The organism is Streptomyces sp. NPDC048636 (assembly GCF_040650655.1).
Classification (GTDB): Bacteria; Actinomycetota; Actinomycetes; order Streptomycetales; family Streptomycetaceae; genus Streptomyces.
Genome location: NZ_JBEZHR010000016.1, coordinates 113,785 through 171,455, shown reverse-complemented (window position 1 = coordinate 171,455; position 57,671 = coordinate 113,785). Strand labels below are relative to the sequence as shown.

Sequence of the window (57,671 nt, the reverse complement as noted above, 5' to 3'; positions counted from 1 at the left end):
AGGGCACCTGGGGCCCGCCGAGCGCGGTCCCGCCCGGTTCCGGGACGGTGTGCTCCGTCGCGTTCTCCTCGGCGGCCGGGGCCTGTTCGAGGATGACATGTGCGTTGGTGCCGCTCACGCCGAACGCGGACACCCCGGCGCGGCGCGGGCGGCCACGGTCCGGCCACGGCCTGGTGTCCGTCAGCAGCTCGACCGCGCCCGAGGCCCAGTTCACGGCGGATGTCGCGGTCTCGGCGTGCAGGGTTTTGGGCAGCACTCCGTGGCGCAGCGCCATCACCGTCTTGATGACACCACCGACCCCGGCCGCGGCCTGGGTGTGGCCGATGTTGGACTTCAGCGAACCCAGCCACAGCGGATGGCCGGACGAGCGGCCCTTGCCATAGGTGGCCAGCAGCGCGCCCGCCTCGATCGGATCGCCCAGCGCCGTACCGGTGCCATGCGCCTCGACGGCGTCGACGTCGTCCACCGACAGTCCGGCGCCGGAGAGCGCCGCCTCGATGACCCGGCGCTGTGCGGGGCCGTTGGGCGCGGCGAGGCCGTTGCTCGCACCGTCCTGGTTGACGGCGCTGGACCGCAGCACCGCGAGCACCGGGTGGCCGTTGGCCCGCGCGTCGGACAGCCGTTCCAGCAGCACCATGCCCGCGCCCTCGCCCCAGCCGGTGCCGTCGGCGCCCGCGGCGAACGACTTGCAGCGGCCGTCGGCGGCGAGTCCGCGCTGATGGCTGAACTCCACGAAGACACCCGGGGTGGACATGATGGCCGCACCGCCCGCGAGCGCCAGCGCGCATTCGCCACGCCGCAGCGCCTGGGCCGCGAGGTGCAGGGTCACCAGCGAGGACGAGCACGCGGTGTCCAGGGTGATCGCGGGCCCCTCGAGGCCGAGGGTGTAGGCGATCCGGCCGGACGCGACGCTGGTGACATTGCCGATGAGCAGATGGCCCTCGACACCGTCCGGCGCGTACTGCGGGTCCCCGCCGTACTGGAACGAGGCGAGCCCGACGTACACCCCCGCCTTGGTCCCCTTCAGCGACAGCGGATCGATGCCCGCGCGCTCGATGGCCTCCCAGGACACTTCGAGCAGCAGCCGCTGCTGCGGGTCCATGGCCAGCGCCTCGCGCGGCGAGATCCCGAAGAAGGCGGGGTCGAACCGGTCGGCGTCGTAGACGAACCCGCCCTCGCGGGTGTTGCAGGTGCCGGACCGGCCGGGATCCGGGTCGTACAGTCCCTCGACATCCCAGCCCCGATTGGCGGGGAACTCGGCGACGGCGTCCCGCCCGTCGGCCACCAGCCGCCACAACTCCTCGGGGGACCGGACACCGCCGGGGAAACGGCAGCCCATCGAGACGACGGCGATCGGCTCCCGCTCCGCGGTCTCGATCTCATCGAGACGGTAGCGGGCCTGCTTGAGGTCGGCGGAGACCCGCTTGAGGTAGGTGAGGAGTTTCTCTTCGTTCTCGTTCGCCATCAGGCAGCCCCGAATTCGTTGTCGATGAAGTCGAAGACCTCGTCGGCGGTCGCGGACAGAAGGGTGGTGTCGACGGATCGCGCCACGGTGTGCTCCTCCGGCGGCTCGCCCAGCTTCGCCATGAGGCGGTGGAACCGGGCCGTCACCCGCTCCCGCACCGCGTCGTCGGTCAGCAGCTCCGGCAGCGCGGACTCCCAGGTGTCCAGCTGGCCGAGGAGCGCGTCGGCGTCCGCCGCCGTGCGGTCCAGCGGCAGTTCGGCCCGCAGGTGCGCGGCGAGTGTCGCGGGTGCCGGATAGTCGAAGACCAGGGCGGCGGGGAGGTCGAGTCCGGTGACGGCGCTCAGCCGGTTGCGCAACTCGACGGCGGTCAGCGAGTCGAAGCCCAGCTCCTTGAACGCACGCCCGGTGGCGACCGCGTCGGACGAGGAGTGGCCGAGCACGGCCGCCGCCTGGGTGTGCACCAGGTCGCGCAGGGCCCGGTCCACCTCGTCGTCCGACAGCCCCGCCAGGCTCTCGACAAAGTCATGTCCCCGGTCGTCCTGTATGGCGGCGTCGCTGTCGGCGGGGGCGGCGAGGACGGCGCGCACCTCGGGCAGTTCACCGATCAGCGGACGTCGCCGGGCCGCGGTGAATCCGGGGACGAACCGGTCCCAGCGCACATCGGCGAGGACGAGCGAGGGCTCGCCGGTGTGCAGTGCCTCGCCGAGCGCCGCGACCGTCAACTCCGGTGCCATGGCGGGGAGTCCACGCCGGCTGAGATGCTCCGCCACCTCACCCTGCTCGATCATGCCCCGGTCGGCCCACGGCCCCCAGGCGACGGAGGTGGCGGGCAGACCTCGTGCCACGCGGTGTTCGGCGAGGGCGTCCAGGAAGGCGTTGGCGGCGGCGTACGCGCCCTGGCCGCCACTCCCCCAGGCCGCGGCGATCGACGAGAACAGCACAAACGCCTCGAGGTGGTCCGGCTCGAGCAGTTCGTCAAGGTGGCGGGCGCCCAGCACCTTGCCGTCGGCCATCTCCGCGAACTCCGCCACCGTGCTGTCGGCGAGCTGGGAGAACGCCACCACCCCGGCGGCATGGAACACCGCGCCGACCGGGTCGCCCGCGGCCGTGACATCGCCCAGCAGCGCGGCGACCTGGTCCCGGTCGCGTACATCGCAGGCGGCCACCGTGACCCGTACGGCGCCCTCGCCCAGCGCGACGAGCTCGTCGCGCAGTGCGGCGGCGCCCGGCGCGGCGAGACCACGGCGGCTGGTGAGCACGAGGTGTTCGGCACCCGTACGGGCCAGCCGACGGGCCACCTGGGCGCCGAGCCCCCCGGTGCCACCGGTGATCAGCACGGTGCCGTGCGGTTTCCAGCTCTCGCCGCCGGGGGTGCGCAGGGGCGCCCGGACGAGCCGTCGGGCGAACACCCCCGCGTCGCGCACCGCGAGCTGGTCCTCGGTGCCGCTCTCTCCGGCGATGCCCGCCAGCACCGCGCACAGCCGGTCCGCGGTCCGCTCGTCGACGTCCCCGCGGAGGTCGACCAGACCGCCCCAGCGCCCCGGGTGTTCCAGGGCGGCGACCCGACCCATGCCCCAGGTGGCCGCCTGCTCGGGACTGGCCACGGGGTCGGATCCACCCACCGACACGGCGCCGACGGTGGCGAGCCACAGCGGGGTGGTGACCCCGCCGTCACCCAGGGCCTGGACCAGCGCGAGGTTGAGGGCAAGTCCGGTGGTGAGCGCGGGGTGTTCGAGGTGCGGGCCGTCGTCGAGGGCGAGCAGCGACAGCACACCGGCCGGGGTGCCATGGCTCGCCATCGCCGTACGCAGCCCCTCGGCCACCGTGCCGCGCGTGGCGGTCGCGGGCAGCCGCAGGGGTACGGCCCGGGCGCCGCGCGTGTCGAGGGCGTGCAGTACGGCCGCCACCACGGCGCCGTCGGCCCGGTCTTCGGGGACCGCCACGAACCAGGTTCCGGAGAGGGCCGTCCGTGGCTCGTCGGCCACGGGTGACCAGGTGACGCGGTACCGCCAGGAGTCGATGGTGGCGCGGTCGCTCTGACCACGGCGCCAGGAGGAGAGCGCGGGCAGCAGATCGCTGAGCTGTGCCTGCCCGTCGATCTCCAGGGTGGCAGTCAGGGCGTCCAGGTCCTCGCGTTCGACCGCGTCCCAGAAGCGCGCCTCGACGGAGGTCGTGTCCACGGAGCCGGTCCCGGATGTGGACTTGGGGGTGGCGGGAGCTTCGAACCAGTAGCGTTGGCGCTGGAAGGCGTAAGTGGGCAGCTCGACGCGGTGGGCTCCACGGCCCGAGAACACCCGCTCCCAGTCCACCGCACCGCCATGGGCGTGCACCTGGCCGATGCCGGTGTACAACGCCTCGACCTCGTCGCGGTCCTTGCGCAGCAACGGAACGAACGCCGCCCCGGACACACATTCCTGACCCATCCCGCACAGCACGCCGGCCGGACCCAGCTCGACAAAGCGCGTCACCCCCTGAGCCCTGAGGGTGCGGATGCCATCGGCGAACCGCACCGCCTGCCGCACATGACGCACCCAGTACTCCGGAGAGCACACCTCCCCACCAGCCACCTCACCCGTCACATTCGACACGATCGGGACGACAGGCGCGCTATAGCTGATGCGATGCGCGACGGCGGCGAACTCGGCGAGCATCGGCTCCATCAACGGCGAGTGGAACGCATGCGAGACCCGAAGCCGCTTGCTCTTACACCCCACCGCCTCCGCGATCTCCAACACCGCTGTCTCCTCACCGGAGATGACCGTTGCAAGCGGTCCATTGACCGCCGCCACACTCACCCGATCCTCGAGACCCGCCAGATGCGGCAATACCTCGGCTTCAGGCGCCTGAAGAGACACCATCGCGCCACCCTCCGGCAACGCCTGCATCAACCGACCCCGAGCCGCCACCAAAGCGCAAGCATCCTCCAACGAGAACACCCCCGCCACATGAGCCGCCGCCAACTCACCCACCGAATGCCCCACCAAGAAGTCCGCCACCACGCCCCAGGACTCCAGCAGGCTGAACAGCGCCACCTCAAAGGCGAACAGCCCCGACTGCGTGAACACCGTCCGATCCAACGCCCCGGCATCCTCACCGAACACCACCGACCGCACCGAACCATCCAGACGACGATCCAACTCCGCACAGACAGCGTCGAAGACCGAAGCGAACACCGGGAAAGCCTCATACAACTCACGCCCCATACCCAGGCGCTGGGCACCCTGCCCCGTGAACATCAACGCCGTCCGGCCCTCGTCATCCGTCACGGCGCCGGGGGTGATACCGGAGGCGATCTGGTCGAGACCGCTGAGCAGCGCCTCACGGTCGGAGCCGACCACCGTGGCACGGTGGGAGAACGAGGAACGGCTCAACACCAGCGAATAGCCCACATCCACCGGCGAAAGCTCAGGCCGCGCCGCCACATACGCCCGCAACCGCTCCGCCTGCGCCCGCAACGCCCCCACACCACGCCCCGACACCACCCACGGCACCACATCCGTCACCACAGCCGTGTCCATGGGCTGCTCCGCGACGGTGTCCGTGTCAGCGGGCTCGTCGGGAGCCTCCTCCAGGATCAGATGGGCGTTGGTGCCACTGATACCGAAGGCCGAGACACCGGCGCGGCGCGCGCGTTCCGACCGGGGCCAGTCCCTGGCCTCGGTCAGCAGCTCGACCTCACCCGCCGTCCAGTCCACATGGGGTGTCGGCGCCTTGATGTGCAACGTCCTGGGCAGCAGCCCTTCGCGCAGCGCCATGACCATCTTGATGACCCCGGCGCCACCCGCCGCACCCTGTGTATGGCCGATGTTGGACTTGAGCGCACCGAGCCGCAGTGGCCGGTCCGCCTCACGTCCCTGGCCGTACGTGGCCAGAATGGCCTGTGCCTCGATGGGGTCGCCGAGCCGGGTGCCGGTGCCGTGTGCCTCCACGGCGTCCACCTCGGCCGCCGTCAGCCCGGCGTTGGCGAGCGCCTGCCGGATGACGCGCTGCTGGGACGGTCCATTGGGGGCGGTGAGGCCGTTGCTCGCGCCGTCCTGGTTGACGGCGGAGCCGCGTACGAGGGCCAGTACCGGATGGCCGTTGGCCCGTGCGTCCGACAACCGCTCCAGCAGCACCATGCTGACGCCCTCGCCCCAGCTGGTGCCGTCGGTGTCGGAGGAGAACGCCTTGGAACGTCCGTCGGGTGCGAGCCCGCGCTGACGGCTGAACTCGATGAACAGGCTGGGCGTGGACATCATCGTGGTACCGCCCGCCAGCGCCAACCCGCACTCCCCCTGGCGCAGCGCCTGCGCGGCCTGGTGAATGGCGACGAGCGAGGACGAGCAGGCGGTGTCGATGGTGAGCGCCGGACCTTCCCAGCCCAGGGAGTAGGCGATCCGGCCGGACACCACACTGGCGGCCTTGCCGGTCAGCAGATAACCCTCCATGTCCTGGGGAATCTCGCTGAGGTGTGCGGCGTAGTCCTGGCCGGTGCTGCCGATGAACACGCCGCCGGAGCCGCCCTTGGTGGTGTGGGGGTCGATGCCCGCCCGCTCCAGCGCCTCCCATGAGGTCTCCAGCAGCAGCCGCTGCTGCGGGTCCATGGCCAGCGCCTCGCGCGGGGAGATACCGAAGAACTCGGGGTCGAAGTGGTAGGCGTCGTAGAGGAAACCGCCTTCCTTCGCATAGCTCTTGCCGGGGGTGTCGGGGTTGGGGTCGTACAACTCCTCGACGTTCCAGCCGCGGTCGGTCGGGAACGTCGAGATGACGTCCCGGCCGTCGGCCACCAGCTTCCACAGGTCCTCGGGCCCGCGGACACCGCCCGGCAGCCGGCAGCTCATGGCCACGATGGCGATGGGGTCGTCGTCGACCGGGCGGATGGCGGCCACCACGGCCTCGGTGCGCTCCTCCTCGCCCAGGGCCTCGCGGCGCAGATGGCCGACGAGGACGGCGGGGGTGGGGTAGTCGAAGAGGAGGGTGGTCGGCAGCCGCAGCCCGGTGGCGGCGTTGAGCCGGTTGCGCAGTTCGACGGCGGTGAGCGAGTCGAAGCCCACCTCCCGGAAGGCCCGGTTGGCCTCGATCTCGTCCGAGGACGTGAGTCCCAGGACGGACGCGGCGTGTTCACGGACCAGGTCCAGCAGAAAGGGCTCCCGCTCGGCGGGTGGCAGCGCGGCCAACCGACCGCCGAAGGAGCTCTCGCCGCCGCCGGAGTCCCCGGCCGCCCCGGCAGCTCGTACGACACGCCGGGTGGGGGTCCTGACCAGACCGCGCAACCAGGCCGGGACGGCGGGCTGTTCCGGGGTGCCGCTCGCGGCCCGGCGACGCAGCTCGGCCAGGTCGAGCCGGACCGGCACCATGGTGGCATCGCCGACGGCCCGCGCGGCGTCGAAGAGTTCCATACCCTCCGCGCTGGGCAGTGGCCGGATACCGGAGCGGGCCATCCGCTGGACATCGGCGTCGGCCATGTGGCCGCTCATTCCGCTGCGCTGCTCCCACAGGCCCCAGGCGAGGGACTGGGCGGCCAGACCGCGGGCCCTGCGGTGCTGGGCCAGCGCGTCCAGGAAGGCGTTGGCGGCGGCGTAGTTGGCCTGTCCCGCGTTGCCGATGGTGGCGACGACCGAGGAGTACAGCACGAAGGCGGCCAGGTCGAGTCCGGCGGTCAGCTCGTGCAGATGCTGCGCCGCGTCGGTCTTGGGCCGCATCACCCGGTCGACGCGCTCGGGGGTCAGCGCGTCCACCACGCCGTCGTCGAGGACGCCCGCGGCGTGGATGACGGCGGTGAGCGGACGGTCGGCGGGTATCGCGGAGAGGACGTCGGCGAGCGCCCGACGGTCGGCCGCGTCACAGGCGACGACGGTGGCGGATGCTCCCCGCTCTTCCAGTTCGGCGCACAGTTCGGGCATGCCCTCGGCAGCGGATCCCCGTCGGCTGAGGAGCAGGAGATGCCGTACGCCGCCCTCGGTCACCAGGTGGCGGGCGACCAGGCCGCCGAGGGTGCCGGTGGCGCCGGTGATGAGCACCGTGCCCTCGGGGTCCATCCGGCGGCCGTCGAGGTGTTCGCCGGTTCCGACGGCCACCCGGCCCAGCCGTGGCACCCTCGTCCGGCCTTCGCGCAGCGCGGACTGGGGCTCGCCCGAGGCCACCGCGTGCGCCAGGCGGTCCGCCGACTCGGGGTGTCCATCGAGGTCGACCAGGACGAACCGGCCGGGGTTCTCCGACTGCGCCGAGCGCACCAGGCCCCACACCGCGGCGTGGGCCACATCAGGGACATCGTCGCCGGGTGCGGCCGCGATGGCGCCCCGGGTGACGAACACCAGCCGGGTGGCGGCCAGCCGCTCATCGGATATCCACGTCTGGATCAGGGCCAGCGCGCGGTGGGTGGCGGTGCGGGCCGCCTCGGCCACCTCACCGTCCCGCTCCCCCGGGCCGCAGGGCACGAGCACCACATCGGGCGCCTCTGCGGTGGTGTCGTAGGCCACCGCACCGACGGCCGGGCCGATGCCCAAAGTGTCGTCGCCGAGAACCGCCCAGTTCAGCGGTGGCGCGGTGGTCATGTCCGGGGTCGGCGACACGGGCCACTCCAGGCGGAACAGCGAGGGGTGGTGGGCGGGGCCGCCACCGCTCAGCTCCTCCGCGCTCACGGTGCGCGGCACCAGCCGTTCGACGGAGGCCACCGGTCGGCCGTCCAGGTCGGCCGCGCTGAGCGCGTAACCGCCCGGCCCGGCCGGGGTGAGGCGTACGCGCAGGGCCGTGGCGCCGGTGGCGTACAGCGTCAGCCCGCTCCACGAGGCCGCGAGCCGCGTCTCCCCACCGTCACCGGGAAGCCCCTCGCCGGGGAGGCCCTCACGGGGGATGTCGAGTGCTTCGACCGCCGCTTCCAGCAGTGCCGGGTGGAGGCCGTAACGCACGGCGTCGGCCAGCTCGTCCACGGTCAGTCCCACCTCGGCGAACAGATCGTCGCCGAGCCGCCACACCGCGACGGCACCGCCCACCGCCTCGACCGGAACGGCGTCGGCCGGTGGCCACACCGCGAGGTCGAAGGCCGGGGCCTGGGCACCGGTGCCGAGGACGGCCGTGGCACACCGGGTCCACGGCTCATCGGCATCGGCGTCCTCGGCGCGCGCGTGGACACGGAGCGTCCGCGCCCCCTCGCCGTCCGGGGCACCGATATGCACCTGGAGCACCATCGCGCCGTTCTCGGGCAGCACCAGGGGCGCGTCCAGCGACAGTTCGTCGATCCGGTCGCAGCCCACCCGGTCGCCCGCGCGCAGCGCGAGCTCGGCGAAGGCGCTGCCCGGCAGTACGGAGATGCCGGGGACGGTTCCGTCGGCCAGCCATGTGTGGCTCTGCGCGGAGATCCGGCCGGTGAACAGATGGCCGTTCCCTTCCGCGAGCGCCACCGCCGCGCCCAGCAGGGGGTGTTCGGCCGCGTCGAGTCCGGCCGCGGCCACATCGCCGGTCGCCACCGGCTTGTCCAGCCAGTAGCGCTGCCGCTGGAACGGATAGGTGGGCAGGTCCGCGCCGGGCGCGCCCCGTCCGGCGGTCGCCGCGGGCAGACCGAACACCCGGTCCCAGGCCGGTTCGACACCCTGGACATACGCTTCGGCGAACGAGGTGGCGAAGCGCTGTGCGTCGCCCTCCTCGCGGCGCAGGGTGCCGACGACGATCGCGTCCGCCCCGGTGTCCTCCACGGTCTGCTGGAGCGACATGGCGAGCATGGGATGCGGACTGCACTCGATGAACGCCGTGTGCCCGTCGGCCAGCAGCGCCCGGCTGGCGCGTTCGAAGTCCACGGGCTCGCGCATGTTCCGGTACCAGTAGCCGGCGTCCAGCCCGGTGGTGTCCAGCGCGCCGCCGGTCACCGTGGAGTAGTACGCGATCCGGGACGGCATCGGCGCGACACCCGCCACTTCGCGCAGCAGCCGCTCACGCAACGCGTCGACCTGCGGGGAGTGTCCTGCGGTGTCCACACCGGGGACCCTGCGCGACTTCACACCGTCGGCCGCCAGCTCGGCCATGAAGGCGTCCAGCGCCTCGGGGTCGCCGGAGACCGTCACGGTGGCGGGGCTGTTCACGGCGGCGATGCCCAGCCGCTCGCTCCAGGGCTCCAACCGTCCGGCCACCGCCTCGGCCGAGGCCAGCACAGACAGCATGCCGCCCTTGCCGCTCAGCTCGTACCACGCCTGGCTGCGCCGGGCCACGACCCGGGCGGCGTCCTCCAGCGAGAGCCCGCCCGCCACGTACGCGGCGGCGATCTCGCCCTGCGAATGTCCTACGACGGCGGCCGGTTCGATCCCGTACGAGCGCCACAGCGCCGCCAGGGACACCATCACCGCGAACAGCGCGGGCTGGACCACATCGATCCGGGACAGCGAAGGCGCGTCCGGCGCGCCGCGCAGCACCTCGCGCAACGACCAGTCCAGGAAAGGTTCCAGGGCGTCGGCACACGCCTCCAGCTGCTCGGCGAAGACGGGTGAGGACTCCCACAGCGCGTGCGCCATACCGATCCACTGCGAGCCCTGACCGGGGAAGACGAACACGGCCTTGCGTCCGCCGCCGGGCGCCGTGCCCTCGACCACGTTCGCCGCGGCAGTGCCACCGGCCAGCGCGTCGAGTCCATCGAGCAGCTGCTCCCGGTCCCGGCCGACCACAACCCCGCGGTGGTCGAAGGCGGTCCGGGTGAGGGCGAGCGCTCCGCCCAGCTCCGCCACATCGACGTCGCTTTCGGGACGGCCCGCGAGGTGGTCGCGCAGCTCCGCCGCCCGGGTGCGCAGCGCCTGCTCGGTCCGGCCCGTCAGCACCCAGGGCAGTACGGCGACGGGGGCCGATTCCAGCGGCTTCGGGTGCTCCAGGAGTTTCGGGGCCTCCGAGTGCTCCGGGGACGCGGTGTCCGCCGGTGCCTGCTCCAGGATGGCGTGTGCGTTGGTGCCACTGATGCCGAACGACGACACACCGGCGCGGCGCGGCCGCTCGACGGACGGCCACTCACGGGCCTCGGTCAGCAGCTCCACGGCCCCCGACGACCAGTCGACGTGCGGCGAGGGCTCGCGTACATGCAGCGTCCTGGGCAGCACACCGTGCCGCAGCGCCATCACCATCTTGATGACACCGGCCACGCCCGCCGCCGCCTGCGGATGGCCGACGTTGGACTTGAGCGAACCGAGCCACAGCGGACGGTTCTCGGGACGGCCCTGACCGTACGTGGCCAGCAGCGCACCGGCCTCGATCGGGTCGCCCAGTGAGGTGCCGGTGCCATGCGCCTCGACCGCGTCCACCTCGTCGCCGGACAGTCCGGCGTCGGCCAGGGCCTGCCGGATGACACGTTGCTGGGAGGGCCCGCTCGGCGCGGTCAGGCCGTTGCTGGCGCCGTCCTGGTTGGTGGCGGAGCCGCGTACCAGTGCCAGCACCTGGTGGCCGTTGGCGTGAGCGTCCGACAGCCGCTCCAGCAGCACCATGCCCACGCCCTCGCCCCAGCCGGTGCCATCGGCGTCGGACGAGAACGCCTTGCAGCGGGCGTCGGGCGACAGCGCCTTCTGACGGCTCAGCTCGACGAAGATGCCGGGACTGGACATCACCGTGGCGCCCCCGGCCAGCGCGAGCGAGCACTCGCCCTGGCGCAGCGACTGACAGGCCATATGCAGGGCCACCAGCGAGGACGAGCACGCCGTGTCGACGGTGACCGCCGGGCCCTCCAGCCCGAAGGTGTACGCGATACGGCCGGACGCCACGCTGGTGGTGCCGCCGGTCAGCAGATAGCCCTCGAACCCCTCCGACGCCTCGTCCATCCGCGGGCCGTAGTCCTGGGGCATGGCGCCGACGAACACGCCGCCGTCGCTGCCCTTCACCGAGGCCGGGTCGACACCGGCCCGCTCGAACACCTCCCACGCCGTCTCCAGCAACAGCCGCTGCTGCGGGTCCATCGCCTGGGCCTCGCGCGGGCTGATACCGAAGAACGCCGGGTCGAACTGGTCGGCCTCGTAGAGGAATCCGCCCTCGCGCACATAGCTGGTGCCATGGCGCGCCGGATCCGGGTCGTAGAGACCCTCCAGATCCCAGCCGCGGCTGGTGGGGAAGCCTGCGATGGCGTCCCGGCCCTCACTGACCAGCTGCCACAGCTCCTCCGGGGTACGGACACCACCGGGCAGACGGCAGCTCATCGCCACGATCGCGATCGGCTCGTCGTCACCGGCGGTGGCACGGCGGGTCGGGGCGACGGCCTCTGCCGGGGAACCGGCCACGACGTGCTGGACGTGGCGGGAGAGTGCGAGCGGGGTGGGGTGGTCGAAGAGGAGGCTGCCGGGGAACCGCAGGCCGGTGGCGGCACCGAGCAGGTTGCACAGTTCGACGGACATGAGCGAGTCGAAGCCCAGGTCCTTGAAGACCGTTTCCGTGTCGACGGCCTCCGGCCGCCGCTGGCCCAGCACGCGCGCGGTCTGCGTACGTACCAGGTCGAGCGCCACCCGCTCGCGTTCGGCGGGATCGGTCAGGGACGCGAACTCCGCACGCCACGACAGCGGTTCACCGGCGAGCGGGCCTGCGGCGTCGGGCAGCGGCGTGTCCAGCCAGTAGCGCTGGCGCTGGAAGGCGTAGGTGGGCAGATCGACGCGTCGGGCCCCACGACCCGAGAACACCCGCTCCCAGTCCACCACACCACCATGGGCGTGCACCTGGCCGATGCCGGTGTACAACGCCTCGACCTCGTCGCGGTCCTTGCGCAGCAACGGAACGAACGCCGCCCCGGACACACATTCCTGACCCATCCCGCACAGCACACCGGCCGGACCCAGCTCGACAAAGCGCGCCACACCCTGAGCCTCGAGGGTGCGGATCCCATCGGCGAACCGCACCGCCTGCCGCACATGACGCACCCAGTACTCCGGAGAGCACACCTCCCCACCAGCCACCTCACCCGTCACATTCGACACGATCGGGACGACAGGCGCGCTATAGCTGATGCGATGCGCGACGGCGGCGAACTCGGCGAGCATCGGCTCCATCAACGGCGAGTGGAACGCATGCGAGACCCGAAGCCGCTTGCTCTTACACCCCACCGCCTCCGCGATCTCCAACACCGCTGTCTCCTCACCGGAGATGACCGTCGCAAGCGGCCCATTGACCGCCGCCACACTCACCCGATCCTCGAGACCCGCCAGATGCGGCAATACCTCGGCTTCAGACGCCTGAAGAGACACCATCGCGCCACCCTCCGGCAACGCCTGCATCAACCGACCCCGAGCCGCCACCAAAGCGCAAGCATCCTCCAACGAGAACACCCCCGCCACATGAGCCGCCGCCAACTCACCCACCGAATGCCCCACCAAGAAGTCCGCCACCACACCCCAGGACTTCAGCAGGCTGAACAGCGCCACCTCAAAGGCGAACAGCCCCGACTGCGTGAACACCGTCCGATCCAACGCCCCGGCATCCTCACCGAACACCACCGACCGCACCGAACCATCCAGACGACGATCCAACTCCGCACAGACAGCGTCGAAAACCGACGCGAACACCGGGAAGGCGTCATACAGCTCACGCCCCATACCCAGGCGCTGCGCACCCTGCCCCGTGAACATCAACGCCGTCCGGCCCTCGTCATCCGTCACGGTCCCGGGGGTGATACCGGAGGCGATCTGGTCGAGACCGCTGAGCAGCGCCTCGCGGTCGGAGCCGACCACCGTGGCACGGTGAGAGAACGAGGAACGGCTCGACGCCAGCGAACAGCCCACATCCACCGGCGACAACTCAGGCCGCGCCGCCACATACGCCCGCAACCGCTCCGCCTGCGCCCGCAACGCCCCCACACCACGACCCGACACCACCCACGGCACCACATCCGTCACCACCGACGGCTGCGGTGCGACGGCTTCCACCGGCTCCGCCACCGGCCCCTGCTCCAGCACCACATGCACATTGGTGCCGCCCATGCCGAACGAGCTGACTCCCGCACGCCGCGGGGCGCCCCCGGCCGGGGTCCACTCGCCCAGAACGGTCTGGACCCGCAGGTTGAGTTCATCGAGGGGAATCGCGGGGTTCGGTGTCGCGTAGTTGAGGCTCGGGGGCAGTTCACCGTGGACCAGCGCGAGCACCGTCTTGATGAGCCCGGTGATTCCGGCGGCGCCTTCGAGGTGGCCCACGTTGGTCTTGGCCGAGCCGACCAGCAGGGGTGCTCCGGCGGGCCGGCCGGTGCCCAGGACCTCGCCCAGTGCCCGCGCCTCGACCGGGTCCCCGACCTTGGTGCCGGTGCCGTGCAGTTCGACGTACTGGACCTGAGAGGGGGCTACTCCCGCGCGCTCATAGGCGGTGCGCAGCAGGGCGGCCTGGCCCTGGGCGTCGGGGGTGGTCAGGCTGTCGCCGCCACCGTCGTTGTTGGCCTCGGAGCCGCGGATCACACACAGGACGGGGACCCCGTCGCGCAGCGCGTCGGTCAGCCGTTTGAGGACGACCAGGCCGCCGCCTTCGCCGCGCACATAGCCGTTGGCGCGGGCGTCGAAGGTGAAGCAGTCGCCGTCCGGGGAGAGTGCGCCGAACCGGGACGCGGCGAGGAAGCTGTCGGGGGCGACGTTGAGCTGGACGCCGCCCGCGAGGGCGGTCTCGGTCTCGCCGCGCCGCAGGCTCTCGCAGGCGAGGTGGACGGCGGCCAGGGAGGAGGACTGTCCGGTGTCCACGGCGACGCTGGGGCCGCGCAGTCCGAGCGCGTAGGAGACGCGGTTCGCGATCAGACCGCGGTTGAGGCCGGTCAGTGTGTGCTGGGTGATGGCGGACCGCTCGCCCCGGTGGGTCAGGGTCGCGTAGTCGTCGGCGATGGCTCCGACGAAGACGCCGGTGCGGCTGTCCTGGAGCCGGGCCGGGAGGACACCCGCGGACTCCAGTGCCTCCCAGCACAGTTCGAGGGCCAGCCGCTGCTGGGGATCCATCGCCAGGGCCTCGCGGGGGGAAATCCCGAAGAACTCCGGATCGAAGGTGTCCACTTGTTTGACGAAGCCGCCGCGTCGAATACCGGCGTCCCGGAGTTGTGCGGCGTGCCGGTCGTCCGGGATCTCCGTGATGGCGCTCTCGCCATTGCGCAGCAACTCCCAGAACTCGTCCGGGGTCGACGCGCCGGGTATGCGGCAGGCCATACCGATGACGGCGATGTTCTGGTCACTCACCATCTCGTCGCCCACCACCTCGTCACGCGCCACGGACTTCTCCGACATCACGACCTCAGACTCTTCTCTCAGAAATTGAGAACGCATGGAATGGACTCACCATGATCCATAACTCGACGGTATCGGGACCGGAGTCATCGCAACTACCCCTAACCGTTCCCACCCCTAATCTGCGGATAGGGGTGGCCCGGGAACGGCGCCCTGGAAGCCGGGAATCCGTTCAGGAAGCCGTCAGCGCTTCTTCAGGGGTTCCCACCAATCGCGGCGCTCCATGTACCACTTGGCGGTTTCCGCGAGGCCGTCGTCGAAGGAAATCTCGGGCCGGTAGCCGAGTTGTCGGGAGATCTTGGTGATGTCGACCGAGTAACGGCGGTCGTGGCCCTTTCGGTCGGGCACGCTCTCGGCCATCGACCAGTCGCTGCCGAGCAGTTCGAAGATTCGCTGGGTGAGTTCGAGATTGGTCAGTTCGGTGCCGCCACCGATGTTGTACACCTCACCCGGTTCCCCCTTCTCGGCGACCAGGGCGATACCCCGGCAGTGATCGTCCACGTGCAGCCAGTCGCGGATGTTCCCCCCATCGCCGTACAGCGGTACCCGTTTGCCGTCCATGAGGTGGGTGATGAAGAGCGGGATGACCTTCTCGGGGTACTGGTACGGGCCGTAGTTGTTGGAGCAGCGGGTCACACAGACGGGAAGTCCATGGGTGCGGTGGAATGCCCTGGCGAGCAGATCGGACGATGCCTTCGACGCGGAGTAGGGGGAGTTGGGCTCCAGTGGCCGGTCCTCGGTCCAGGAGCCCTTGTCGATGGAGCCGTATACCTCGTCCGTGGAGACGTGGACGAACTTTCCCGCTCCGGCGTTGGCCGCAGCGTTGAGCAGGGTGTGGGTGCCCAGCACATTGGTCCGCACGAATTCCTCGGCTCCGGATATCGAGCGGTCGACATGTGATTCGGCGGCGAAGTGGACCACGAGCTCGGTGTCGCGCAGCAGTTCTCCGACGAGTTCTCCGTCGCAGATGTCACCGCGGACGAAGTGGAGCCGGGGGTTGTCGGCGACCTCGGCGAGGTTGGCCTCGTTGCCCGCGTAGGTGAGCTTGTCGACCACCACGACCTGGGCATCCGCCAGGGCCGGGTACGCCCCGGTCAGCGTCCGCCGGACGAAGTGGGAGCCGATGAAACCCGCGCCGCCGGTCACAACTATGCGCACTGGAGACCCCTTCAGCGGTGATTGGCCGCGATGTCCATGAGATATTGCCCGTAGTCCGTCTTGCTCAGCTGCTCGCCGAGTTCATGGCAGGCCACGGCGTCGATGAAGCCCATACGGAAGGCGATCTCCTCGAGACAGGCGATCCGCACTCCCTGGCGTTGTTCCAGAAGCTGTACATACTGCCCGGCCTGGAGCAGTGAGTCATGGGTCCCGGTGTCCAGCCAGGCGAATCCACGGCCCAGACTGACCAGCCGAGCCTTTCCGCGTTCGAGATAGACACGGTTGACGTCGGTGATCTCCAGTTCTCCGCGTGCGGAGGGCTGGACGTTCTTGGCGATGTCCACGACGTCGTTGTCGTACAGATAGAGCCCGGTGATCGCCAGGTTGGATTTGGGACGGGCCGGTTTCTCCTCCAGGGAGATCAGCTGGCCGTGTTCGTCCATTTCCCCGACGCCATAGCGTTCGGGATCCTTGACCCCGTAGCCGAAGAGCACACAGCCGTCGACCGCGCTCGCCTCGTGGTGGAGCATCTTCGAGAATCCAGGGCCGTGGAAGATGTTGTCGCCGAGGACGAGCGCCACCGGATCGTCACCGATGAACTCGGCGCCGATGAGGAATGCCTCGGCGATGCCATTGGCCTCGGTCTGCTCGGCGTATTCGATCGTGAGGCCCAGCTGGCTGCCGTCACCGAGGAGCGCCCGGAACAATCCCACATGGAGTGGGGTCGAGATGATCAGGATTTCTCTGATGCCACCGAGCATCAGCACCGACAGCGGATAGTAGACCAGGGGTTTGTTGTAGACGGGGAGGATCTGTTTCGACACCGCGTGGGTCAGGGGATGCAGTCGGGTACCGCTGCCTCCGGCGAGGACTATGCCCTTCATACGGCCAGAAACTAGCAACGCCGAGTGCCGGTGTTCCAGGCTTGGTGTGAGTGATAGGGGTGTTTTCAGGGGTGGTGTGGAACCAGATGTGGGACAGGGGTGGCCCCGTGGTGCGGCCACCCCTGCGATATCTCTCGGCACGCCGCCCGGAAGGGTCCGGCGGTAGTGTTGAGTCAGGCGATTTCATCGACTTCCGCGCGCAGCGCGGACGGCAACTCCTGACGGCTTCTGATATTCAGCTTCCGGTAGACCCGCGTCAGATGCTGTTCAACCGTGCTGATGGTGATGTACAGATTGGCCGCTATTTCGCGATTGGTGTAGCCGTCCACCGCCAGGGCGGCTACCCGCGCCTCGGATTCGCTGAGCTTGGAGCCCAGGGACGCGGGTACCGCCGTCTTCGCGCCGAGCGGCCCGCGCACCGTCTGCACCACCTGCCGGGGGTCTCCGGGATCCAGTCCGGAGTCGAGCCGGATCCGGGCACACAGCTCCTCGGCACCGCACTCCTTGGCCATCTGCCAGGCCCGGCTCATGATGGCGTGGGCCCTGCCGTGGTCGCCCGAGGTGCGCAGGGCGCCGCCGAGGTCGTCGAGGGCGCGCGCGAGCTCCAAGCGGTCGCCCGAGCACTGGAGTTCCTCCACCGCCTGGCCGAGCAGCCGGGAGCGCTGCTCGTGATCTCCCGCCGCGGCCAGTAAACGCAGGGAGACGCCGCGGACCCGGGGGTCGCCCACGCCGGTCCGGGAGAGTTGTTCGGAGACCAGGGTCGCCGCCTTCTCCCGCTCCCCCAGCTCCAGCCACGCCTCGGCGGCGTCGGAACGCCAGGGCAGCAGCGCGGGCTGGTCGAGTTCCCAGTGCTGGGCCAGCTTGCCCGCCATGAGGAATTCGCCGAGCGCCGCGTTGAAGCGTTTGGTCGCCAGGTAGTAGCGGCCCCGGGCGCGGGTGTAGCCGAGTCCGTAGATGGAGCGGAACAGCGCCTCGGGGACCGGGCGGCTGAGCTGGCGGGCCGCCGCGTCATACTTGCCCATCGCGGTGTAGGCGAGGATCTGGCTGGCCAGCGGGCCGCCGATGAAGACGCTGCCGTCCCGGCCGGGCACGATGTCCAGTGCGGTGGTGGCGTACGCGGCGGACTCGACGAGATTGCCCTGCCGCAGCGCGATCTCGGCCCGGATCGAGGCGAAGATGGCCCGCCACCCCGGTGACCGGCGCCGCTCGGCCTCGTCCATCAGCGAATCGCACCAGGGGGCGGCCTTGTCCGGACGGCCCGCGTACACCAGCGCGTTCACCGAGTTGACGATGGGCTCGAAGGTGGCGTCGGTCAGCGGGGAGACCTCGAGCACCTTTTCGGCGGCGGCGACGGGTGACTCCTCGCGCTCCCCGCCACCGAAGAAGCCGGTGAACGCGGCCGTGATGGTGGACAGTGAGGACGGCCTGCGGGAGCGCGCCGGTGCGCGGAACGCCCCGCCGTCCGTGCCGGGCCGGGTGGCGCTGCCGGAGCCGCGTTCCGGGGCGGCGGGGTCCTGGGGGCCGGAGTCCTGGGGGCCGGAGTCCTGGGCCCACCGGGCGGTCATCCGGAACTGGGACAGGTTGGTGGGGGCCGTACCGCTCATGACGGCCTTGAGGCGGCCGATGGCGCCGCGCGCCTCCTCGATCCTGCCGTGGGCGAGCAACAGCTCGATCAGCCGCCCGATATGGGAGGCGGGGAGCCGCTCGGCGCGCAGTGCCGCGAGGGGTTCCTCCAGCAGCCGTTCGGAGGCGGAGGGGTTGAGCCGCCACATGATGCCGGCGGTGCCGATCCGGATGCTCGCCCGCAACTCCTCGTCGTCACAGGCGGCGTAGGCAAGTTCCAGGCAGGCCACCGCCAGTTTCGCGTCGTCCTCGGCGAGGGCCTGCTGTGCGGCGTCGCGCAGCAGGGGCACGGCCCAGGGTTCGTCGGCACAGTGGGCGGCGAGGAGGTGGCGGGCGACGGCGAGGGTGGCCCCGCCGCCCTGGTGCAGCAGTACGGCGGCGCTGCGGTTCATGTCCAGCCGGATGCCGGGGTCCATGTCCTCCAGCACGGCCGCCTCGACGGAGGAGTGGCGGAAGGCGAGGCCGTCGATGAGACCGGCGCCGGTGAGGGCGGCCACTCCGCGCTGGATGCCCGCGGGGCCGAGGCCGAGCAGCCGGGCGAGCAGGTCCGGGGAGGCGGACGCGCCGAGTACGGCGATGCCCTCGGCGAGCCGGGAGACGGTGTGACCGCTGCGGTAGACACAGGTGAGCACGGCCTGGACGAACATATCCCCGACCATGGGCTCGACTGCGCGACTTGGCCGTGGCGGCACTCCCGCGGTGCGGTAATCGTCCATCAGCGCGCGTAGCAACAACGGATTACCGCCGCTGACCTCATACCAGTTGTAGGACACATCAGTTGAATCCGGGAGTCCCAGGCGGGTGGTGAGCAACCGTGCCGTCTCCTCCCAGGACAGCCGTTCCAGGCGCAGCCGCTGGAAATTGGGCTGGCGGAGCAGCTCGGTATTGAAGATGGCGTCTTTCTGCTCACTGTCCGTCGCCTGGGCGAACACCATGAGCAGCTTCGCGGCGTGGGAGCGGGTGGCGAGGTACAGCAGGTACTGGAGCGACAGCCGGTCGACGAACTGGAGCTCGTCGACACAGATCACCACGGGCTCGCGGGAGGCGAGTTCATAGAGCGCGGCGCGGAACTCACGCGCTCCCTGGACCTGGGTCAGGGGGACGCCGGGGGTGGCGCCGCCTGCGGTTTCGAGGAGTCCCGCGGCGCCGAGGGCGCCGTGGTCGAGGGCCCGGCGCAGCCGGTCGGCCGTGGCCTTGGGCAGCCGCGGGGAGTCGAGGAGCTGGCGCAGGGTGCCGAGTGGCGCGGGGTCGGCCGACGAGCCGTACGCCTTGAGGACGAGGGCCCCGGCCTTCGCGGCATGAGTCGTGACGGCTTCGAGGGCATGGGTCTTGCCGCAGCCCACGCCACCTTCGACGAGGACAATGCCCGCCTCGCCGGACAGGCATCGGGAAAATACCCTCCGAAGCCTTTCGAATTGTGCGTCGAATTGCCTAGCTCTGGCAAATGAAAAGACCACTGCTCGCACCCCCGAATGCGACGCGAAGCATTGCACACGTCAGCTCAACGCCTCCCGGCAAGCTATACGCCTGCCAGCTACGCCACCATGGCCGCACGTAAAATCACCGTTAACGAATTACTAATTCTGGCCGGAGCGTCCGGTGGTCACCGGATATCGGCGCTGATGGATCATCTCCACCCCGGTTACATCAATGCCACCGGAGTCGACAGAGGCTTGATTAACCGAGCATCACCCCCGTTCACGTGGGCATTTGCAAGAGATGGCCAGCATACACGAGAGCCCCTAGGGCGACCCCTGAACATTCGGCGCCATCCTTGACTCCATCAGTACTCGATCACGGATAGGGTGAGCTGGAGGAACGCCGTTCGAACACTCATTTGCCCGATTTGCTCGGTAATGCGATCCTTATGTCCGTTGCCGGTGGTAACAAGAAACGATTCGCCCGGAATTCCCTAGCAATAAACCGAGGGTGCTCGGCTTCTCAATTCCGGTATCGCTGAATTCCTGGAGCACGGGCCACCTCAGGACTATTCCCATGGCATGTTCCATGGCCTTGCCACGGTTCCTGGACATGCCGAATCGGCGCGTCCCGCGGGGTGTCCGCGGGACGCGCCGACGCCGTGCTCGGCCGGATCGCCGGCCCGCCGGGGAAGGGGGCGGATCCGGCCGGACGCGGCTCAGCCGTCGTGCGGATACAGCCCCTTACCGGCCTTGCGCCCCAGGTGACCGGCGTGGACCAGTCGCTCCAGATGGGCGGCGGGGGTCAACTCGGGCTCCCGGAAGGTGCGGTGCAGAGTGCGCTGGATGGCCAGGGACACATCCAGCCCGATGATGTCCAGCAGCCGCAGCGGGCCCATGGGGTAGCCCTGTCCGGCCGTCATCACCGTGTCGATCTCCTCCGCCGTCGCCCCGCCTTCCTGAAGCATCGCCACCGCCCTGTTGAGATAGGGGAAGAGCAGGGCGTTGACGATGAAACCGGCGCGGTCCGGGCAGTCCACCGCGCGTTTGCCCAGCGCCGCGGCCACCGCGTGGGCCGTGCCCCGCGCCTCCGGGGAGGTCAGCACCGTATGCGCCACCTCGACCAGCCTCATCATTGGAGCCGGGTTGAAGAAGTGCATGCCGACGACGTCCTCGGGCCGGTTCGTGGCCATCGCGCACTCGATGACGGGCAGGCTGGAGGTCGAGGTGGCGAGCACCGCGCCCGGTCGGCACACCGCGTCCAGACCGGCGAAGACCGCGCGCTTGACGGCGAGGTCCTCCGCCACCGCCTCGACGACCAGGTCGCAGTCGCGCAGCGCGTCCATCGCGCACCCCGTCGCCAGCCGGTCCATCGACGCGCCGAGCACCTCCGGCGCCAGCTTGCCGCGCCGCACCCCGCGCTCCAACGACCGCTCCACGGCGGCCCTGGCCTCCTTCGCCCGCAGCTCACCGCGGGCCACCAGCACCGTCGGAAGGCCCGCCCGCGCGCACACCTCCGCGATACCGACGGCCATCGTGCCCGACCCCACCACACCGATCCGCCGCACCGGACGGGACGGTGCGGTCGCCGCCGGGCCACCGCCGGTGCCGCCCGGGGCGGTGTCGCCCGCCCCGTAGGCGTAGAAGCCACGCCCGGCCTTCCGGCCGGTGAGACCGGCGGCGACCATATGGGTCAGGGTGGGCGCGGGGGCGTAACGCGGGTCGCGGGTCCGCCCGTACAGCGCCTCCAGGGTGTCGTGCGCGGTGTCCAGACCCATCTCGTCCAGCTGAGCCAGCGGTCCGCGGGGCAGTCCGCAGCCGAGGGTCATGGCGGTGTCGATACTGTCGCGCGAGGCGTAGCGCCGCTCGTACATGGTGACGGCGTCGTTGAGGTACGCCAGGGTGAGCGCGCCCCCGAGGAACCCCGGCCGATCGGTCACCGGCACCGGGACGCACCCCAGGTCATGGATCAGCTGCCCGATGTCGGCCAGGACCGCGGCGCCGGTGAGCGGGGTGCCGACCACCTCCACGGCGGCGCCCTCGCGCACCGGGCCCAGCGGGAACAGATGCAGCCCCACCGTGCGGTCGGTACGTCGCGCGCCGAAGGCGATCTCGGTCACCGACAGTCCGGTGGTCGTGGTGGCGAACACGGTGTGCGGCGGGCAGTCGGCGTCGAGCCGGGCGAACAGTGCGCACTTGGCCTCGAGCCGTTCGGGAAGCGCCTCGATCACCAGAGCCGCCCGCGCGGCCCGGGCCGGGTCGGTGGTGAACTCGACGCCGTCCCCGGAACCGGTGATCCGCGCGCGGCCGCGCCGCAGCGCCGTCTCGTCCGCCTCCACGGCGATCACCTGACGGCCGCCGCGGACCAGCAGCTCCACGAGGTGGGAGCCGGTGGTGCCGAGGCCGAACACCGCGACGGTGGGAAAGTGGTGTGCCATGCCGATGGGTCCTTTCACGTCCTGGGCGTCGGCGGGCGGTGCGGTCTCTCACGCACCGCGGGCGCCGTCGCCCTGCCACCTGATGAGTGCGGCGCCGAGCGACATCCCGCCGCCGAACCCGGCCAGCAGCAGCAGTTCGCCATCGCCGAGCAGGCCCTGCCGCCTGGCGTCGTCGAGGGCGAGCGGGATGGACGCGGCGCCGGTGTTGCCGTGCTCGGCCACCGTCAGGTGGGTGCGCGCCCGTGGCAGTCCGAGCCCCGGCAGGGCCTTTGCCAGCAGCACACCGTTGGCCTGGTGGGGGATGAAGTGGTCGACACATCCGGGGTCGACGCGCTCTGCCTTGAGCAGGTCGTGGACGGCGCGGGGCAGCCGGGACAGCACATAGTCACTGACCTCCCGGCCACGCATCCGGAAGAAGTGGCGACCGTCCGCCACCGTCTTCTCCGAGGCCGGTTCCCGGCTGCCGCCCGCGGCCACCCCGATCAGTTCGTGGTGGGCGCCGTCGCTCTCCAGCAGTGACCCGCACAGTCCGCGGCCGGGGCGCGCCGGGCCCAGCACCACGGCCCCGGCGCCATCGCCGAAGAGCACCGCGGTGCGCCGGTCGGCGCGGTCGATGACGCGGGAGTAGAGGTCCGCCCCGATCACCAGGGCATAGCGGGCCGGTCCGCCGGGGTCGATCAGCCGTGCGGCCGTGACCAGGGCATACACAAAGCCGCTGCACACCGCGTTGAGGTCGAACGCGGCGGCGTTGACCGCGCCGAGCCGGTGCTGCACCAGACAGGCGGTGGCCGGCTGCGGATGGTCGGGGGTGGAGGTGGCCACCACGATCCAGCCCAGCCGGGTGGCGGGGACACCCGCGTCGGCGAGCGCGGCACGCGCGGCCTCGACGGCCAGGTCGGAGGTGGCCTCATGGGCGGCGGCGTAACGGCGGCCGCGGATGCCGGTCTTGGCGAGGATCCACTCCGGGGTCACCCCGGCGCGTTCGGCCACCAGCTCGTTGGACACGGTCTCGGCCGGCAGATACCCGCCGGTGCCGAGGATCCCCGGGGGCGGATCGTCGGGGCGGACGGGGTGCTCGGTCATCTGGATCTCCCGACCGCTGCGGTCTCCGCCGTCGCCGTCGCTGTGGTCACTGAGTGCGGGGTGGGCAGTCCGCGGCACGCCGTGCGAAGCGGTGTGCCGCCGGATGGCTGCCGTGCACCGACGCTACGTACCGCGGGCGGCATGGATAACCCCTAACCCCGGTCACCCCTAGGCCCCCTACCGAATGAACTCCCGGACGGTCATGCCCCGGCGTCCCGTGGGCACCCGTCGAAGGTGGTACGGATACACGCAGGCCGAGGCAGCGACTGGCCCGAGGAGCGGCCCCCATGGAGTGGTTCACCTCAACCGACTACTGGCTGAGCCGTCTGGTGTTCCAACGGGGGCTGGCCGCCGTCTACCTGATCGCCTTTCTGGTGGCGGTCGGCCAGGGACGTGCGCTGCTCGGTGCCCGGGGGCTGACTCCGGTGCCGCGTTTTGTGGCCCGGGTGCCGTTCCGGGAGTCGCCCAGCCTCTTCCATCTGCACTACTCGGACCGGTTCTTCGGTGTCTGCGGCCGGCTGGGCGCGGTGCTCTCGGCCGCGTTGCTCGCGGGGGCGGCGGACCGGGTGCCGCTGGGGGCGGCGATGGCGGCCTGGCTGGTGCTGTGGCTGCTGTATCTGTCGATCGTCAACGTGGGGCAGGTGTGGTACGGCTTCGGCTGGGAGTCGCTGCTGCTGGAGGCGGGGTTCCTCGCCGTCTTCCTGGGCAACGCGGACACCGCGCCACCCGTGCTCGTCCTGTGGCTGCTGCGCTGGCTGCTGTTCCGCGTCGAGTTCGGCGCGGGACTGATCAAGATCCGGGGCGACCGGTGCTGGCGGCAGCTGACGTGTCTGTACTACCACCATGAGACCCAGCCCATGCCCGGGCCGCTCAGCTGGTACTTCCACCATCTGCCCAAGCCACTGCACCGGGTGGAGACGGCGGCCAACCATGTGGCGCAGCTGGTGGTGCCGCTGGCGCTGTTCACCCCGCAGCCGGTCGCCGGTGTGGCCGCCGGTCTCATCGTGCTGACCCAGCTGTGGCTGGTGGCCTCCGGAAACTTCTCCTGGCTCAACTGGCTGACCATCCTGCTGGCCCTGTCCGCGGTCGACGGCCGGCTGATGGCCGAGGTGCTGCCGCTGCCCGAGCCGCCCGAAGCGGCCGCTCCCCCGGTGTGGTACCAGGGGGTGGTGCTGGTGGCCACCGCGCTGGTGGTGGTGCTCAGCTACTGGCCCGCCCGCAATCTGCTGTCCGGCCGTCAGCTGATGAACTACTCCTTCAATCCGCTGCACCTGGTCAACACCTACGGGGCCTTCGGCAGTGTCAACCGCAGCCGCCAGGAAGTGGTGATCGAGGGCACCGACGAACCGGTCATCACCCCGGCCACGGTGTGGCGGGAGTACGAGTTCCGGGGCAAGCCGGGTGAGGTGCGGCGGATGCCGCGCCAGTTCGCCCCGTACCATCTGCGGCTGGACTGGATGATATGGTTCGCCGGGATCTCACCGGCCTACGCCGGGTCGTGGTTCTCCCCGCTGGTGGCCAAGCTGCTGGTGAACGACCGGGCGACGCTGAAGCTGCTGCGGGTCTGTCCGTTCCCCGACGCCCCGCCCTCCCATGTGCGCGCCCGGCTGTATGTGTACCGCTTCACCACCCGGCAGGAGCGGCGCGCCAGTGGGGACTGGTGGCACCGCACCCTGCTGACCGAGTTCCTGCCACCGGTACGGCTGGAGAACGTGGACCCGGACGACCGCCGCCCCCACCGGCCGCGCCCCTGACCGTGTTGTCCTATGGCGCGGCGCGGTGCACCGGGCCGTGCGCGGTCAGACAGTGCTCCGCCCGCGTGGCCATGGCGTCGTAGTGGCCACCGTCCGGCCCGGGTGGTGAGGTGTGCTCATCGGCGTGGTCGACCTGGAGGGTGGTGTGGGTGATGCCGTACTCCCGCTCCAGCACCTCTTCGAGGCCCTGCCGCACCGCGTGGCAGTCGCCGAGCGGGGCCACCAGCACATGGGCGGAGAGCGACACCTCCCCCGAGGTGATCTGCCAGACATGCAGATCGTGCACCTCGATCACCTCGTCGTGGGACACCAGCCGGTTGCCCACCTCGTCCGGTTCGACCCCGGCGGGGGCCGCCTCCAGCAGCACCCGGCCGGAGGCCCGTACCAGGTCCGTGCCCGCCTTGAGCATCAGGGCGACCACGACGAGCGCGGCGATCGCGTCGGCGCGGGCGAAGCCGGTGGTGACGACGACGAGTCCGGAGATGGCGGTGGCGATGAAGGCGTAGAGGTCGTTCAGCACATGCTGGAAGGCACCCTCCACATTGAGCGAGGAGCGGTTCGCCTTGGACATGCACCAGGCGGCCGCGATGTTCACCGCGACCCCGACCAGCGCGGTGATCAGGGTGAGCCCGCCGGTCACCTCGGGTGGATCGAGGAGCCGTTCCACCGCCTCGTATCCGAGCAGCAGACCGAGCAGCAGCAGAGAAAGTCCATTGGCCTGTGCGGAAAGGATTTCCGAGCGCTTGAGCCCATAGGTGTAACCGCCGCGCGCGGGGCGGGCGGAGAGCCGGATCGCGATGAGCGCGAGCACGATCGACGCGGCGTCGGTGAGCATATGGGCCGCGTCGGAGAGCAGGGCGACCGACCGTGCGATCACCCCGATGACCACTTCCACCAGCATGAATGAGGTGATCAGCGCCAGGGCCAGGGACAGCCAGCGACGGTCGGCGTTCTCCGCCACCCCGTGTGCGTGCCCCTCGTGGCCCTCGCCGTGCCCATGCGTATGAGCGCCCACCCGCTCCTCCTCCGGATCGCCTTCGGAACAGCGCAATTGAAACAGCACGGAGGCGAATTCGGCAAAGGCTGCAATGGACACGGTTATCAAGAGAGTTTAGGGCTCATCAATTTCTCTCGTGAATTCGGCAACGCTTTTCATTGTCATACCGAAATGTGGACACCGGGCGGGAGCCGGACGCCGGGCAGGCGTGGCGGCGGGGAGACGCGGCCGCGGGCCGTCGCCGGGACTCGCTGAGATGTGCGAAGCCACGCCGGTGCGGGTGAGCTCGGTCCGTGGAAGGTGACCTGACGGGGCGTGGCGCGTTGGCCGACTATGACGACGACGATGCGACGCCGTTCTCTCTCGCAGCCGAGCAGAGCGCTGGACCGGAGCACCGAAGGTGGCGGAACGGTTCATCAGACCGTTCACCAGTCGGCATCCGTACCGATCTACGCGGCGATGGTCGAGCGCTGGGCGTCCGCGGGCCGCGCGATCCCCGGACGCTACGACCGTGAGTGGACCGAGTTGGTGAACTGCCCGCCCTGGCCGGACCGGGTCCGCGCGGCCGCCCGGCCGTCGGGCGACTGAGCCACCCCGGGCGCGGCGCGGTCCGCGGTCCCCGTCGGCCGCACGGCGGGGGCCGGTCCCCGTGAACCGGCCCCCGCCGTGCACCCCGCGCGGTTGCGCGCGCCGCGTCGGCTCGCCCGACGCCTCCGAGGCGGCTCAGTCGTCGCCCTCGAGACCGCCCTCGGTCTCGAGGTAGAGCTCCCGCACCCGCTCCAGCACCTCCGGATCGGGTTCGGCCCACATGCCACGGCTCTCCGCCTCCAGCAGCCGCTCGGCCATACCGTGCAGCGCCCAGGGGTTGGCCTCCTCCAGGAACGCGCGGTTCTCCGGGTCGAGCAGATAGCTCTGCGCGAGCTTGTCGTACATCCAGTCGGCGACCACACCGGTGGTGGCGTCGTAGCCGAAGAGGTAGTCGACGGTGGCGGCCAGTTCGAACGCCCCCTTGTAGCCGTGGCGGCGCATCGCCTCGATCCAGCGTGGGTTGACCACCCGGGCGCGGAAGACCCGGGACGTCTCCTCGTGGAGGGTGCGGGTGCGGACCGTCTCGGGGCGGGTGGAGTCACCGATGTACGCGGCGGGCGCGGTGCCCTTCAGCGCGCGCACGGTGGCCACCATGCCGCCGTGGTACTGGAAGTAGTCGTCCGAGTCGGCGATGTCGTGCTCACGGGTGTCGGTGTTCTTCGCCGCGACCGCGATCCGCCGGTAGGCGCTCTCCATCTCCTCGCGGGCCGGACGCCCCTCGAGACCGCGCCCGTAGGCGTAGCCGCCCCAGACCGTGTACACCTCGGCGAGGTCGGCGTCGGTGCGCCAGTCACGGCTGTCGATCAGCTGGAGCAGCCCGGCGCCGTAGGTGCCGGGGCGGGAGCCGAAGATCCGGGTGGTGGCGCGGCGCTCATCGCCGTGGGCGGCGAGGTCGGCGCGGGTGTGCGCCCGTACGTAGTTGTCCTCGTCGGCCTCGTCGAGGGAGGCGGCGAGCCGTACGGCGTCGTCCAGCAACCCGACGACATGCGGGAACGCGTCCCGGAAGAAACCGCTGATGCGCAGAGTGACATCGATCCGCGGGCGGCCGAGCTGGCCGGGCTCGACGGGCTCGAGCCCGGTCACCCGCCGCGAGGCGTCGTCCCACACCGGGCGGATGCCCAGCAGCGCCAGCGCCTCCGCCACGTCGTCGCCGGAGGTGCGCATCGCACTGGTGCCCCACAGCGAAAGGCCGACGGAGGTCGGCCACCGGCCGTCGTTGTCGGCGCGGTAGCGCTCCAGGAGCGAGTCGGCGAGCGCCTGGCCGGTCTCCCAGGCCAGGCGGCTGGGTACCGCCTTGGGGTCGACGGAGTAGAAGTTGCGGCCGGTCGGCAGCACATTGACCAGACCGCGCAGCGGGGAGCCGGACGGGCCCGCCGGGACGAAGCCGCCGCCGAGCGCGTGTACGGCGTGGTCGATCTCGTCGGTGGTGGCGGCCAGCCTCGGCACCACTTCGCGGGCGGCGAAGTCGAGGATCGCGCTCACCGGGGTGCGCTGCGCGTCGGGCAGGGTGAGGACGGCCTTCTCGACCGCCTCGGGGTCCCAGTCCGCGTCCTCCATCGCCTGGACCAGTGTGCGGGCGCGCTCCTCGGCGTCGTCGGCACCGGTGCGGGTGGCGGCGGACTCGTCCAGGCCGAGCGCCTCGCGCAGCCCGGGGAGCGCGGTGGTGCCGCCCCAGATCTGGCGGGCGCGCAGGATGGCCAGCACCAGGTTGACACGTGTGGGTCCGGTCGGGGCGGCACCGAGGACATGCAGACCGTCGCGGATCTGGGCGTCCTTGACCTCGCACAGCCAGCCGTCGACATGGAGCAGGAAGTCGTCGAAGCCGTCGTCGTCGGGGCGGTCCTCGAGACCGAGGTCGTGGTCCAGTTTGGCGGCCTGGATCAGGGTCCAGATCTGGGCGCGGATGGCGGGCAGCTTGGCCGGGTCCATCGCGGAGATGGCGGCGTACTCGTCGAGCAGCTGCTCCAGGCGCGCGATATCCCCGTAGGAGTCGGCGCGGGCCATCGGCGGCACCAGGTGGTCGACCAGGGTGGCGTGGACCCGGCGCTTGGCCTGGGTGCCCTCGCCCGGGTCGTTCACCAGGAACGGGTAGACCAGCGGCAGATCGCCGAGCGCGGCGTCGGGGCCGCAGGCGGCGGACAGCCCCGCGTTCTTGCCGGGCAGCCACTCCAGGTTGCCGTGTTTGCCCAGGTGCACCATGGCGTCGGCGCCGAAGCCGCCGTCGGCCCGCGGGGTGGCCATCCAGCGGTAGGCGGCCAGGTAGTGGTGGGAGGGCGGCAGATCGGGGTCGTGGTAGATGGCGATGGGGTTCTCGCCGAAGCCGCGCGGCGGCTGGATGACGATCAGGAGGTTGCCGTGGCGCAGCGCGGCCAGCACGATATCGCCGTCCGGGTTGCGGCTGGTGTCGACGAACATCTCGCCGGGCGGCGGCCCCCAGTGCTCCTCGACCGCGTCGCGCAGCTGCTCGGGCAGGGTGGCGTACCAGCGGCGGTAGTCGGCGGCGGGGACGCGGACCGGGTTGGCGGCGAGCTGCTCCTCGGTCAGCCACTCCTGGTCATGGCCGCCCGCGTCGATGAGGGCGCGGATCAGGTCGTCGCCGTCGCCGGAGACCAGACCCGGGACCGCGTCCGGCCCTTCCTCCGGGCCGAGGTCGTAGCCCTCGGCGCGGAGCCGGCGCAGCAGGGCGACGGCGCTGGCGGGGGTGTCGAGGCCGACGGCGTTGCCGATCCGGGAGTGCTTGGTCGGGTAGGCCGAGAGCACCAGCGCGAGACGCTTCTCCGCGGCGGGTATGTGGCGCAGCCGGGCGTGTCGTACCGCGATTCCGGCGACACGCGCGGCGCGCTCGGGGTCGGCGACGTACACGGGCAGCCCGTCCTCGTCGACCTCCTTGAAGGAGAACGGCACGGTGATGAGACGGCCGTCGAACTCGGGGACGGCGACCTGGGTCGCGGCGTCCAGCGGGGAGAGCCCCTCGTCGTTCGCCTCCCAGGCGGTGCGTGAACCGGTCAGACACAGCGCCTGGAGCACGGGGACGTCGAGCCGGGCGAGCGCGCCCGCGTCCCACGCCTCGTCGTCGCCGCCCGCGGAGGCGTCGGCGGGCCGGGTGCCACCGGCGGCGAGCACGGTGGTGACCACCGCGTCGGCCGCGCCGAGGGCCTCGATCAGCTCGGTCTCGGGGGCGCGCAGCGAGGCGACGAAGAGCGGGAGCGGACGGCCCCCGGCGTCCTCCACGGCCCGGCACAGGGCCTCGACGAAGGCCGTGTTGCCGCTCATGTGGTGGGCACGGTAGTAGAGCACCGCCACGGTGGGGCCGCCGGCCGTACGCGCGGTGCGGTCCAGCGCGCCCCAGGTGGGGGCGGGGGCGGGCGGTGCGAAACCGTGGCCGGTGAGCAGCACGGTGTCGGAGAGGAAGCGGGCCAGCTGATCCAGGTTTCCGGGACCGCCGTGGGCGAGGTAGGCGTGGGCCTCGGCGGCGATACCGACCGGGACCGTGGACGCCTCCATGAGCTGGGCGTCCGGGGCCTGTTCACCGGTGAGGACCACCACGGGACGGTCGCCCGCGAGCAGTACGTCGAGCCCCTCCTGCCAGGCGCGGACACCGCCGAGCAGCCGTACGACGACGAGGTCGACGCCCTCGAGGAGGCCGGGAAGGTCGTCGAGTGCGAGCCGGGCCGGATTGGCCAGGCGGTACGGCACCGGGCCCGTGGCGGCACGGGCACTGAGCAGGTCGGTGTCGGACGTCGACAGCAGCAGAATCATGGCTCGGCGCCTTCCTCGGGGTCCGCGCCCCGGGCGGGTTGAAGACGGCGGGAGTTCCTGGCTCGCCCGGCTGCTGCCGTGCTCACAGTGGCGGGACCGCGCCGGAATCACACCGGCTTCCTCCCCTGACGCCGTCTGTTGCGTCCGGCGAGCCGGGACGGCCCGCCGCTGAGCATAGTAAGCGTTGCTGACCTGCCACGGGACGGAGAGGGCCGGGGAATCGTCGGTATGCTCGCCGCCATGCCCCTCCCCCCGACAACCGTCCCACCAGGGGATCAAACGCCCGTCGCCGGTGTCCGGGCCCGCTCCGCCGCGGTCCGGGCGGTCTCTGCCGCTCGCGGTGGGCGCGATGACGCATGCCCCGGCGCACTGCGGCTTCACTCGGCGCATGACGGCGCACTGGCCCGTATCCGGCTGCCCGGAGGCTTGCTGACGGGTTGTCAGGCCGAGGCGCTCGCCGGGGCGAGCGAGGAGTTGGGCGATGGCCGGGTGGACCTCACCTCCCGGGGAAATCTCCAGCTGCGCGGGCTGGACGAGGGGTGCGGAGCGCGGCTGGCGGAGCGGTTGCGGACGGCCGGACTGCTGCCGTCGGACGCGCACGACCGGGTGCGCAACATCGTGGCGTCACCGCTGGCCGGTCTCGACGGCGCCGGACACGCCGACACCTCCGTGTGGGCACGGGAGTTGGACGCGCTGCTCTGCGCGGCCGGACCCGGCGAGTCGACGGGCTTGTCGAGATTGTCGGAGTTGTCGGGGCGATTTCTGTTCGCGCTGGACGACGGACGGGGCGATATCGCCGCCCTGGGCGCGGATGTGACATTGATCGCAACACCGGACGGCGGCGCCGTACTGCGGATGGGATCCGCCGGATCCGAAGGTCCGGCCGGTGCCGTGGTGCGTGTCACGGCGGCCGGGGACGCACCGCGCGCCGCCGCGCTGGCGGCCCTGGAATTCCTCATCTGTGCGGACGAAAGCGGCATCCGGGCCTGGCGGGTGTGGGAGCTCCCCGCGCAACACGCCGTGACGGCCGAAGGATTGGCGGCACGACTCGGCGAGGCGGGCATCGGTCATCACACGGACACCGGCCCTGAACCACCTGAACTCGGTCCGGGAGCGGCACACCACGGCCCCACGCCGGGGACGGTGGCCGGACCGGACGGGCGCCACACGGTGTCCGTGGCGGTGCCGCTCGGCCGGATGAGCGCCGCACAGTGGCGGCTGCTCGCCGCGCTCGCCTCCCGGGACGGGGCCGATGAGCTGCGTGTGACACCCTGGCGCGGCGTGGTGCTCCCGGGGTTCACCCGGCAGGGCGCCCTGGCCGCGGCGGACACACTGGCCGAAGCCGGGCTGGTGACCGATCCGGACTCACGGTGGCTCGGCGTCGGTGCCTGCACCGGTCTGCCCGGCTGCGCGAAGTCGCTGGCCGATGTGCGCGCCGACGCCGAGCGGACGGTGGCGGGCGCCGCGGCGGACGGCGGGCCTCATACCGCCTTGCCGCCGGTGTACTTCTCCGGCTGTGAGCGGCGCTGCGGCCATCCGGGCGGCCACTGGGTGGACGCGCTGGCGACCGGCGAGGGCTATCGCGTCACCGTACGGGGCACAGCGGAGACGGCACCGGAGACGGCGGAGTCTCCCGGGCCCACGGACGGCGCGGACGGAACAGGCTCGGACGGAACAGGCGTGGACGTGACAGCAGAGCAGGTGGCCGACGCCGTGGCGGCGGCCCGCGGAACGAGATGATCGAGGGCACAGTGTTCGACTACGAGAAGGACGGGGCGGCCATCTACCGCGCGTCCTTTGCCACCATCCGCGCCGAGGCGGATCTCGGTGGCCTCCCCTCCGACGTCAGCCAGGTCGCGGTGCGGATGATCCACGCCTGCGGCATGGTCGACCTGGTCCGGGACCTCGGGTACTCGTCCGAGGTGGTCTCCCGCGCCCGCGCCGCGCTGCGCTCCGGCGCGCCCATCCTGTGCGACGCGCAGATGGTCGCCAGCGGTGTCACCCGCAAGCGGCTGCCCGCCGGCAACGACGTGGTGTGCACCCTGTCCGACCCCGGGGTGCCGGAGTTGGCGCGGGAGATGGGCACCACCCGCAGCGCCGCCGCGCTGGAGCTGTGGCGGGACCGGCTGGAGGGTTCGGTGGTGGCCGTCGGCAACGCTCCCACCGCGCTCTTCCGGCTGCTGGAGATGATCGAGGAGGGCGCGCCGCGCCCGGCCGCCGTCATCGGGGTGCCGGTCGGTTTCATCGGCGCCGCCGAGTCCAAGGAGGCGCTGGCCGGACATCCGGCGGCGCTTGACCATCTGGTGGTGCGCGGCCGACGCGGTGGCAGCGCCATGGCCGCGGCCGCGGTCAACGCGATAGCGAGCGAGGCAGAGTGAGCGAGCAGCAGCAGGGCCGGCTCTACGGTGTGGGGCTCGGCCCCGGCGATCCGTCGCTGATGACGGTGCGGGCCGTGGAGGTCATCGCCGAGGCCGACGTGATCGCGTACCACAGCGCCCGGCACGGCCGGAGCATCGCGCGTGCCATCGCCGAACGGTATCTGCGGCCCGAGCACATCGAGGAGCGGCTGGTCTACCCGATCACCACCGAGTCCACCGATCACCCCGGCGGCTACCGGGGCGCGATGGAGGAGTTCTACGCCGAAGCGGCGGCCCGGCTCGCGGCCCATCTGGACGCGGGGCGCACGGTCGCGGTGCTCGCGGAGGGCGATCCGCTCTTCTACGGCTCCTATATGCATATGCACAAGCGGCTGGCCGAGCGCTACCCGACCGAGGTGATCCCCGGGGTCACCTCGGTGAGCGCCGCGGCCGCACGGCTCGGGGCACCGCTGGTGGAGGGCGAGGAGGTGCTGACGGTGCTTCCCGGCACGCTGCCGGAGGAAGAGTTGACCGCCCGGCTCGCCTCGGCGGACGCCGCGGCCGTGATGAAGCTCGGCCGGACCTTCCCGACGGTGCGCCGTGCCCTGGAGCGTTCGGGGCGGCTGGCGGACGCCCGGTATGTCGAGCGCGCCACGATGGGCGCGGAGCGCACCGCGCCGCTGGCCGAGGTGGACCCGGCGACGGTGCCGTACTTCTCGGTGGCGGTGCTGCCGAGCCGGGTCGGCGCGGCCCCGGCCACACCGGACGAAACGCATGACACGAACGAGGCGGAGGGCACGAACGAGGCGGGCGGGGCTGATACGGCGGGCCCGGGTGAGGTCGTGGTCGTCGGCCTCGGCCCGGCGGGTCCGCTGTGGCTCACCCCCGAGGCCCGCGGCGAGCTGGCAGCCGCCGGGGACCTGGTCGGCTACACCACCTATCTGAACCGGGTGCCGGTGCGGCCGGGCCAGCGGCGGCACGCCTCCGACAACAAGGTGGAGGCCGAGCGCGCCGAATTCGCCCTGGAGCTGGCCCGGCGCGGACGGCGGGTGGCCGTCGTGTCCTCGGGCGACCCCGGGGTGTTCGCCATGGCCACCGCCGTACTGGAGGCCGCGTCCGAGGACCCCTACCGCGAGGTGCCGGTGCGGGTGCTCCCCGGGATGACGGCCGCCCACGCCGCCGCCGCCCGCGCGGGCGCGCCGCTCGGCCACGACTACGCGGTGGTCTCGCTGTCCGACCGGCTCAAGCCGTGGGAGGTCATCGCCGAGCGGCTGCGCGCCGCGGCCGCGGCCGACCTGGTGCTCGCCCTGTACAACCCCGGCTCGCGCAGCCGGGTGTGGCAGGTCGGCAAGGCGCGTGAACTCCTCCTGGAGCACCGCGCGCCCGACACACCGGTGGTGATGGGCCGTGACGTGGGCGGCCCCGAGGAGCGGATCCGCATCGTACGGCTGGCCGATCTGGACCCGGCCCAGGTGGATATGCGGACCATCCTGCTGATCGGCTCGTCCCAGACCCGTACGGTGCGCCGCGGCGACGGCACCGAGATCGTCTGGACGCCGAGACGCTACCCGGAGGACTGACCGGTGGCGGGCCGGGGCCCGGCCCCGGCCCGCTCCGCGAGCGTCGTCCGAAGCCAGGCCACGGCCTCGTCCGGTGCCCCGGCCACCGTGACGCCCTCCGGGGCGGGCGGGCGGCTGACCACGACCACCGGGAGTCCGGCCTCGCGCGCCGCCGTGAGCTTGGCGGCGGTGGCGCGCCCCCCGCTGTCCTTGGTCACCACCACGTCGATACGGTGGCGGCGCAGCAGCTCCGCCTCGCCCTCGAGGGTGAAGGGCCCCCGGTCGAGAAGCACCTCCGCACGCGGTGGGACCGGTGGCTCGGGGGCGTCGACCGAGCGGATCAGGAACCACTGCTCGGACAGGTGGGCGAAGGCCGCGAGCCCCATCCGTCCGGTGGTGAGGAAGACCCGCTCCCCCAGCCCGGGCAGCAGCCGCGCGGCCTCGGCCAGGGACGCGGCCGGGTGCCAGCGGTCCCTCGGGCCCGCCACCCAGCCGGGGCGGCGCAGCGCGAGCAAAGGAACATGGACGGACGCGGCGGCGCGGACCGCGTGGAGACTGATGGTGGCGGCGAAAGGATGGGTGGCGTCGATGACCGCGTCCACCTGGTGTTCACGGAGCCAGCGGGCCATGCCCTCGGTGCCCCCGAACCCGCCGATCCGCACCCGTCCCACCGGCAGCCGCGGTGCGGCGACCCGCCCCGCGAGGGAGCTGGTGACGCGCAGCGCGGGGTCGCCGTCCAGCTCGGCGGCGAGGCGGCGGGCCTCGGTGGTGCCGCCGAGGATGAGTACATGGCGCGCCGGAGCGCTGTTCATCGGATGCCTTCCGTCCTGCGTGAGGTCGTGTGCGGGACCGTACGCGCACAGCTGCGCGCCGTCGGCCGCGCGCCCGTCATCGTATGCGCGGCGGGTGGACCGTGGCTGAGGCCCAGCAGGCCAGTGGCCGCGGCGCCCAGCTGGAGCGCACCGGGCTGCGCCACGGCTGGACCACCGGGGCGTGTGCCACGGCCGCCACCACGGCTGCGTACACCGCACTGCTCACCGGGGACTTCCCGGACCCGGTGACGATCGAGCTGCCGAAGGGGCAGCGGCCCGCGTTCGCGCTGGCGGCCGAGGAGCTGGCCGGGGGCCGGGCGATGGCCGCGGTGGTGAAGGACGCCGGGGACGACCCCGATGTCACCCACGGCGCACTGGTCCGGGCCACGGTACGGGCCCTGCCGCCCGGTGCCGGAGTGGTCTTCCGGGCCGGGCCGGGGGTGGGCACGGTCACCCGCCCCGGGCTGCCGCTCCCGGTCGGCGAACCGGCCATCAACCCGGTGCCGCGTCAGATGGTGCGCGACCATATCGCGGCGGTCGCGGCCCGGTACGGCGGAACCGGCGATGTCGAGGTGGAGATCTCGGTGGACCACGGTGAGGAGATCGCCCGCAGTACGTGGAATCCGCGTCTGGGCATCCTCGGTGGTCTGTCCATCCTCGGCACGACGGGCATCGTGGTGCCGTACTCCTGCTCGGCGTGGATCGACAGCATCCGCCGCGGGGTGGATGTGGCCCGGGCGGCGGGGCGGCGGCATGTGGCGGGGTGCACCGGTTCGACGTCGGAGAAGGTGGCGGTGGCGGTGCACGGGCTGCCGGAGGACGCGCTGCTGGACATGGGCGACTTCGCCGGGGCCGTGCTGAAGTATCTGCGCCGCCACCCGGTGGACCGGCTGACGGTCGCCGGTGGCTTCGCCAAGCTGTCCAAACTGGCCGCGGGCCATCTGGACCTGCACTCCTCGCGCTCCCAGGTGGACAAGGGCTTCCTGGCCGGGCTGGCCCGCCGGGGCGGCGCGGACGAGGAGCTGGCGGCGGCGGTGACCACGGCCAACACCGGCCTGGAAGCGCTCCAGTTGTGCGTGGCGCGCGGGGTGCGGCTCGGCGATCTGGTGGCCGCGGCCGCCCGTGACACCGCGCTCGGTGTGCTGCGCGGGGCGCCGGTCGCGGTGGACGTCATCTGCGTCGACCGCGCGGGCACGGTCGTGGGCCGCGTCGGCGAACGCGGCCCACGCGACGGCTGAGCCGAGGTCAGTCCACCGAACTGGGCAGGTGCACCGCCAGCTCGAGGCTGTTCTGGTCGGTCACGTCCGCGTCGATGGCCTGCTGCCCCTTGGTGAAGTGGGTGCCGCCGTCGGTGGGCACCTTCCAGCCGTCGTTCTGGAGCTCGGGGATGAAGGTCTTCAGGGTGGACAGCGAGCTGTTCTCGTCCCCGGCCCGGCGGTAGGAGAACACCAGCGTGTCATCGGCGCGGCTGCGCAGGGAAGTGAGCTGTGCCTGCGGCGGCAGCGGGAGATACCCCTTGGCGGTGGGCAGGTCGATCATCAGGTTGAGGGTGCCGCCTTCGCTGTCCAGGAACAGCCGCTGGTGGCCCCGGGTGAGCGCGCCGTCGTTCTCCTCGTAGCCGCTCTTCATGAAGCGTTCGCCGAGAGTGCTCTCCGCGCGCGCGGGCGATCCGTCCACCCCGTACTGGAGCAGGAGGGTGCTGTCGTCCTGGCCCGACGCCGTCTTCGGGCGTACGGCGTCGGGCAGCGGGAGGGCCACGTGCCGGGTGTTGTCGGCGGTTCCGCCCGCGCCGTCCGACGCGTCGCCACCGTCCGATCCGCCGCCACCGGCGTTGGTGTCGCTGCCGCCCGTGGTGGTGCCACTGGACGAACCGGAGGAGTCCGCGTCTCCCCCCGACCGTTCACGGTCGCCGCGCCCGTGCCCGTCCGCGGAGGTGGTGGCCTTCGACGGCGCGGACTCGTCCGAGTCCGGGCCACAGGCCGTCAGGGAGAGGGCGAGCGCCGCGGGGGTCAGCAGGGCGGCGGAGAGGGTGGCCAGGGGCCGGGAGCGCATGGTGATCACTTTCGGGTCGACTCAGGTGGGGGGTGGGTGAGGGCGCGCCGCGTCTCCGGATACGCGGCGGCGATCACCGGTCCGCCACATTAGTCACCCATGTCCCAGCGAATCCCCTAATGTTCTTGGCCCGCGGCCGCGGGCGCTGTCGAACGGCTCCTCAAGGGGCGTCCGTGTCGCACGGCCCGTGTGGGCGCTCGCGCTCCGGGGAGTAGAGGTGGCTGTCGCGGAACTGCTCGGCGCCCAGGGTGCGGCCGACCATGATGACGGCCGTACGGACCACGCCCGCCGCCTTCACCTGGTCGGCGATCTCGCCCAGGGTGCCGCGCAGGACCAGTTCGTCCGGGCGGCTGGCCATGGCGACCACCGCGGCCGGGCAGTCGGGGCCGTAGTGCGGAAGGAGTTCGGCCACCACACGGTCCACATAGCGTGCGGCGAGATGCAGGACCAGCAGGGCCCGGCTGCGGCCGAGCGTGGCGAGGTCCTCCCCGTCGGGCATGGGCGTGGCCCGCTGGGCGATCCGGGTGAGGATGACGGTCTGACCGACCGTCGGCACGGTCAGCTCGCGCTTCAGCGCGGCCGCGGCGGCGGCGAAGGCGGGGACACCGGGCACCACCTCGTACGGGACACCGGCCGCGTCGAGGCGGCGCATCTGCTCGGCGACGGCGCTGAAGACCGACGGGTCGCCGGAGTGCAGCCGGGCCACGTCCTCGCCCGCCTCATGGGCCGCCACCAGCTCGGTGGTGATCTGGTCCAGGTCCAGCCGGGAGGTGTCGACGAGCCGGGCGTCCGGCGGGCACTCGGCGAGCAGTTCGCGCGGTACGAGGCTGCCCGCGTACAGACACACCCGGCAGCGGGCGAGGGTACGGGCTCCGCGCACCGTGATCAGGTCGGCGGCGCCGGGGCCCGCGCCGATGAAGTACACCGTCATCGTGTCTCTCCTAGAGCGGGTTCGGCCGGATTTCCGGCCGGTTTGACCGCGGACCACTGGGTGACCGGCATGGCCTGCCGCCATCCGGTGAAGCCGCCGACCGGGGCGGCGTGGGCGACGGCGATCCGGACCAGTTCACCGCCGTGGCGGCGGTACCAGTCGGCGAGCAGCGCCTCGGATTCGAGTGTCACGGTGTTGGCGACGAGCCGTCCGCCCGGTGGCAGCGCCGACCAGCACGCCTCCAGCAGTCCGGGCGCGGTGGCACCGCCGCCGACGAACACCGCGTCGGGGGTGGGCAGTTGGGCCAGGGCATCGGGCGCGGCGCCGGTGATGACGCCGAGGCCCGGTACACCGAGCACGGCGGCGTTGCGGCCGATGCGCTCGGCCCGCACCGGGTCGCGCTCGACGGAGAACGCCCGGCAGGTGCGGTGGGCGCGCAGCCACTCCACGGCGATGGAGCCGGAGCCGCTGCCGATGTCCCACAGCAGTTCACCGGGGGCGGGGGCGAGTGCGGCGAGGGTGGCCGCCCGCACATGACGCTTCGTCAGCTGACCGTCGTGTTCATACGCCGTGTCCGGCAGTCCGGGGGCCACCGAGAGCCGTGGAGTCCCGGCCGCGGGGACACAGTCGACGGCGATGACATTGAGGGGGTCACCGGGCGGCCGGGCCCAGCCGTCCGCCGTGCCCTCCACAGTGTGCTCGCGCGCACCGCCGAGCTGCTCCAGCACCCGCATCCGGCTCGGGCCGAAGCCGCGGTCCCGCAGCAGCCCGGCGACCTCGGCCGGGGTGTCGGCGCCCGCACTGAGCACCAGCAGCCGCTGCCCCGGGTAGAGCGACCGGGCCAGGGTGGCGAGCGGGCGGCCCACCAGGCTGATCACCTCGGTATCCTCCAGCGGACGCCCGAGCCGGGCGCACGCGTAGGAGACGGACGACGGATGCGGCAGCACCCGCAGCCGTTCGGCGCCCAGCTCCTCGGCCAGGGTGCGGCCGATCCCGAAGAACATCGGATCGCCGCTGGCGAGTACGCAGACCCGGCGGCCGGTGTGCGCGGCGAACAGTCCGGGGACGGCGGGGCGCAGCGGCGACGGCCAGGGCACCCGCTCGGCGTGGCACTCCGGTGGCAGCAGCGCGAGCTGCCGGGGGCCGCCGATGACCACCTCGGCCGAGCGCAGCGCGTCCTGTCCCGTGGTGGCGAGCCCGTCCCAGCCGTCCGCGCCGATACCGACGACGGTCACGGGGAGTCGGGCGGGGTTCACGGCGCCACCTCATGTGGTTCGGGGATCTCAGAAGTTCTGATGTGCGGGGACGACGCCCAGCGGAACTCTACTGACCTGCTATGACACCGCCCGCCCCCGGGTCCGGTCAGCCGTCGGCCACCCGGGGCTCCGGCACCTGCTCCGCGCGCTGCCGCCCCGGTTCGTCGTCCGGCTCCGGTTCGGCGAGCGCCATCAGCTGCTCGGCGGTCATCCCCGCGGGGATCGGCTTCGGCGGGGGTGTCCGCAGGGGCGGCTGCCAGCCCTCGTCGGGGGCCCAGCGCCGGATGATCCGGGCGGGCGCTCCGGCGACCACCGCGTGGTCGGGCACCTCGCCGCGGACGATCGCACCGGCGGCCACCACCACATTGCGGCCCAGCCGCGCCCCGGGGAGTATCACCGCCCCGGCGCCCAGCCAGCTTCCGGAGCCGATGGACACCGGCGCGGAGCGCGGCCACTGGCGGCCGATGGGCTGGTCCGGATCGTCGTAGGAGTGGTTGTCGCTGGTCACGTAGACATACGGACCGCAGAACACATCGTCGCCGAACTCCACGGCCAGGGAGGCGATCACATGGCTGCCCCGGCCGAGCACCACCCCGTTGCCCAGACGCAGTACGGGATCCGGGCCGAGGTCGAGACCGGGCATCATGCCCGCGGTCAGGGTCACCTGCTCACCGATGATGCAGTGGTCGCCGAGGTGGATCCACGGCTCGCCGAAGACGGTGCCCTGGGGGAAGGCCAGCCGGGTGCCGACGCCGATGGACCCGAAGCGGTACGGCCCGGGGCGGTCCTGGGTCACCGCGCCGACCCGCCGCACCCAGCGCGATCCGCGGTGCACCAGTCGGGACGCGGTACGGCGGCGCCAGGCCGCCCAGGATGAGAACAGGTTCTCGTTCATCGGCACCCGCTCACCGTACCGACCGGTGCTCGCGGGATCAGCCCCCACCGCTGTGACCTGCGCCGCGTTCGGCGCGAGGGGTACGGCTGAGGGCACAGTCGCCGCACAACCCACCGCCCGGCACCCGGTAGTAGAGGCAGCAGGTGCGACGCCGGAAGGCGAGCGGCGCGGTGGTCGGTGTGCCGGTGTCACTCAGCGGCGGGGTCTGAAGCAGGGTGCGGACGAGTGCGGCGGCGCGATCCGCCGCGTCCGGCCTGCCCCGCGCCCGGCACCAGTCGTCCAGCACCCGCAGTGAACCGGCGAGCGCCGAGGCCGCGTTGCCCCAGAGCAGCCGTCCGGAGACCGGACAGGCGGCGCGGACGGCCATGTGCAGCGGCAGTAGATGGGCATGGGCGGTGTGGGCCAGCTGTCCGGCGAGCCCAGCGGGTTCGCCGTGTGTCCGCCAGGGGCCGGGCTGCCACAGATCGTCGGGCGCCATCCGCGCCGGGTTCCACCACAGGGTGTCCGGGCGCAGCTCCGGCACCCGGCCGTGGAGGGCGGCCGGGGCGAGCGCGAGCGACCACAACCGGGCCGCGAGCCCCTGGAAGACCAGGGAGGCCGCGACCCGGCGCTCCTCGGTGCGCAGGGTCCTGCCGACGGTGTCGATACGGGAGAGCAGCGGGGGCGCGGCCCGGCCGCCGGCGGTCCGGTAGACCTCACCGAGGGGGACGTACCCCTCGGCACGCGGCCCGCCGTCCTCAGCCGCGCCGCCCCCGGTGCGCAGCGCGAAGAACGGCCCCACCGCGGCGGTCTCGCGCAGCATCGCCGCGGTGGGGCCGCCCGGCGCGGGGGTGTTCTCATCGGTCACGGATCAATTGTCCTCCGGCGCCCGGAACGCTTCCAGCAGCCGGTCCGCGGCGAGGGTCGCCGTCAGTGTGCCGTCGCGGACCTCCTGTTCCAGCAGCGGTCCGAGGCGGCGCACCTCGGAGTGGGCGTACAGCCGGGCCAGCAGCTGGTCGCGCACCATCGACCAGGTCCAGTCGACCTGCTGGTCGCGGCGCTTGCTGTCCAGGGCGCCGGTGGCGTCCAGCACCCGGCGGTGCTGTTCCAGGCGCTCCCACACCACGTCGAGACCGGTGTTCTCGCGGGCGCTACAGGTCAGGACGGGCGGGTTCCACGCGGCGTCCGGAGGCTGCAACAGCCGGAGCGCGCCCGCCAGTTCGCGGGCCGCGGACTTGGCGTCGCGGGTGTGCGGTCCGTCCGCCTTGTTGATGGTGACGACGTCGGCCAGCTCCAGGACGCCCTTCTTGATGCCCTGGAGCTGGTCGCCGGTGCGGGCCAGGGAGAGCAGCAGGAAGGAGTCGACCATATTGGCCACGGCGGTCTCGGACTGGCCGACCCCGACCGTCTCCACCAGCACCACGTCATAGCCCGCGGCCTCCATCACCACCATGGACTCGCGGGTGGCGCGGGCGACCCCGCCGAGCGTTCCGGCGCTCGGCGAGGGGCGGACGAAGGCGTTCGGGTCGACGGACAGCCGCTCCATCCGGGTCTTGTCGCCCAGGATGGAGCCGCCGGTACGGCTGGAGGACGGGTCGACGGCGAGCACCGCGACCTTGTGGCCGAGCTCGGTGAGCATGGTGCCCAGGGCGTCGATGAAGGTGGACTTGCCCACGCCGGGCACCCCGCTGATACCGACCCGCCGCGCCCCGCCGGTGTGCGGCAGCAGCTCGATCAGCAGCCGCTGGGCGAGGTCGCGGTGGTCGGGCCGGGTGGACTCGACGAGGGTGATCGCGCGGGCGATGTACGCACGCGATCCGTCGAGCACACCCTTGGCGTAGGTGTCGATGTCGATCGCCGGTCGCTTGGCTGACCGCATGGGCCTACAGCTCGTGGCCGAGGTCGGCGGCGAGCGACCTGACCAAGTCGTGGGCGGCGTCGGGGATGACCGTGCCCGGCAGGAAGACGGCGGCGGCACCGGCCTCGTGCAGGGTCTGGACGTCCTGCGGCGGAATGACCCCGCCGACGACGATGGTGATGTCCTCGCGCCCCGCCTCGGCCAGCTGCTCGCGCAGCGCGGGCACCAGGGTGAGGTGGCCGGCCGCGAGCGAGGAGACGCCGACGATATGCACATCGGCCTCCACCGCCTGCCGGGCGACCTCCTCCGGAGTCTGGAAGAGCGGGCCGACGTCCACGTCGAAGCCCAGGTCGGCGAAGGCGGTGGCGATCACCTTCTGGCCGCGGTCGTGCCCGTCCTGGCCCATCTTGGCGACCAGGATGCGGGGGCGGCGGCCCTCGGCCTCCTCGAACTTCTCGACCAGGCCGCGGGTGCGGTCCACGCCGGACGACGGTCCGGCCTCGTCTCGGTACACACCGGAGATCGTACGGATCTGCCCGGAGTGGCGCCCGTAGACCTTCTCCAGTGCGTCGGAGATCTCGCCCACGGTGGCCTTGGCACGGGCCGCGTCGACGGCGAGGGCCAGCAGGTTGCCCTCCAGACCGGCGCCGGGGCCCGACTCGGCGGCGGCGGTCAGCCGCCGCAGGGCGTCCTGGCAGACCGCCTCGTCCCGCTCGGCGCGCAGCCGTCGCAGCTTGTCGATCTGCTGGGCGCGGACCGAGCTGTTGTCGACCTTGAGGACCTCGATCTGCTCGTCGCTGCCGCTCTCGGGGCGGTACTTGTTGACGCCGATCACCGGCTGCCGCCCGGAGTCGATCCGCGCCTGGGTGCGGGCCGCGGCCTCCTCGACGCGCAGCTTGGGGATGCCCGCGTCGATGGCCTTGGCCATCCCGCCGGCCGCCTCGACCTCCTCGATGTGCTGCCAGGCCCGCCGTGCCAGGTCGTGGGTGAGCTTCTCGACGTAGGCGCTGCCGCCCCAGGGGTCGATCACCCGGCAGGTGCCCGACTCCTGCTGGAGCAGGATCTGGGTGTTACGGGCGATGCGCGCGGAGAAGTCGGTGGGCAGCGCCAGCGCCTCGTCCAGCGCGTTGGTGTGCAGCGACTGGGTGTGGCCCTGGGTGGCGGCCATCGCCTCGATACAGGTGCGCGCCACGTTGTTGAACACGTCCTGGGCGGTGAGCGACCAGCCGGAGGTCTGCGAATGGGTGCGCAGACTCAGCGACTTGGGGTTCTTGGGATCGAACTGCTTGACCAGCTTGGCCCAGAGCAGCCGGGCCGCCCGCAACTTGGCGATCTCCATGAAGAAGTTCATGCCGATGGCCCAGAAGAAGGACAGCCGCGGCGCGAACGCGTCCACGTCCATCCCGGCGTCCAGACCGGCCCGCAGGTACTCCACCCCGTCGGCGAGGGTGTACGCCAGCTCCAGGTCGGCCGTGGCTCCGGCCTCCTGGATGTGGTAGCCGGAGATGGAGATGGAGTTGTAGCGGGGCATCCGCTGCGAGGTGAACGCGAAGATGTCGGAGATGATCCGCATCGACGGCTGCGGCGGATAGATGTAGGTGTTGCGGACCATGAACTCCTTGAGGATGTCGTTCTGGATGGTCCCCGCCAGCTTCTCGGGTGCCACCCCCTGCTCCTCGGCGGCCACGATGTACAGCGCGAGCACCGGCAGCACGGCGCCGTTCATCGTCATCGACACGCTCATCCGGTCCAGCGGGATGCCGTCGAAGAGCTGACGCATGTCGTAGATGGAGTCGATGGCCACACCGGCCATGCCGACGTCACCGGTCACCCGGGGGTGGTCGCTGTCGTAGCCGCGGTGGGTGGGCAGGTCGAACGCCACCGACAGGCCCTTCTGACCGGCCGCGAGGTTGCGGCGGTAGAAGGCGTTGGACTCCTCGGCGGTGGAGAAGCCCGCGTACTGCCGGATCGTCCAGGGCTGGTTGACATACATCGTCGGGTAGGGACCGCGCAGATAGGGCGCGGCGCCGGGATAGGTGCCCAGGAAGTCCAGACCCGTCAGATCCTCGGCGGTGTAGAGGGGTTTGACCCCGATGCCCTCCGGGGTGTCCCACACCAGGTCCTCGACGCCCTTGCCGACGTTCTCACCCAGTGCGGCGGCCCAGTCGGCGGTTCCGGCGGTGTGCCCCTCCTCGGGCGCCTCGAGCTCGACTCCCGAGAAGTCCGGAATCTTACCGGCGTCCTGCGGACCACCCGCCATCACGCCACTCCCATGCTGTCCAGGGCCGAGGAGAGGACCTCGACCGCGTTGCAGCCCGCGAAGACGAATGCGTCCACTCCGGCCTGCTCGTACTCATCCTGTCGATCCCCGGGGCGGCCCGCCAGATACACCTGGAGTGCGCCGGCGGCCTTCAGACGCCCGGCGACCTCCGCGGCCTCCGCCGCGTACAGCGTGTCGCTGGAGCACAGGCACGCCACGCGGGCGCCGCTGGCGGCGAAGGCTTCGGCCACCGTCTCGGCGGTCACGGTGACGGGTTCGTGGACCGCCTCGATACCGCCCGCCTGGAAGAGGTTGGCGGCGAAGGCGGCCCGCGCGGTGTGCGCGGCGGCGGGGCCGAGCGCGGCCAGGAAGACCCGGGGGAGGCCGCCCTCGGCGGCCTGGTGGGCGTCGGAGCGGGCGCGCAGCGCCTCGTACGCCTCGTCGCGGCGCACCCGCGGCAGTCCACCGCCGGGCGGCACGGACGCGGTCTCGCGCTCGACCGGCTGCTCGGTGAGATTCGGGAACTCGCTGACGCCGGTGATCGGTTCCTTGCGGCGGGCCAGATCGCGGGAGCGGCGGGCCCAGGTGTCGGCGAGCCGCCCGCCCACCAGACCGGAGCCGAGGGCGGCGGCGAGGCCGCCCGCGCCCTCGATCTCCTGGAACCAGGCCCAGGCGGCGTGGGCCACCTCGTCGGTGAGCCGCTCGATGTACCAGGAGCCGCCGCCGGGGTCGATCACCCGGGCGAGGTGGGACTCCTCGAGCAGGATGGTGGAGGTGTTGCGGGCCACCCGGCGGGCGAAGTCGTCCGGCTCGCCGAGGGCGCTGTCGAAGGGCAGCACGGTGACGGCGTCGGCGCCGCCGACCCCTGCGGCCAGACTCGCCACGGTGGTGCGCAGCATGTTCACCCAGGGGTCGCGCCGGGTCATCATCACCGGCGAGGTCACCGCGTGCTGGCGCTGGGCGGCCGCCTCGGGCGCCGCGCCGCACACCTGCGCGACCCGGGCCCAAAGCCGCCGGGCGGCACGCAGTTTGGCGATGGTCAGGAACTGGTCGGCGGTGGCGGCGTAGCGGAACTCCAGCTCACCGCAGGCGGCTTCGGCGCTCAGCCCGGCCTCGGTCAGCGCGCGCAGATAGGCCACGCCGGCGGCGAGCGAGCAGCCGAGCTCCTGGGCGGCCGAGCCACCGGCCTCGTGGTAGGGCAGGGCGTCCACGGCCAGGGCACGGACCCCGGGGTGGGCACGGTGGCTGAGGGCCGCGAGCTCCGCGGCGGCGGCCAGGTGCCCCGGCAGATCGGCGTCCCGGCCGGTGCGGGCCACCAGGCCCAGCGGGTCGGCGCCGAGGTTGCCGAGCGCCGCGTGCGGCGGCACGTCACGGTCGGCGTAGAGCCGCAGCAGGGCGTGGGCGGCGGCCTCGAAGTCGGCGCCCGCGTCGAGGATCACGGGGGCCAGGTCGAGATAGACGCCGTTCAGCGCCTCGGGCAACGCGTCGACGGGCACTCCGCCCTCTCCGACCGCCAGCCACACCGAGCTGACACCGTTCTCCAGGTCGGCCAGTACGGCCCGGTTGGTGCGGGCCGGGTCGGAGTGGGCGTGGCGCTGGCGCACATCCCAGCCGGAGACGGTGGAGCCCTCGGGCCGTCCGCCGCGTACGAACGGGGCGAAGCCGGGCAGTCCCGCGTCCTGGGGGGCGTCTTCGGCGGTGTAGAGCGGGCGGACGGTGATCCCGTCCTCGAGTGCGGTCGCGAGGGCGGCTTCCGCCTGTTCGCCTACGGCGTCCGAGGTGCCGCTTTTACGCAGCACTCCTTCGACGAGGTGGCGCCATTGGTCACGCGTCACATCCGGGAATTCGTCGGCGAGGGGAAGGCCGTCAGGCAGGACCGTCATAACAGCGGAGGCTAGTGCGATCTTCTAAAGCCAGAGCAGAGGAATCGGCTGTGAGCTTGCTCTCTATGTGCTCTCCGCCACCGGGTGGCGCCCCTTCTCACCGAGACCCGCCCGGTGCGACGGGGGATGCACACCGGGCGGGCTCGATGACCTTTTTACCGCATCGGGACCGGGTTATGCATCACAAGCGTGTTCGCTTTCCCGGTCACCATGCGAGGGGGAGCGAGATCAGGCCACGTGTGCGGATCGATGGCCGCCACCGCAGCTCTTCCTTGGAAACATCGAGCCGCAGCCCGGGAAAGCGGCTCAACAGGGCCTCCAGCGCGACTTCGGCCTCCATCCTGCCCAGGGGCGCACCCAGGCAGTAGTGGATGCCGTGGCCGAACGCAAGGTGCCCGGACCGGACAACATGTGGATTGAAGTGATCCGGATCCTCGAAGTGGCGGGCGTCACGGTTGGCGGAGGCGATGGAGAGCAGCACCGTCTCCCCCGCGGGAACGGTCACTCCGCCGATCTCGATGTCCTCGAGCGGGAAGCGGCGGATCGAGAGCGGGGCCGGTCCGTCATGACGGATGAATTCCTCGATCACGGCCGGGATCCCGTCGGGTTTCTCGCGCAGTGCGCGCAGCAGTTCGGGACGGTCGAGCAGCCCGGATACAGAATTGCCGATGAGATGAACCACATTCTCGTATCCGGCGAAGAGGAGCAGAAAGGCGAGTGAGGTCAGTTCGTCCTCACTGAGCCGGTCCGCTCCACCCGGGCCGCCCTCGCCGTCGTCGCGGGCCGCGATCAGAGCGGAGAGCAGATCGTCCCCGGGCTCCTCGCGCTTGGCGGCGATCAGTCCGGTGTAGAAGCGCAGCATGCCGCCGATCGCCTCCTTCGCTTGTTCCGGACGGTGCGGATCGGGGGTGATCAGGGTGTCCGTCCAGGCGCGGAAGTCATGGCGGTCGCGCTGCGGAACACCGAGGAGATCGCAGATCACCACGATGGGCAGCGGCCCGGCGTAGTCCGCGATCAGATCGGCGCGGCCGGTGGACTCCACGGCGTCCAGCAGTTCGTCCGCCAGCCGCCGCACCTGTCCCCGCATCGCCTCGACCCGGCCCGCGGTGAACGCCTTCACCACCAGACGGCGGACCCGGGTGTGGTTCGGCGGGTCCATATTGAGGAGGTTGGCGTCGAGGGCGGGCGGCAGCGAGAAGCCGCGGAAGTTGCCGGGGAGCGCGTTGCTCTTGTCCAGGGAGAGCCGGGGGTCGGCGAATGCCCGCCGCACGTCCTCGTAGCGGGTGACCAGCCAGGCCGGACTGCCGTCGGGTCCGGTGATCCGGTGGACCGGGCCCTCCTCCCGGAGGGCGGCGTAGGTGGCGTAGGGATCGGTCAGCAGCCCCGTGGTGTCCCGGGGGGTGGAGTTCGCGGTCATGGCTCCCGACTCTAGATCTTCCGGTCCGGTAGGGCCGGGGTGACGGTGCGGTACGGGCCGACGGTGCCCGTCGGGCCTGGTGCGGTGCGGTACGGGCCGAAGTCCCGGCCGCGGCCCGGCCGGTGGGGAGCCGGTGGGGGGTCGGTGGGGGGAGGTGTGCGGCGCGGCGCTGGCCTGGAGGCGGCGCCGGGACTGAATCTTCCCGGCGCCGCCTGCGCCACGGGTGGCCCCGACCCCCGTCCAGGGCCACCTCGTCTTGGATCCCCCCGCTGTCACCGCCGCTGTGCGGCGGCCCCCTCCCCCAGCTCCGCGAGCACCTCGTCCACCAGCGGAAGTCGGTAGACATCCGCGACCCGGGCCAAGTGCTCATGCTCGTCGGCCAGTTCGGTTCCCGTCGTCACCACCACGCTGTCCGCGGCGGCTCCCGGTACGTGTCCGTGTGCTTGATTCAGCAAACCGCGTCGGAGGGCCGCGGCTTCCACTACGGCAGCAAGTTGCCAATCGTCCAACCGTGCGGCCTCGGCCTTGACACGCGCGATCTCGAGGACGCTCGCCTCCACATGGCGCCGTACACCGCGCTGGACGTCGCGGATCTCCGCCATCTGCCGGTTGGCCCGCCACTCCAGATCGGCCAGGGGCCACCAGCCGGTCCAGCGCGACTGCCCCATGGCCACTTCGGGCGCCTGGGTGGTGACTTCCCGCCACAGCGGCCGCAGCCGCCGGAACCGGCGCCACGCGGAGGCGCGCGGACCGCCGGCCGGGATGGCGAATCCGGCCAGGACGAGGAGGGCGGCGACCGAAGCGGTCAGCGGGGCCACACCGTTGGAGAGCCAGTACAGCTCCCGGTCCGCCCAGGAGAAGACAAAGCCGATCAGCTTGCAGGCGCAGTACACCAGGCCGAGCCAGCACCCGGCGGCCAGCACCCGCAGCCCCCGGGCGAGCCAGGAGCCGCGCAGGGTCGCGGCGTAGCGCGGACACAGAACGCCCAGACCCGCGAGTCCGCTGCCGAAGATGGCCAGATACAGCACCAGGAAGAGGACCACTCCCGGTTCGTGGGCATACGCGGTACTGAAGTCCCGGGGGTGCTCCACGGCGTCCGGACGGCCGACGGCGAAGCCCGTGACCGCCACGGCCCACACCATGCCCACGGCTGCCACCACCCAGCGGGGCCGGATCGCCGACCCCGTCCAGCGCAGCAGCAGCACCAGGGCGCCGGTGGCGAACACCACCACCGAGGAGTAGAGGAAGACCATGGCCAGATTGGCCACGCCCACCAGCCGGTCGAACCAGCGGTAGACGCTGGGTGCCGAGAGCAGGAACACCGTGGCCACGGCCGCGGTCATCACACAGGCGAGCCCCAGGTCGGCGTTGTCGCGGTCGCGGAACCAGGCGCGGGCCTTGTATCCGGCCAGTGCCCACGCGGCGGCGCCGAAGCAGAGATACACCACGTCAAACATGGGCCTCACCACCGCCGGTGCCGGGGGCTTCCCGGGCGGACGGGCCACCGGCCGGGAACGGGCGGGTGCCGCGCACATGGCGCAGTGCCGGGCCGAGGGCGGCGGCCAGTTCGGCGGCCCGCCCCTGGAGCGGCAGCCCGTGGTCGGGCGAGGTGGGCACCACACGCTCCATCAGCAGGGTGCCCAGGACCTCGGTTTCGCGCTCGGTGAGGTTGTCGTAGCAGTGGTGGCGGGCGAAGCCTGGAGTCATACCGAGGCGCCGCATGGCGGTGGTGACGTCGACGGACGGGGTCCACATGCGCAGCGCGTCCTCGGTGACGGCCGGGTCCTGCTCATGTCCGAGCAGCAGATGGCCGATCTCGTGCAGCACGATGTGGATCTGGTGCCAGGGGGAGGTCCTGAGCTCGTAGAAGACCCAGAACCCCTCGTCGGTGCTGGCCGTCATCCCCGAGACCACACCACCCAGGCTCATCGGCACCAGATGAACGGGGCGTCCGACCCGCTCCGCCACGAGCGCGCACAGACCCGGCAGATCGGTCGAGGCGGGCAGCCCGAGCTCGTTGATGAGCTGCTTGCACCGCCGTCGTATCCGGCCCACTCGCATGCCTGTACCACCCTCGATTCCGGTCCGTCGCCAGGAGCAGAACAGTGGCCGCCAGTCATCCTCGGCCACGCGGTGCCCCGCCGTCCGGCTCGGCGGGCCCGTCGGACCCGGCCGGTTCCGGCGGAAGGTTCATCTGCTGCCGGAACTGGGAGATGATGGCGGTGAGGCTGTCCTGGACCTCCGGTGGGAGGCCCACGGAGCGCAGCGCGATGCTGCGGACCCGCTTGTCGCGCATCGCCACCAGGAAACGCACCTCCTCCTCCACCCGCTCCGCCTGTGACGCCGACAGGTCGCCGAGCAGATAACCGACGGGCACGGCGAAGAACTTGGCCAGTGCGCGCAGCAGGTCCGGGCTGGGGTTGGTGCGTTTTCCGTTGCGCAGCATCGACAGGTACTGCTCGGTCAGAGCCGCCTTGCCGTACTCCTCGCTTCCGCTGATCTCCTCGGCGACATGGGCGTTGGTGTAGGGGGCGCCCGGCGGGTGCATGGTGGCGAACAGGTAGTTGAGCCGGTCCGCCAGCCGGCTGCCGGCGTCATCCGGTGACCCGTTGGCCCCCACGGCCATCCGCTCCCCCTTATTGTGGCTGTTCACGGCGGTACGCACTCACGGTTGGTTAAGGCGGACAACGCCGCGTGAGGCATCCTGCCATGCCGGTCGTATGACGCACCAGTCCACCCCGTCACCCCGGGAATGGCTGACTTAACCGCCAGTTGGCCGCGCCGGTCTCACTTCTCCCGCAGGTCAGGGCCGTTGACCGGGGTCCTCAAGTCCGTCGGGGGCAGACGGGTGCGGACTGCCAGGGGCAGCCTGGCGGCCCGGTCCGTCGGCCAGGTCGAGGATCACGCAGCACGCGGCCAGGGATGCGGATCGGATGCCGGGTGGACGTACGGCGGTACCGGCGGACCCCGCTGAGGAGCCGTCACCGTGCGGCAACTCCGACCTGGTCAGCGCTGGCCGCCCACAGTCCGGCCAGTGAATCGGCGAAGGTGTGCCGGGGCTGCCAGCCGATCACCCGCCCGGCGGCGCCGATGTCAGCTTGCTGCCAGGAGACGGCGGCCGAGCGGTCCGAGTCGCCGCCGCTCTCCTCGAGCCGCCCGCGGAAGCCGCTCTCCCGTACCAGCCCCTCGGCGACCGCGCGCACCGGACGGGCGGTACCGCTGGCGATGTTGAGCACCCTCGGATGCTCACCGGGGGTGGTGGCCGCGAGCCCCGCGGCCCGTGCCACATCGCGCACATCCACGAAGTCGCGGTGGGCGGAGAGATCGCCCACCCGGACCGTGCCCTCCGGGCCGTGGGGCGCGGCCCGGCGCAGTTCGGCGGCGAGCCGTCCGGGCAGTCCCGCGGTCGGCGCGCCGGGGCCCAGCGGGTTGAACACCCGCAGCACCACGGCGTCCAGCGGGGAGTCGAGGACGGCAAGGGTCCCGGCCAGTTTGCTGGCCCCGTACACGCTCAAGGGCCGGGCGGGAGTGGTCTCGTCGACGGTGTGGCCGACACCGGTGGCGCCGTACTCGGCCGCCGAGCCGAAGTGCACCAGGCGTACCCGGGGGACGGCCTCGGCCAGCGCCTCGCACAGCACGGCCGGGCCACGGGAGTTGGTGCCGGTCAGATGTACCGCGTCACCGCCCACCGCCCCGGAGCAGTTGACCACCGCGTCCGGGGCGAGGTCGCGCAGTGCTCCGGCCAGCCGGGCCGGATCGGCGGTGGCGAGGTCGGCGGTCAGATCGGCGTCCGGCGCACGGCCGCCCGCCAGCAGCCGCACCCCGGGCAGTGCACTCAGGTGGCGGGTGGTGTGCCGCCCCAGGAAACCGGTGGCGCCGAGGACAAGGATGCGCACCCGCCCTCACGCTCCCTCGATCAGCATGCCGCGGCGGGCGTCGACCGCGGCGTTGACCCGGTCGTAGTCGTCGGGGCGGCCGATGTCCGGCCTGAACCGGGCCGCGGACAGCTGACACATCACGATCTCCAGAGTCGCGTGCTGTTCACCGATCGGGACGAGCGGCTTGGGCGACGCGGTGGTGTAGGGGCGAAGCCGGACGCCTTTGCCGCCGGCCGGGATGACTGTGTGCACGGTGGGTTCCTCTCCGGAGTGACGGTGGGGTGGCTCACGGGTGACGCGGAGGTGACGGATCAGACGTGGTAGAGGTCCGTCTTGTAGCGGCCGAGGTTCGCCGGGTCGCGGAAGAAGGCGATGGTGCGCTCCAGGCCGTCCGCGAGGGTGTGCGCGGGGGTCCAGCCAGTGGCGGTGCGCAGCCGGGAGGCATCGCACACCAGCCGCATCACCCCGGAGTCGGCGGGCCGCACCCGCTGGATGTCCTCGCGGACCTCCAGGACGGTGTCCATCAACTTGCCGACCAGGGCGACCAGGTCGCCGACGGAGATCTCACCGCCGGACGGCAGGACAGGTGGACAGCGCTCGGCCGGTCCGCCACCGCGGACGGCGGAGGGTGGTGCCACGGGCGAGCGTGGCGAGGGCATGGCCGCGGCAGCGGTGGAGCAGCCGTTCGGTGGCGCCCATGCTGAGCGTCAGCGCGATCACCGCGGCACCGGCGAGTGCCGCCCCGGCGCCGTGGCGCACCGTCTCGCCGAGCGCGGCCACGGTGGTGAGTACGGCACACCCGAGCCCGAAGAGGCTGTGCGGCACCGAGGCCATCAGCGGGGCCAACAGGACGGCGGCGATCTCATCGGGGTGGACGGCGGTGGCCACCACCTCCCCCATCTCCGCCAGGAGTTCATCCTGCGGATCCCGGGCCCGGCGCGGCCGTGGCGGACCGGCTCCGTCGTACGCGCGGCGCGGTGGCGTCAGGTCCGGAACATCCCCCGCACCCGGGTGCCGCCGAGGTAGGGCAAGCCCAGGCCGACGGCCGGACGGGCGGCCATCTCGGCGGAGCCGTCGCCGACAGCAGGGCCGCCGCGGTGCATGCCGCGGCAGGCCGGGACATCCGGCCCATGGTGAACTCCCCCCAGGGGCAGCCACGCAGGGCGCGGCCGCCGACCGGTATGTGACACGCGTGAACAGGCCACGGCGTGGCAGGTGTTCACGCGGAGTGCATGAGTGATCCTCAAGAGGCGGCTTCGCCGCGGCCGGGGCTCCCCTCCCCGGCCGCTGTCGGGGCTCCCCTCCCCGACCGCCGTACCGAACCGCCGGTAGAGGACACCTCCGTCCTCACCGACCGCGCGCCCGAAGCCGAAACCGCGCAGACCATATAGTGCGGCATGTCCGGGGGGATGGACTGCCGTATCACCGTATGGCCCGGCTTCGGACGGACCGGCCATGGCCGGTTATCGACGCTCCGGAACACACCGCCCGACACCGGACCTCACAGATGTGTGGGACCAGTGAGGATCGGACACCCCACGGTGACCTGTGGCGCCATTGGTCTAAACCACTAAGGTGAGCTCTTCTGTCGTCCGGGGTGACCTGAGGGAGCCAGCCTCTTCGATCTTGTCGAATTTCGGCTGAATGACGGCCGCCCGAAATGTTCGACATTGAAGCAATTAGTCGCGGAGCCCTCAGTCCACGCTCTGGAGGATGTGCGGCTCGGCCAGATCGTCCTCGTAACCGGCGAGGCGGATCGGCGCGGAGCGTGCCCACACCTCCAGACTGCCCACTTCCGAGGGCTCTGCGCACCGCCCGTCGTCGTCCGCGTGCGACTCGTCGCTCTGTGTCTGTTCGGGGGTCACCGCACACTCCCTGTGTCGGCTGAACCGGATCTGTCGCCAGGTTAACCAGCAAGGGAACGCTCCGCGCGTCGATTTCCACGGACTGGACAAAGAATGGACAACACCCCGCCGGGGCCGTACGTCCGGTGGCCGCGGGGCGCCAGTCGTGCTGAGCTGGATGCCAGGGGTCCGGAGACCGCACCGCCGAACGGGTGATGACCCTGGGGGCGCGGGCCCGGGGCGGCGGAGACCGGCCGGCCCCGCGGTGGAGGCTGCGCGGAGCCCGGCCTCCACCCTGACCGCGAAGATCGACAACATCGTCCACCACACACCGGAACACCCGCGGCGGCGGTGCGGGCGGACGCTACACCGCCGGGCCGGGCACCGCACGCCGGTGCCACGGCCGGGCGAACGGCACCAGAACACCAGAGCACCGGGGAGCAGCGGCAGATCAGGAGAGCGGCGCGGTACACCACCGCTCATGGCGACCGGGCGTCGCCACCGACCCCTCAGAGCCTCAGGCGTCCACCGTGCGGCGCGCCCAGGCGATATGCCCGTCCGGTCGCACCAGGACGGTGGCCAGTCCGTCCCAGCCCCGGTGGCCGGTGGTCGGGCGCGCGGTCACGCTCCGGATCCGGTCCCCGCCCCCGGCGAGCCCGGTGACCGCGGCGACGGCGTCCGCCCCTACCCCGGTGTCCATCAGCTCGAGCAGGACGAAGCGCCCGTCGGCCAGCAGCGGATGGAGACTCGGCTCGGGCGCCCCGTCCAGTCCGACATCCGGGGCGCGCTCACCGACCAGCGGTGCGCCGCCCGGGTCCGGATAGGCGACGTCCAGCGCGGAGATCTGCCCGGCCAGCCGCCGGTTGACGTCCGGGTGGTCGGCCAGGATCCCGCTGAAGACCGTGCGCAGCGCCCGGATGTCCGAGCCGTAGGAGGCACCGATGGCCGTCTGCGCCCGGGTGTTCTCGAGCAGGGCGGCGCCGACCGGGTGCCGTTCGTCGTGGTAGCTGTCCAACAGCGTGGCGGGGGCGCGGCCGTGGCAGACGGAGGCCAGTTTCCATCCGAGGTTGAAGGCGTCCTGGACGCCCACATTGAGCCCCTGCCCACCGAACGGCATATGCATATGTGCCGCGTCCCCCGCGAGCAGCACCCGCCCCTCGCGGTAACGGGCGGCCTGCCGCGCGGCGTTGCCGAAGCGGGACAGCCACCGGGGTGCGCGCATCCCGAAGTCGGTGCCCGCCACCTCGCGCACGGCGGTGCGCAGCTCCTCGAGGGTGAGGGGCTGGGAGGCGGGGACGGCGGAGGCGTTCCGGGTGGAGCCGACGAGCCGGTGGTAGCCGCCCTCCAGCCCGACGATCATGATGCCGCCCTCGGCGTTGTCGTACGACGGGAGGTCCGGGCGCGGCGGGGCGTCGAGCACGACGTCGCCGAGGAAGCCGGTGAGCGTGGCCGGGGTTCCGGGGAAGTCGATGCCCGCCGAGGAACGCACCGTGCTCCCCGCGCCGTCGCACCCCACCACCCAGGCGGCCCGCAAGGTGCCGGTCCCGTCCGGTCCCGCCACCTCCACCTCGGCGCCGTCCGCGTCCTGGCGCACCCCCAGCACCCGGTGCCCCCAAAGGATCTCACCGGCCAGCTCCTTCAGCCGCTCCTCCAGCAGTTGTTCGGTCCGCAGCTGAGGGAGGACCAGGGTGTACGGGAAGCGGGTGTCGAGCACGGAGAAGTCCAGCCGGGTGGGCAGCCCGCCGAAGTGGCCGACGGGCAGCGCGGTGCCCTCGGCGGTGAACCGGTCGGCGATTCCGCGCAGCGCGAGCACTTCCAGGGTGCGCGGATGGAGCGTGAGCGCCTTGGAGTGCGGGCTGCGCTCGACCGCGCGTTCCACGACGGTGACCGGCACACCCGCCAGCCGCAATTCGGTGGCGAGCAGCAATCCGGTCGGCCCGGCTCCCACCACCACGACGTGATCCACCACAGCGTCTCCTTCGGTCCCGTGCCCGCTTCCGTATCGCGGGGCTGACGCGCCGGCGTTCCAGAACCGCTCTTGATCCTGGATCAATGGCACGTCCCCAGTAGACTTGATCCCGGATCAAGACGCAAGCGGCGATCACGGCATGTGCGAACGGACGCACGACGGAACGCACGAGGCATACGAGGCAGAGGGAGACGGGGCGGATGGGCCTGGACCGCACGACCGTGGTGACGGCGGCGCTGGAGCTGCTCGACGAGGCGGGGCTGGACAAGCTCACGATGCGCAAGGTGGCCGAGCGGCTGGGCGTCCAGCTCAACACCGTGTACTGGCACGCCTCCAGCAAGCCACGGCTACTGGAGCTGATGGCCGACACGATGCTCGACGGCTGTGCGGACGAGCCGCTTCCGCAGCCCTGGGAGGAGCGGGCCCGCACCCTGGCCGGGCGCTACCGCGCGGCGCTGCTCGCCCGCCGGGACGGGGCGCGGGTGGTGGCCGGTACGCATGTGACCGAGGACCACACCCTCCGCTTCGCCGACGCGCTGACCGGTGCGTTCCTGTCAGGGGGGCTCGCTCCGGCGGAGGCGGCGTGGCGCACCTGGGCCCTGGTGTACTTCACCCTCGGCCTGGTCCAGGAGGAACAGGCCGGGTGCGGCGCCGGCAGCCGGGAGTCGCTGCGGCAGGCGGCCGCGGACGGGCGCTACCCCGCGCTCGCCGTGGCCGTCCCGCACTTCGGCGACTTCGAGGACCGCTTCGGACACGGTGTCGGTCTCCTCGTCGACGGCCGCACCCGGGAGCCCGCCCGACGGCGGGATTGATCACACTCCGCATCCCCTCACGCGTGCCGACGTCGGTTCCGGGATACCCATTGACGCATGAGATACATCGCTGAACTCGACCGCCGACTGTTCGCCCGCGTCGCGGCCGGCCGGCTGCGCGGGGCACACCCCACGCTGCCCCGGCTCAGCCGGGCGGCCGACCACGGACGGCTGTGGTTCGGCACCGCCGGAGTGCTGTCGGCGGTCGGCGGACGCACCGCGCGGCGGGCCGCGCTGCGCGGGGTCGGTTCGCTCGCCGCGGCGTCGCTCGCCTCGAACATGATCGTCAAGTGGACCGTGGACCGGCGGCGTCCGGTGCTGGACGGCGTCCCCTTGGTACGGCGGCTGCGCAAGCAACCGTGGACGAGCTCCTTCCCCTCCGGCCACTCGGCCTCCGCCGCCGCGTTCGCCACCGGAGTGGCCCTCGAGTCCTCCCGCTACGGCATCCTGGTCGCCCCCCTGGCCGCCGCGGTCGCCGCCTCCCGGGTGTACGTGGGCGTGCACTACCCCAGCGATGTGCTGGCGGGCGTCGCGATCGGGGTCGGCGCCGCCCTGTTCACCTGCCGCTACTGGCCACCGCGCCCCGAGGCCCCGGCGCAGGCCCGCCCCCGGGTCAGCGCCCCCGCGCTGCCCAAGGGCGAGGGGCTGGTCCTCCTGGTCAACCAACGGGCGGGCGCCGCCTCCGCGGCGGGCGGGCTCACCGTGGCCGAGCAGCTGCGCGTGCTGCTGCCCGCGGCCGAGATCCTGGAGTGCGGTCCCGACGACGACTTCATGACCCTGCTCCAGCAGGCCGGGCGGCGGGCCTCCGACCGCGCCGGGGCGCTGGGCATCTGCGGGGGCGACGGCAGTGTCAACGCGGCGGCCACCCTCGCCGCCGAGCGCGGACTGCCGCTCGCGGTGTTCGCGGGCGGCACCCTCGACCACTTCGCCCTGGACGTGGGCGTACCGGCGTTCGAGGACACCGCGCATGCGGTGACCGAGGGCGATGCCGTGGCCGTGGACCTGGCCCGGGCCACACCGCTCGCGGGCGGTGGCGAGACCAAGCACTTCGTCAACACCTTCAGCATCGGGTTCTACCCGGAGCTGGTGCGGATCCGGGAGAGCCTCCAGGACCGGCTGGGCAAGTGGCCCGCGGCCGCCGTCGCGCTCACCCGGGTGCTGCGCACCGCGGAGCCGATGGAGATCGAGGTCAACGGGCACAAGCGGCGGCTGTGGGTGCTGTTCGCGGGCAACGGCGGCTACGCCCCCGACGGGTTCGCGCCCACGTACCGGGATCAACTCGACGGCGGTCTGCTGGACGTCCGGGCGATCGACGGGGGCCAACGGCTGGCCCGCACCCGGGTGCTGATCGCCGCGCTCACCGGCACCCTGGGCCGCTGCCACCCCTACTCGGCGGCCCGGATGCGCACCCTGCGGCTGTCCGGTCTGCACGAAGTGGGCTCCCTCGCCTACGACGGTGAGGTGGCCGACACCCGCGCCGAGGCGCTGTTGCTCGACAAGCGGCCCGGGGCCCTGACCGTCTACCGGCCCGCCGAACCGCAGAACGAACTACTCCAGCGGGCCCGTA

General features: G+C 72.0%; 34 protein-coding genes, 2 pseudogenes and 1 riboswitch (2 of these 37 only partly in view). Of the genes and pseudogenes, 8 read left to right on the top strand and 28 right to left on the bottom strand.

Annotated features, from left to right (window positions below; genetic code table 11):
• The 7 genes from AB0C66_RS31360 to AB0C66_RS31330 all read right to left on the bottom strand — a co-directional run.
• Positions 1 to 1,465, bottom strand: partial view of a type I polyketide synthase gene (locus tag AB0C66_RS31360; protein WP_362446205.1) — the beginning only. 3,437 nt of this gene lie to the left of the window's left edge; 1,465 of the gene's 4,902 nt are visible here — the first part of the coding sequence; its start codon is at positions 1,463 to 1,465; its stop codon lies off the left edge, out of view.
• Positions 1,465 to 14,640 (bottom strand): type I polyketide synthase, encoded by a 13,176-nt coding sequence (locus AB0C66_RS31355; RefSeq protein ID WP_362446202.1) that lies wholly within the window; start codon positions 14,638 to 14,640, stop codon positions 1,465 to 1,467. The genes AB0C66_RS31360 and AB0C66_RS31355 overlap by 1 nt, the downstream gene beginning before the upstream one ends.
• Before the next feature lie 183 nt (positions 14,641 to 14,823).
• Positions 14,824 to 15,798, bottom strand: coding sequence for a dTDP-glucose 4,6-dehydratase (rfbB, locus tag AB0C66_RS31350; RefSeq protein ID WP_362446199.1), 975 nt, complete (start codon positions 15,796 to 15,798; stop codon positions 14,824 to 14,826).
• Positions 15,799 to 15,809: 11 nt separating this feature from the next.
• Complete coding sequence (rfbA, locus tag AB0C66_RS31345) at positions 15,810 to 16,682, bottom strand: glucose-1-phosphate thymidylyltransferase RfbA (RefSeq protein ID WP_362446196.1); 873 nt, start codon at positions 16,680 to 16,682, stop codon at positions 15,810 to 15,812.
• 173 nt (positions 16,683 to 16,855) lie between these two features.
• On the bottom strand, positions 16,856 to 19,762 hold the full coding sequence (locus AB0C66_RS31340; RefSeq protein ID WP_362446237.1) for an AAA family ATPase: 2,907 nt from the start codon (positions 19,760 to 19,762) through the stop codon (positions 16,856 to 16,858).
• A gap of 680 nt (positions 19,763 to 20,442) precedes the next feature.
• Positions 20,443 to 22,161 carry a 3-hydroxyacyl-CoA dehydrogenase NAD-binding domain-containing protein gene (locus AB0C66_RS31335; protein WP_362446193.1) on the bottom strand — a complete coding sequence of 573 codons (1,719 nt, stop codon included), beginning with the start codon at positions 22,159 to 22,161 and terminating at the stop codon, positions 20,443 to 20,445.
• 48 nt (positions 22,162 to 22,209) lie between these two features.
• Positions 22,210 to 23,244 (bottom strand): beta-ketoacyl-ACP synthase 3, encoded by a 1,035-nt coding sequence (locus tag AB0C66_RS31330; RefSeq protein WP_362446191.1) that lies wholly within the window; start codon positions 23,242 to 23,244, stop codon positions 22,210 to 22,212.
• Positions 23,245 to 23,531: 287 nt separating this feature from the next.
• Between AB0C66_RS31330 and AB0C66_RS31325 the strand changes: the two genes are divergently transcribed.
• Positions 23,532 to 24,998 carry a lipase maturation factor family protein gene (locus tag AB0C66_RS31325; protein ID WP_362446188.1) on the top strand — a complete coding sequence of 489 codons (1,467 nt, stop codon included), beginning with the start codon at positions 23,532 to 23,534 and terminating at the stop codon, positions 24,996 to 24,998.
• Between the two features lie 10 nt (positions 24,999 to 25,008).
• Here the strand turns inward: AB0C66_RS31325 and AB0C66_RS31320 are convergent, their stop codons facing one another.
• Positions 25,009 to 26,013: a cation diffusion facilitator family transporter gene (locus AB0C66_RS31320; RefSeq protein WP_362446185.1), complete on the bottom strand. Its 1,005-nt coding sequence runs from the start codon at positions 26,011 to 26,013 to the stop codon at positions 25,009 to 25,011.
• A gap of 327 nt (positions 26,014 to 26,340) precedes the next feature.
• Here AB0C66_RS31320 and AB0C66_RS31315 point away from each other — a divergent pair, with 327 nt between their 5' ends.
• Positions 26,341 to 26,583: a hypothetical protein gene (locus AB0C66_RS31315; protein ID WP_362446182.1), complete on the top strand. Its 243-nt coding sequence runs from the start codon at positions 26,341 to 26,343 to the stop codon at positions 26,581 to 26,583.
• A 135-nt stretch (positions 26,584 to 26,718) separates the two neighbouring features.
• Here AB0C66_RS31315 and cobN read toward each other — a convergent pair whose 3' ends face one another.
• Complete coding sequence (gene cobN, locus AB0C66_RS31310) at positions 26,719 to 30,342, bottom strand: cobaltochelatase subunit CobN (RefSeq protein ID WP_362446179.1); 3,624 nt, start codon at positions 30,340 to 30,342, stop codon at positions 26,719 to 26,721.
• 31 nt (positions 30,343 to 30,373) lie between these two features.
• Positions 30,374 to 30,524, bottom strand: a riboswitch (cobalamin riboswitch).
• A gap of 46 nt (positions 30,525 to 30,570) precedes the next feature.
• Between cobN and cobG the strand changes: the two genes are divergently transcribed.
• From cobG to AB0C66_RS31295, 3 genes are read left to right on the top strand one after another with little or no spacing between them, the layout of a single operon-like run.
• Positions 30,571 to 32,082 carry a precorrin-3B synthase gene (gene cobG / locus AB0C66_RS31305; protein ID WP_362446176.1) on the top strand — a complete coding sequence of 504 codons (1,512 nt, stop codon included), beginning with the start codon at positions 30,571 to 30,573 and terminating at the stop codon, positions 32,080 to 32,082.
• Positions 32,079 to 32,720 (top strand): precorrin-8X methylmutase, encoded by a 642-nt coding sequence (locus AB0C66_RS31300; RefSeq protein WP_362446173.1) that lies wholly within the window; start codon positions 32,079 to 32,081, stop codon positions 32,718 to 32,720. The genes cobG and AB0C66_RS31300 overlap by 4 nt, the downstream gene beginning before the upstream one ends.
• Positions 32,717 to 34,279, top strand: coding sequence for a precorrin-2 C(20)-methyltransferase (locus tag AB0C66_RS31295; RefSeq protein WP_362446170.1), 1,563 nt, complete (start codon positions 32,717 to 32,719; stop codon positions 34,277 to 34,279). The genes AB0C66_RS31300 and AB0C66_RS31295 overlap by 4 nt, the downstream gene beginning before the upstream one ends.
• Here the strand turns inward: AB0C66_RS31295 and AB0C66_RS31290 are convergent.
• The gene (locus tag AB0C66_RS31290; RefSeq protein ID WP_362446168.1) at positions 34,264 to 35,070 is read right to left on the bottom strand and encodes a cobalt-precorrin-6A reductase; all 807 of its coding nucleotides are present in this window, start codon (positions 35,068 to 35,070) and stop codon (positions 34,264 to 34,266) included. The genes AB0C66_RS31295 and AB0C66_RS31290 overlap by 16 nt on opposite strands.
• A 101-nt stretch (positions 35,071 to 35,171) precedes the next feature.
• Here AB0C66_RS31290 and AB0C66_RS31285 point away from each other — a divergent pair, with 101 nt between their 5' ends.
• On the top strand, positions 35,172 to 36,308 hold the full coding sequence (locus AB0C66_RS31285; RefSeq protein ID WP_362446165.1) for a cobalt-precorrin-5B (C(1))-methyltransferase: 1,137 nt from the start codon (positions 35,172 to 35,174) through the stop codon (positions 36,306 to 36,308).
• A 7-nt stretch (positions 36,309 to 36,315) separates the two neighbouring features.
• Here AB0C66_RS31285 and AB0C66_RS31280 read toward each other — a convergent pair whose 3' ends face one another.
• From AB0C66_RS31280 to AB0C66_RS31195, 18 genes and pseudogenes are all read right to left on the bottom strand, one after another.
• On the bottom strand, positions 36,316 to 37,122 hold the full coding sequence (locus AB0C66_RS31280; protein ID WP_362446162.1) for a hypothetical protein: 807 nt from the start codon (positions 37,120 to 37,122) through the stop codon (positions 36,316 to 36,318).
• A 160-nt stretch (positions 37,123 to 37,282) separates the two neighbouring features.
• Positions 37,283 to 38,053, bottom strand: coding sequence for a precorrin-4 C(11)-methyltransferase (gene cobM, locus AB0C66_RS31275; protein WP_362446160.1), 771 nt, complete (start codon positions 38,051 to 38,053; stop codon positions 37,283 to 37,285).
• The gene (gene cbiE, locus AB0C66_RS31270) at positions 38,050 to 39,309 is read right to left on the bottom strand and encodes a precorrin-6y C5,15-methyltransferase (decarboxylating) subunit CbiE (RefSeq protein ID WP_362446158.1); all 1,260 of its coding nucleotides are present in this window, start codon (positions 39,307 to 39,309) and stop codon (positions 38,050 to 38,052) included. The genes cobM and cbiE overlap by 4 nt, the downstream gene beginning before the upstream one ends.
• 106 nt (positions 39,310 to 39,415) lie before the next feature.
• Positions 39,416 to 40,210, bottom strand: a complete 795-nt coding sequence (locus tag AB0C66_RS31265; protein ID WP_362446155.1) for a DapH/DapD/GlmU-related protein — start codon at positions 40,208 to 40,210, stop codon at positions 39,416 to 39,418.
• A 31-nt stretch (positions 40,211 to 40,241) separates the two neighbouring features.
• Complete coding sequence (locus AB0C66_RS31260) at positions 40,242 to 41,006, bottom strand: (2Fe-2S)-binding protein (protein ID WP_362446234.1); 765 nt, start codon at positions 41,004 to 41,006, stop codon at positions 40,242 to 40,244.
• A gap of 48 nt (positions 41,007 to 41,054) precedes the next feature.
• Positions 41,055 to 42,062 (bottom strand): methylmalonyl Co-A mutase-associated GTPase MeaB, encoded by a 1,008-nt coding sequence (meaB, locus tag AB0C66_RS31255; RefSeq protein WP_362446152.1) that lies wholly within the window; start codon positions 42,060 to 42,062, stop codon positions 41,055 to 41,057.
• Between the two features lie 4 nt (positions 42,063 to 42,066).
• On the bottom strand, positions 42,067 to 44,301 hold the full coding sequence (gene scpA / locus AB0C66_RS31250; RefSeq protein ID WP_362446149.1) for a methylmalonyl-CoA mutase: 2,235 nt from the start codon (positions 44,299 to 44,301) through the stop codon (positions 42,067 to 42,069).
• Positions 44,301 to 46,184 (bottom strand): methylmalonyl-CoA mutase small subunit, encoded by a 1,884-nt coding sequence (gene mutA, locus AB0C66_RS31245; protein ID WP_362446146.1) that lies wholly within the window; start codon positions 46,182 to 46,184, stop codon positions 44,301 to 44,303. Before mutA ends, scpA begins: the two co-directional genes overlap by 1 nt.
• A 205-nt stretch (positions 46,185 to 46,389) precedes the next feature.
• Entirely contained in the window at positions 46,390 to 47,601 is a 1,212-nt protein-coding gene (locus AB0C66_RS31240) for a cytochrome P450 (protein ID WP_362446143.1), read from the bottom strand.
• A 272-nt stretch (positions 47,602 to 47,873) separates the two neighbouring features.
• On the bottom strand, positions 47,874 to 49,058 hold the full coding sequence (locus AB0C66_RS31235; RefSeq protein WP_362446140.1) for an MAB_1171c family putative transporter: 1,185 nt from the start codon (positions 49,056 to 49,058) through the stop codon (positions 47,874 to 47,876).
• Positions 49,051 to 49,662 (bottom strand): hypothetical protein, encoded by a 612-nt coding sequence (locus AB0C66_RS31230; protein ID WP_362446137.1) that lies wholly within the window; start codon positions 49,660 to 49,662, stop codon positions 49,051 to 49,053. The genes AB0C66_RS31235 and AB0C66_RS31230 overlap by 8 nt, the downstream gene beginning before the upstream one ends.
• A 55-nt stretch (positions 49,663 to 49,717) precedes the next feature.
• On the bottom strand, positions 49,718 to 50,227 hold the full coding sequence (locus tag AB0C66_RS31225; protein ID WP_362446231.1) for a helix-turn-helix transcriptional regulator: 510 nt from the start codon (positions 50,225 to 50,227) through the stop codon (positions 49,718 to 49,720).
• Between the two features lie 355 nt (positions 50,228 to 50,582).
• Positions 50,583 to 51,497 (bottom strand): NAD-dependent epimerase/dehydratase family protein, encoded by a 915-nt coding sequence (locus AB0C66_RS31220; RefSeq protein ID WP_362446134.1) that lies wholly within the window; start codon positions 51,495 to 51,497, stop codon positions 50,583 to 50,585.
• A 93-nt stretch (positions 51,498 to 51,590) separates the two neighbouring features.
• Positions 51,591 to 51,731 (bottom strand): annotated as a pseudogene (locus AB0C66_RS31215) (sugar phosphate nucleotidyltransferase); the annotation flags it as partial.
• 59 nt (positions 51,732 to 51,790) lie between these two features.
• Positions 51,791 to 52,054, bottom strand: a pseudogene (locus AB0C66_RS31210) (NAD-dependent dehydratase); the annotation flags it as partial.
• Positions 52,044 to 52,379, bottom strand: coding sequence for a hypothetical protein (locus AB0C66_RS31205; RefSeq protein WP_362446131.1), 336 nt, complete (start codon positions 52,377 to 52,379; stop codon positions 52,044 to 52,046). The pseudogene AB0C66_RS31210 and the gene AB0C66_RS31205, both read right to left, overlap by 11 nt.
• A 794-nt stretch (positions 52,380 to 53,173) precedes the next feature.
• Entirely contained in the window at positions 53,174 to 53,344 is a 171-nt protein-coding gene (locus AB0C66_RS31200) for a hypothetical protein (protein ID WP_362446128.1), read from the bottom strand.
• A gap of 496 nt (positions 53,345 to 53,840) precedes the next feature.
• Positions 53,841 to 55,292, bottom strand: a complete 1,452-nt coding sequence (locus AB0C66_RS31195; RefSeq protein ID WP_362446125.1) for an FAD-dependent monooxygenase — start codon at positions 55,290 to 55,292, stop codon at positions 53,841 to 53,843.
• 200 nt (positions 55,293 to 55,492) lie between these two features.
• On the opposite strand from AB0C66_RS31195, the gene AB0C66_RS31190 reads away from it, so the two are divergent.
• Together AB0C66_RS31190 and AB0C66_RS31185 are read left to right on the top strand one after the other, a co-directional pair.
• Positions 55,493 to 56,104 carry a TetR/AcrR family transcriptional regulator C-terminal domain-containing protein gene (locus tag AB0C66_RS31190; protein WP_362446122.1) on the top strand — a complete coding sequence of 204 codons (612 nt, stop codon included), beginning with the start codon at positions 55,493 to 55,495 and terminating at the stop codon, positions 56,102 to 56,104.
• Positions 56,105 to 56,161: 57 nt separating this feature from the next.
• Positions 56,162 to 57,671: the 5' portion of a phosphatase PAP2 family protein gene (locus tag AB0C66_RS31185; RefSeq protein ID WP_362446120.1), read on the top strand. The gene runs 50 nt beyond the window's last position; the window shows 1,510 of its 1,560 coding nt (coding positions 1–1,510); it begins with the start codon at positions 56,162 to 56,164; its stop codon lies off the right edge, out of view.

What these genes read in the sequence shown, in the direction of transcription:
- AB0C66_RS31355 (WP_362446202.1), bottom strand. Translation starts at nt 14,640, where the DNA reads ATGTCGGAGAAGTCCGTGGCGCGTGACGAGGTGGTGGGCGACGAGATG.
- rfbA (WP_362446196.1), bottom strand. Translation starts at nt 16,682, where the DNA reads ATGAAGGGCATAGTCCTCGCCGGAGGCAGCGGTACCCGACTGCATCCC.
- AB0C66_RS31335 (WP_362446193.1), bottom strand. Translation starts at nt 22,161, where the DNA reads ATGGCACACCACTTTCCCACCGTCGCGGTGTTCGGCCTCGGCACCACC.
- AB0C66_RS31330 (WP_362446191.1), bottom strand. Translation starts at nt 23,244, where the DNA reads ATGACCGAGCACCCCGTCCGCCCCGACGATCCGCCCCCGGGGATCCTC.
- AB0C66_RS31325 (WP_362446188.1), top strand. Translation starts at nt 23,532, where the DNA reads ATGGAGTGGTTCACCTCAACCGACTACTGGCTGAGCCGTCTGGTGTTC.
- AB0C66_RS31315 (WP_362446182.1), top strand. Translation starts at nt 26,341, where the DNA reads ATGCGACGCCGTTCTCTCTCGCAGCCGAGCAGAGCGCTGGACCGGAGC.
- cobN (WP_362446179.1), bottom strand. Translation starts at nt 30,342, where the DNA reads ATGATTCTGCTGCTGTCGACGTCCGACACCGACCTGCTCAGTGCCCGT.
- cobG (WP_362446176.1), top strand. Translation starts at nt 30,571, where the DNA reads ATGCTCGCCGCCATGCCCCTCCCCCCGACAACCGTCCCACCAGGGGAT.
- AB0C66_RS31300 (WP_362446173.1), top strand. Translation starts at nt 32,079, where the DNA reads ATGATCGAGGGCACAGTGTTCGACTACGAGAAGGACGGGGCGGCCATC.
- AB0C66_RS31290 (WP_362446168.1), bottom strand. Translation starts at nt 35,070, where the DNA reads ATGAACAGCGCTCCGGCGCGCCATGTACTCATCCTCGGCGGCACCACC.
- AB0C66_RS31280 (WP_362446162.1), bottom strand. Translation starts at nt 37,122, where the DNA reads ATGCGCTCCCGGCCCCTGGCCACCCTCTCCGCCGCCCTGCTGACCCCC.
- cobM (WP_362446160.1), bottom strand. Translation starts at nt 38,053, where the DNA reads ATGACGGTGTACTTCATCGGCGCGGGCCCCGGCGCCGCCGACCTGATC.
- AB0C66_RS31260 (WP_362446234.1), bottom strand. Translation starts at nt 41,006, where the DNA reads ATGCTGCGCGAGACCGCCGCGGTGGGGCCGTTCTTCGCGCTGCGCACC.
- meaB (WP_362446152.1), bottom strand. Translation starts at nt 42,062, where the DNA reads ATGCGGTCAGCCAAGCGACCGGCGATCGACATCGACACCTACGCCAAG.
- scpA (WP_362446149.1), bottom strand. Translation starts at nt 44,301, where the DNA reads ATGGCGGGTGGTCCGCAGGACGCCGGTAAGATTCCGGACTTCTCGGGA.
- mutA (WP_362446146.1), bottom strand. Translation starts at nt 46,184, where the DNA reads ATGACGGTCCTGCCTGACGGCCTTCCCCTCGCCGACGAATTCCCGGAT.
- AB0C66_RS31240 (WP_362446143.1), bottom strand. Translation starts at nt 47,601, where the DNA reads ATGACCGCGAACTCCACCCCCCGGGACACCACGGGGCTGCTGACCGAT.
- AB0C66_RS31235 (WP_362446140.1), bottom strand. Translation starts at nt 49,058, where the DNA reads ATGTTTGACGTGGTGTATCTCTGCTTCGGCGCCGCCGCGTGGGCACTG.
- AB0C66_RS31230 (WP_362446137.1), bottom strand. Translation starts at nt 49,662, where the DNA reads ATGCGAGTGGGCCGGATACGACGGCGGTGCAAGCAGCTCATCAACGAG.
- AB0C66_RS31225 (WP_362446231.1), bottom strand. Translation starts at nt 50,227, where the DNA reads ATGGCCGTGGGGGCCAACGGGTCACCGGATGACGCCGGCAGCCGGCTG.
- AB0C66_RS31205 (WP_362446131.1), bottom strand. Translation starts at nt 52,379, where the DNA reads ATGGGGGAGGTGGTGGCCACCGCCGTCCACCCCGATGAGATCGCCGCC.
- AB0C66_RS31190 (WP_362446122.1), top strand. Translation starts at nt 55,493, where the DNA reads ATGGGCCTGGACCGCACGACCGTGGTGACGGCGGCGCTGGAGCTGCTC.